Origin of the sequence: Desulfoluna butyratoxydans (genome assembly GCF_900699765.1) — a bacterium.
GTDB classification, from domain to species: Bacteria; Desulfobacterota; Desulfobacteria; order Desulfobacterales; family Desulfolunaceae; genus Desulfoluna; species Desulfoluna butyratoxydans.
Genome location: NZ_CAADHO010000001.1, coordinates 111,693 through 169,363, shown reverse-complemented (window position 1 = coordinate 169,363; position 57,671 = coordinate 111,693). Strand labels below are relative to the sequence as shown.

Genomic DNA, 57,671 nt, shown 5'->3' with positions numbered 1-57,671 from the left:
AGAAGGGAACCTGGCCGATTTCGTCGTAGTGCTCCTCGTTGTGGGCCACGGTCTTGAGGCCGGAGTTCTTGGTCTTGGGCTCTTTGGTGAGGATGTCGTAGGCGCTCTCTAAGCGGCGGGTGAACTCCTCTTCGATACTTGCCCTCACCGAGTCGTCCACCACGGCGTGGTTGCCCCCGAGGAACTGGAGCACCTTCTCCTTCATCTGGTTGATCTTGAGCATCACCTCCAGGCGGCTGGAGAGCTGGGTCATGTTGGACTTCAGGCCTGTTGAGGCCTGTTCTTCCTGGGTGTGGAGCTTGTTGATGAGGTCCAGGTAGTCCAGGGGCTTTCCGGCCATGAAATCGAGGATGGCCTGTCTCATGGCGTCCCCGTCGGCCTCCATCTCTTCGGCCAGGCGGGCGACGACCTCATCGAACCCCTGGCTCTCCGGCGTGACCTCCGCGCCGGTGAGGTCGTTTTGCATCTCGTGGAAAAAGAGGTTGTAGAGCCGGTCAAAGCGGTCCTGGTCCCGGTGGCTTTTGGCAAAGTTGGTCCGCAGCACCGTGTAGAACTGAAACTCGTCAAAGGGATCCACAATGGCCAGCTGCCGGACCACGTCCAGCACCTCGGCGGTGGAGACCCTTAAATCCGCTGCCCGGCAACAGTTTACAAATCGTAATGTCAGATTGACCATGGATGCCTCCAGCGGCAGGGGATACATCCCCTGCACCCCAGGTTCGCACATGCTCCTCCCCCTCGTTCCTCGGGTTCGTCACATGCGCTGACGGGCTGCGCCCGTTATTATTGTCTCGGTGATTCGGTCATTGATATACCCATCGCAGAAGCGAGGAAAAATGCCGGTCTGCCACCTCTCTACCTAATTCCCTATCACCTGTTTCTAATTGGGCAACAGATCGGAGATGTTTCGTTTTACCAGCTCGTAGTCCGCTTTGTATTTGAGCAGCGGGTTCAAGGTGGTGGCCACGATCTCCGGGGAGAGGTCTTCGATCTGGAGGGTGAGAAGGGCGGTGGCCCAGTCGATGGTCTCGGAGATGCACGGTTTTTTCTTTAAGTCCATGTCCCGGATCTTGGCGACGATGGTGACGATTTTTTCCAGGAGCGTCTCGTCGATGTCCGGGAGCTTGATGCGCACGATGTCCATCTCGGTTTCGATGTTGGGGTAGTCGATGAAGAGGTGGATGCAGCGCCGCTTGAGGGCGTCGCTCATGTCCCGGTAGTTGTTGGAGGTCAGGAAAACGATGGGCTTGGTGGTGGCGGTGATGGTGCCGATCTCCGGGATGGAGATCTGGAAATCGCTGAGGAGCTCCAAGAGAAAGGCTTCGAACTCGGGGTCGGACTTGTCGATCTCGTCGATCAAGAGCACCACGGGATCTTCGGACTTGATGGCGGTGAGTAAGGGCCTTGTCTGGATGAATTTTTCCGAGAAGAAGGCGTCTTCGTGGGCGGCGATCTCATCCACGGCCCCTGCCAGGCTGGTGGTATCCGAGACGATGTCGTTGATCTTGTCCTTGAGCATCTGGGTGTAGAGGAGCTGTTTGGCATATTCCCATTCGTACAGGGATTTGGACTCGTCCAGGCCCTCGTAGCACTGCATGCGGATCAGGGGCCGCTCAAGGGCCTTGGCGATGCTTTTGGCCAGCTCGGTTTTGCCGACCCCTGCAGGGCCCTCCACCAGGATGGGTTTTTCCATGGCCACGGCCAGGTAGACCACCGTTGCAATCTCCCGTGAGGAGATATACCGCTGGGACTCCAGCCTCTCTTGAACCTCCAGAACACTTTCAAATTCCATTGCTGCCCCCTTGAACCGTGAAAATCGGGCCCGTGAACATGTGGGACCCGTGAAAATCGCTTTTTTGCTCTGCGCGGGGTCAAACCGTGTTGCCGCACCAGTCGGGTACCTGGCTCTTTACCGACCGTACTATTTTTGGGGCGCACGAAAGGCGCCACCCCGCATCACGTTGTGTGGATCAAATCATCATGCATACCAATGGAAGGGTGAAAGAGCAAGGAAAATAGGCATGGATACTGCGGAGAATCAGAAAGCAAAAAGAGGAAACAGGCAGGGTAGGAATAACGGTTAGTCCTGCTCTTCCTCTTCCTTCTCCCGGAGGAATCGGTCGACGGCTTCCCGTGTGATATCAAAGGTAAATCCCTTTCCGGCCAGAAAGGTGTAGGCCTTTTGTTTGAACACCGGGGGCTCGGCTTTTTTCCACTTCCAGGCTTTTTTGCGGAGCAGGGTGAGGGCGGCGGCGGTTTCATCCAGGCCCTCTTCAAGGAGGCGGTCGACGAGGGCTTCATCGACCCCCTTGAGCCGGAGCTCCTGCTTGAGCAGGTAGCGCCCCTTGGGCTGGTTTCTCAGGCGGGAGTCGATCCACTCCCGCGCAAAGGCCTCGTCATTGATAAAGCCTGCTTTTTCGGCACGGTCAAGGGAGAGCTCCGCGGCTTTTTTGGAGAATTTTTTCTCCCGGAGGCGGCGCATGAGTTCGGCCCGGCTTCGGGAGCGCACCCCCAACAGGCGCAGTGTGCTTGCCCAGCAGCGCTGCTTTTCGTCTTCAAAGGCCCTTTTTTCGACCTCGGCGGGGTCCATGACGGAGCCGCGTTCCAGAAGGGCGGCGTCAAAGGCGTTCATGCTGAAGGCTTTTTTCCCGTTCAGAAAGATGTCGGCCTTTCCGGGGCGCTTTTCGCTGTAGTCGATGTCGGTGATTTTCTGGGGGCGCTTTGGTGACGCCTCCGGGGCGTTCTCATCGTCCCATGGAAAAGGATCGCTCATCGGGTGATCTCCGTGATGGTGGCATGGGTGCCTTCGGCGCTCCAGCGAATGTTCAGGTCCCAGAGGCAGAAGCCGAAGGAGGCATCTTTTTTTCGGGTGTCGTAATAGGCCGGTCGGGGGTCCTGCTCCACCACCCCGGTGATGATCCCCTTGAGGTTGGGGTAGGCGGTTTCCGAGAGTCTTGCCAGGGCCTGTTCTGCTTCCGGGGAAAAGCTTACTGAAAGCTTCGGTTCGGGCTTGTGATCGGCAAATCCCCCGGTGGCATCGCTGACGGCGTCCACATAAGGGATGTAGGGCTTGATGTCCAGCACCGGGGTGCCGTCCAGGATATCGAGGCCCTTGACGTGGATGAGGATTTTGCCCTTCTCTTCACTCACGGACAGGAGGCGCACCACAGAGAGGCCCACGGGGTTGGGCCGGAAATTGGACCGGGAGGCGAAGACCCCGATTTTTTTGTTGCCCCCCAGGCGCGGCGGTCGCACCGTGGGCTTCCACTCTCCCCGGGTGGACCGGTCAAAGAGGAAGATCACCCAGATGTGGGAGAATCCCTCCAGCTCACGCACCGCCTCGGCGCGGTTGTACGGGGGAATGAGCTCGATGTGCCCCACGGCTTCGGCGACGATGCCCGGTTGCCGGGGAACGCCGAATTTCTCGGTGAAGCAGGAGTGCACGGTGCCGATGGGCGTCAGTAAGGGGGGCTGTTCCATGGTTGCTGCGTCTGTCTCTGGGGTTGCTGGTGGTTGTGTCGCAAGAAAAAACGGTTTTGATCGGTCCTATATCACAGGACGGGGACATTAAACACGGATGTTTTGCGGGGCACGGACAGACGATGGCCGGCAAATCCGTCAGCGTTTTGTCATGATGCGGAGGTAGCTCTCGGCGGCACCGGCGAGGATTTTTTCCGTTGAGGGGGGTAATTTCCCCTGGCTTGTGGCAAGGATGGCTCCGGTGATCCGGCCCCGGATGAAGTGGCAGGCCAGGCTGTTGCCGTCGGAGACCTGGATGATCACGGTTTCGGCCTGGGTAAAGTCCACGGGGCCTGAAAGGGTGGCTGCGGCCCGCTGGAGCACCCAGGCCATGGGGCCGATGGATGCGGCGTTGCCCTTGGGGGTGGAGGCCGCCACCAGCTCTCCGTCGTCATCGACGATGAGGGCGTGGCTGAATCCTCCTTTGAGCCGCGTGTAGTCCAGCAGGTTGTCGAGGGCTTCTCTCTGGTTGTTCGAGCGTTTGATCCGGCGTTCCTGGTTTACTTCTATCATACAAGTCTCCCTGGTCCCTTGGGTCCGGCTCTGTGGGTGGATGTGAGCGAGGTGGTTTGAATCGGGATACCGCACATGACGTGTAAATGCCTCATCTTTAAAGCATACTCCGGCGGTTTGATTCAAGAGGGAATATTGGAAAAAATGAGGGGATACCGGCAGGTTGCCTGAGAAGGCGGCAGGGCAGGGGGTGGCCATGTCCCCGGCAAAACGGGCCGGGGCACGGCAAACGGGCTTATTCAGCTTGTGGTGGTCCGCAGGATGCGCTCGTAGCCGTTGGCGGCCCGGGCGAAGATTTTGTCGGCGGAAGGGGGAATGCGGGTTTTGGAAAGAACCACGATGGCGCATGGGGTTCCGTTGTCCGCCTTGAAAAAGTAGCAGGCCACGCTGTCCCCCCTGGAGGTCTGGGCCGTGATGGCCTGGATGTCGGGGTAGGCGGCCGCCTTGGAGAGGTACCCGGCCGTTTTTTCCAGGATCAGGGCGATGTCCTTCATGCCCGTGGCCTGGTTTGCCTGATCCGATCGGGCCACGATCTCACCACTGCGCAGGATGATGGCGTGGGCGAACCCGCCGTAAATCTTGGTGTAGTTGAGAAGATTGGTCAGGGATTCCTGGCGTGTTTGAGCCCGGTTGAAACGGCGATCCTGCTTGATGGCGTCCATGGGTACCTCCTGGCAATGGGTATGGCGTTTATCCGCAGACGTATGGGGCTGATCCCCATGGCATTCGACGCATTGGTCGGTGGCGGGGCGGGCCCTGTTGAATTTTTTTAGGGGTGATTAAAAACACTATACCTGAAAATGCGGATGGATGCGAGGAGGAACAAAGGGATGACGCAGGCAGGGGAGCAATGCCCCCGGCCTGGGGGCCGGGGGCGGGGTCTGTGAGACGGATCAGGCCAGAAGGGCCTTCAAACGGTCCACCAGGCCACTGAAATGGGCGATGGTGTTGTTCACCGGGTCCGGGCGGGTCATGTCCACCCCGGCCACGCGGAGCTCGTCCACGGGGAACATGCTGCCACCCAGGGTGAGGAATTCCATGTAGCGGGAGACCGCTCCCTCTTCTCCCTTGATGATGCGCCCTGCAATGTCCAGGGCCGCGGAGATGCCCGTGGCGTATTTGTAGACGTAGAAGGAGGAGTAGAAGTGGGGGATGCGCAGGCACTCCAGCTTCAGGGCCTCGTCAATCACCAGGGTGTCTCCGAAGTAATCGGCGAGCAGGCTGCCGTACAGGTCGGTCAATGTTTCGAGGGTGATGGCCTGGTTGTCGGCGGCCATGGCATGGATGCGCATCTCGAACTCGGCAAACATGGTCTGGCGGTAGAGGGTCCCCCGGATGTTGTCGATCTCCCGGTTGATGATGTAGGTCTCCATCTTTTTGTCCCCCTTGTATTTTTCCAGGAGGTATCGGCCGAGGAGGGCCTCGTTCAAGGTGGAGGCCACTTCGGCCACAAAGATGGTGTAGTCCCCGTAGATGTAGGGCTGGGTGGTGCGGGAGTAGTGGGAGTGCATGGAGTGGCCCGCTTCGTGGGCCAGGGTAAAGAGGCTGTTGATGCTGTTGGCGTCGTGGTTGAGCAGGATGTAGGGGTTGGAGTCGTAGCAGCCCGATGAATAGGCCCCGCTCCGCTTGCCCCGGTTTTCATACCGGTCCACCCAGCCGCCGGTGAGCCCTTGTTTCAGGGTGTCGACATAGGCCGTGCCCAGGGGGGCCAGGGCGGCCAGGGTGACCTCCACGGCTTCGTCGTAGTCCATGTGAAAGGAGACGTCCGAGGCCAGGGGCACATAGGTGTCGTAGATGTGAAGGGCGTCGACGCCCAGGGCTTTTTTCCTCAGGTTCAGGTAGTCGAAGAGGGGGGCAAAGCCGTTGCGGACGCTGTCGATGAGCCCGGTGTAGACCTCTTTGTCCACGTTGTCGGTGAACAGGGCCCGGGAGAGGGTGGCGTCGAATCGCTTGGCCTTGGAGATGAACAGGTCCTTTTTGATGGCTGCGGACAGGGAGGCACCAATGGTGTGTTTGTGGGCCTCGTAGGCTGAGTAGTAGGTGGCAAAGGCGTTTTTACGCACCTTGCGTTCCGGGTTCATGAGAAAGGCGATGAAATTCCCGTGGGAGAGCTCGTGGGGGGTGCCGGTCTCGTCTTCGATGGTGCCGAAGCGCAGGTCCGCGTTGTCCAGCTGGCTGAAGATGCGGGAAGGGGCTGCCATGGCTTCGGCGGACATAGCCAGCAGCTCTTCCACCTCTTCGCTTCGGGTGTGGGGTTTGAAACGCAGGATCTTCTCCAGGAAGAACCGGTACCCGGCCAGCTCCTTATGGGCAAGGAACCCGTCCATGGTGGCGCTGTCGATGGCCTGGACCTCGGGGGTGAAGAAGCTGGAGGCCTGGGCAATGCGGGAGTACAGGTTGACGGCTTTCTGGAAGAGGCCGTCGTAGTCGGGGTTGGTCTTGTCCTCGTCGTTGCGCAGGTGGGCGTAGGTGTAGAGAAGTTCTAAGGACCGGTTGACGGAAAGGTCGTAATCGATGGCCTCTTTGAGCACCGAGGCCGACTCTCCCAGGCGGCCCTGGTAGGCTTTGTAGCCCGAAATCCGGGCCTCGGTTTCCCTGAAGAGGGTCTCCCAGGCCGCGTCGTCGGCGAACATGGGGGACAGGTCCCATTTGTGGGCATCGGGTATATCGTGTCGTTCGGGTATGGTGGACATATGTGGCGTCTCCTTTAGGGGTTGTAGCTGAACATGGGGGTGATTTTAATGAGGAGATCGAGGCCCGGGAACCGGGCTTGAATTTTTTCCTGGGTCTCCCTGAGGACCTCGCGCTGGTCCGCAGGGCGGTCGCTGTTGTTGAGGGTGATGTTGAACAAAATGGTGCCGCGGTCCAGGGTGGCTCCCACGATGCGCAGGTCGTGGAAGGTGAGGACCCGTTCGTCTTCGGCCACCACCTTCTGGATTTCGGTGAGTACGGTGTGGTAGTGGGGGTGGTCCCGGTTGATGGGGTCCATGTGGACCACCACCATGCCGCCTGTAATGCGGCCCACGGCTTGCTCCACATCTTCGGCGATCTCATGGATGGCAAGGGCCGAGAGGTGGTGGGACACCTCAATGTGCAGGGAGACGATGCGGTTCTCTCCGTAGTTGTGGACGACGATGTCGTGGACCCCCAGCACATCGGTGACGCTGCGGCAGGCCCCTTCGATTTCATCCAGAAAGGCCTGGGAGGGGGCTTCGCCGATGAGGGGGTTCACCGCTTCCCGGGCAATGCCCCAGGCCGAGGCGAAAATCACCAGGGAGACCCCGATGCCCATGATGCCGTCCACCTGGGCATAGCCCAGATGGGACGCGCCCAGGGCCACCACCACCAGCAGGGTGGAGAAGGCATCGCTTCGATGGTGCAGGGCGTCGGCCTTGAGGGTGTCCGAGTCGATGAGATCCCCCAGGGCAAAGGAAAAACGGGCCATGAGTTCTTTGAACAGGGCGGTGCCGGCGACGATGGCGATGGCTCCGTAGCTCGCCTTGGCCACGGTGGGGTTCAGGGTGGCGGTGATGCTGTGCTTGAGGAGTTCAAACCCGGCCACAAACAGGAGAATGGCGATGATGAGGGTGGCCACCGGTTCGATGCGGCCGTGGCCGAAGGGGTGCTCGCTGTCCGAGGGTTTCCGGGACATGGTAAAGCCCACGATGACAACGGCCGAGGTGGCGGAGTCCGAGAGGGTATGGATGGCGTCGGCGATGAGGGCTGCGCTTCCCACGGAGAGGCCGATGACCAGCTTGACGGCAAACAAAAGGGCGTTTCCCACGATGCTCACCCACCCTTCCAGGACCCCGTAGCGTGCCCGGACATCCGGGTTGGTGGTGAGGGTGTGGTCAGACACAAACAAGGACGCGAACCAAAGGGCAAAGGTTTTCACAGGCGGCTCCAGAAGATGCATGGACAAGGGGAGGTTGATGATGTGGTCCCGGCAGCCCCCTGGGGAAGGCGGCTGCCGGGGATATCATGTGGGGTCGCCGGACCCTGCGGCGCGGTGAAGGCGGGGGGAAGCGGCGAGCCCTTTCATGTATGCTTTCTGAATCCGTTATACGGCCTTACACTTCCCTTGTCCAGAGGGAGGCGATGGCAGGGCCCGTGCCCACGCACAGGGAGGCCCCGCCCACGGTGAGGTCCAGGCGCTCCATCTCGTAGTAGAGGCTTACCAGAATCCGAAGGGCGGTACAGCCCACGGGGTGGCCCAGGGCAATGCCCGAGCCGTTGTGGTTGGTCTTGCCCATGGAGAGGGCCATGCCGTGGTCTTCCCGGAGCATGCGGCCCACGCCGAGGAACTGGGCGGCAAAGGCCTCGTTGATCTCCCAGTACTCCACATCGTCAAAGTTCATGTCCGTGCCGGACAACACCTTGGGGATGGCAACGGCGGGCCCCAGCCCCATGAGTTTGGGGTCCACGCCCGCACAGGCGGTGTTGATGAGTTTCATCAGGGGCCGGATGCCGAGCTCTTTGGCCTTGGCTTCACTCATGAAGATGGCTGCTGCTGCGCCGTCGTTGATGCCCGAGGCGTTGGCCGCGGTGACCACGCCCCCTTTTTTGAAGGCGGGCTTGAGCCTGGCCAGGCTCTCGGGGGTGCTGCCGGCGATGGGGTGCTCGTCTGTGTCGAAGACCGTGGTCCCTTTTCGCGTGACGATCTCATAGGGGACGATCTCCCGCTTGAAATGACCGGCGGCAATGGCGTCCAGGGCACGGGTGTGGCTCATGAGGGCCAACTCGTCGCACTCCTCCCGGGTGATTCCGTATTTTTCCGCCACGTTTTCCGCGGTGGTGCCCATGTGGCCCCCCGCCAGTTCGTCCACCAGACCGTCGAAGAGCATGGAGTCCTCGATGGAACCGGGGCCCATGCGGTACCCGGAACGGGCTTTGGGGAGCATGTACGGGGCGCCTGTCATGCTCTCGGCCCCCACGGCCATGACGATGTCGTTTTTGCCCAGCATGATGCTGTGGGCGGCAATCTCCACGGCGCGCATGCCCGAGCCGCAGTTCTGGTTAATGGAAACGGCGCTACTGGCATCGGAGAACCCGATGCGCTTGGAGACCTGGCGGGCGGGCAGGGACCCCTGCAGGCCGGGAAGGCACTGGGCAAGGACCAGTTCGTCGATGGTTTCCACGTCGATGCCTGCGCGGGCGACGGCTTCCTTGCCCACATGCACGGCGAGCTCCCGTGCCGAGACGTTTTTCAGGGCTCCCTGGAATTTGCCGATGGCGGTTCGGCAGGCGCTTACCATCACAACATTCTGCGTTTTCACATCTTCCTCCTGTGACATGTTGATACGTTTATGTGGTGTGAATAGCTGGTTTGCTGTCGACGCGATAATTTATACGGTGCACGAAACTCTTGATTAATGAACGGTGTTAATATAACAAACGATAGTAAATAGCTAAAAACGAGGAAGATGTATAGAAAAAATGCAGTGGGCGGGCACAGGACATCCTGTGGACCTCACCGTGGGCGAGGCGTTATTCGGTGTGACGGGTCCCGTAAAGGGGGCTTTTACCCATGGGCGTGGGGACGGGGGGCTTGAGCGGAGAAATCCGCGGCAGCGTCCCCTTTCATCAGCCGCCCGTTGCGGAACCACAGAGCAATGTCAGTGGTGACCATGAGGGCGTTGATGGCGTAGAGGATGATAACGGCATCAAAGCTGTAGAGAAGCTTGTGGGTGATGCCTGCTGCATAGCCCACGAGGACAATGCAGAGAAATTGAAGGCTTTTTCCGGAGTTGTTCCGCGAGGTCCAGGATTTCCAGATGGAGGCGGGCCAGGCAAAACCGAAGCAGACCAGCATGGCGATTTCAAATACACTCATAACAGCTACCTACATACCATAAAAAGTCAGGCGCATGGTGCCCGTAAGTGCCGGTGGCGGAAACTCTGCCGATAGGGTCCCGGGCGGTCCTTACAAAAGAGGGCTATACCACCATATCCGGCAAATGAAAAGCCGGGGACGGTGCTTTTTCGGGGTGAGTTCACCCTGCGGGAATAATTGACATAACGGGATCTTTCCCTGATAATGGGAAGTACTTCAGATGGCCCCTTGCGTATTTTCCCGGCCCCTTTCCTCTCTTCAGCGTTTTTCAGGGAACCCATGATGTGATCCACCTGCGGACTGCGCCCCTTCAGGCGCCCCGCTCATGTAGGCTTATGGACCCCCAACAACCTAAGGAGACAGATCATGACCCGACGAGTGAACGTGCTTTTCCTGGTACTGCCGATTCTGGCCATCTTTTCGACGTCCCCCGCCTTTGCCGAGATAATGCTGGTCAAGGGGAAGATCATGGGGGCAAGCTGCGTGATTAATGAAACCGTTTGTCCCACAGACATCAAGGATCCCCGCATCTCCATGGAGCGGGACTTCGTGCTGGTGGCCGAAGACGGCAGCACTTACTTTCTCTCCAACATGAGGCGCGGAGCCAAGCAGGTTCTGGTGAGCCAGGATGTGGAGGTGCTGGGCAAGGTCAGGGGCAATACGATGTTTGTCCATAACGTGGACAAGATGCTCATGGGCGGGATGATGAGCGTCTGGAACTGGGACCTTCGAGTGAGGAACCTCAGACACCCCAGGTAGGGATGCTGCCCGTGAAAAACTGGCATAGACAAACCCGCGTCGGCAATGGGCCGATGCGGGTTTTTGTTGTGTAAGGTGTTTTCAGGCGTGGCTCTGGAATACCTCCGGTCAACACGCTGTGTCCCACACACATTTCGGGTACCCCTTGTTTGTGAGCGGGTCTTGCTTGACAGGCCGCAGGGCCTTTCCTACATAAGGCTGACGGGCCGGGGTACCGAAGGGCCCATGGTATGCCCTTGGCGGCTTTGCCGGGGGCCAGACGTTTGTTAAGGGCCATGCCAAGAATACATTACACAGGATGGGATCATCCCATGGGTCCTCAGCATGATTTTTTGATCGTTGCTTCGGCACAGAACGAATTTGAGGCGGAGCATCGTTATGTATCATTATTTTAGGGCATAGCCCTTAACCGATACTCCCCTTGCGCCCTTTACGGCCATGGGCAAGGGGACCATGTGAGGCAGGGACCATGAATGAACTGGATGCGCTCCGAAGGGAGAACGCACGCCTGAAACAGCAGCTTGAAGAGAGCAGCCGACTCATCAAGGGGTTGCCCGATTTGATGTTTACCCTGTCCCGGGACGGGGTGTTCACGGACTACGCCGCCATGGGCCTGCCCCTGTACCGGTCACCCGAGGGCTTCATGGGGAGGAGTGTGTTTGATGTGCTCCCCGAGGCCCTGGCACGGCAGATCACCGCTGTCTGCGAAACGGCCATCCGGACCGGGGAGCGTCAGACCCTGGAGTACTCCCTGGAACTGGAAGGGGACGAACGTTACTACGAGGCCCGCATGATGCGCTGCTGCCGGGGGGAGGGGGTGGTGGCCTTTGTCCGGGACGTCACCCGCGTGGCCCTTGTGGAAGAGACGCTTCGCAACCGGGAGCAGGAGCTGCAGCGCAAAACCGTGGGCCTTGAGGAGATGAACACCGCCCTGGAGGTGCTCCTGAAAAAGCGCAGCGGGGACAAACAGGCCCTGGAAGAGGAGATCCTGTTTACCATCCGCGAGATGATCCATCCGTGGATCGAGAAGCTCAAAGCCACCCGGCTGGGGCCACGCCAGATGGCCTACCTGGAGGTGGTGGAGAACAACCTCAGCACCATTGCACGGCCCCTGGTGCGGACGGCACCCTCTTACCAGCTTCAGTTGACCCCGTCGGAGATCGAGATCACCAACCTGATCCGTGAAGGCAAGACAAACAAAGAGATTGCCGATATCCTCTCCCTGTCCGTGAAGACCATCGAAACCCACCGGAAAAATATCCGCCGGAAGTTGGGGCTTACCCACTCGAAAACCAACCTGAGGGCCCTTCTTTCGACCTCTCAGCCGTCGCCATCCGTGGAATAACCGTCGGTCACTTTTGGGTATGCCCCGGGTTTGGTGGCGCCAGGGCCGTGGGATGGGAAAACCCTTACAATTTCAGGGGACCCCGGGTTTCAAGGGGTTTCGCTGTTGTGGGTATGTATCATACCCATTAAATACCTCATCAACGAGGGTTGATTTTGTCAGGCAGTCTGTATAAATCACATTTGAAAAAGGGGGCACATTGCTGTTGATTTACTCCCCGGCTGAGATGTCTCAGGGGACGCAATGCTTACCGGATTGCCTGATCGCTGTTGTGCTGAACTGATTTGTTTTTGGTTGTGCGGCATGGGGCTGAGCAGAGAATGGATGTGACCAAATAGATAACCGGTCGATCCGGTGGCCGTCTTGGGGGGAGGATCTGTAACGGATTCGGAGCCGACCTCGCAGGGTGTTGGACGCTGAGCTGAGCGGAATGGATAGACAAGATGTCCTGCAACTCCCTCCCCCGAAACAAAAAATACAAAACGGGAAAGTTTAGAAGACGGGGGGAGAGTCCTGCCTTGTCCATCCTGCCTAACTGAGTCGTATAGAGGTCATGGCCATGAGTCATGAACGGATCATATCAGCTCTTCCTCTTTCTTCCCGTTTTTCTGATTAAAAAACCGCCGGTTTCGGCGGTTTTTTTGTTTTTGGCAGCTAGTCTCCGTTGCTTCCGCCGACTCAGGTAAACCGGCACACCACGGGGTAGTGATCCGAAGGATAGATTCCCTCGAAGGGATGCTTGATGACCTCTGCATCCATCACCTTCAGCCCTCCCTTGTACAGAATCCAGTCAATATGTTTTCCCAGGTCGTTTCCGGTGAATCCGTGGAAGGTGGAGGAGTGCTCGCCTGCAAAGCTGTCTTTGAATCCTCCAGACTGAAAGGCTTCATGGGCGGGGCTTTCGGGCGGGGCATTGAAGTCGCCGGTGATGACCATGGGAACATCCCCGGGAAAATCTTCCAGGAACCCCAGGATCAGGTCCGCGCTCTGTTTCTGGACCCCCTCGTCAAAATCAAAGTGGGTGGTGACGCAGACCACGCGCTCGTCGTCCCGTTCAAACTCTCCGATGACGCACTGGCGGGGCCACTGGCTTCCCTCAAGCTGGCTCTCCTCATGGGGCGTGTGGCTCAGGAAGCAATGGGTGTGCCTCAGGCAGGTCCACTCTTTCTGGTAAAAAATCAGGTTGTTCTGCCAGGTTGTGGGCGACGGGTTCCGCACCCCCACAAACCGGTAGTCCTTCAGGAGCTGGGCGAGGTACCGGGTCTGGAAGTTGTTCGCCTCCTGCATGCCGATGAAATCGGGGCGCGTGGCGGTAAACAAAGGGCCGTAAGCCCTGCGCCGGTGTTCCCAGGAGTTGTCACCGTCGTCGGCGAGGCCGAAGCGGAGGTTGATGCTCATCACAGAGAAGGGTCGGTTCATGGGATCGTATGCATAAGTCATGGCACCTGCCTGATCAGGGGTTAGGGCGAAGGGAAACAGCCGGGCCGGATTCACAATCCATTATCTTAAAGCAGGAATGCAGGCCCTGTCAAAATGGATTTTTACCGGCCCGGCAGGGACAACCCCGTTGCATCATGTCTAAAATCGATAGCTGACGCCCATGCCGCCCATCACGGCATCGCCCTCGTAAAAGTCGATGTTGGAGTCTGTACGGGCGTATCTCATGAGCAGGGAGAAGGAAAGGTCCTCCACGGGCAGGGGCATTTCAAGGCCCAGAGAGGCGCTGTAGGAGGTGTCTTCCCGTTTTTTTTCAAAGACCGGGTGGGTTTCGTCGTAGTTCGCCTGGTGGAAAGAGACGGTGGAAAAGGCCTTGCAGGCTGGGAACCGCAAGATCGCAGAGAGTTTTCCCCCGAACTGGTCGAACTGGTGGGCGTTTCCGTCGGCCTCGTTGCGGAGGGCGTCCACAGTGGCGCCCAGGATCAGGGCTCTGCTCACGGGAAGGGTCAGCCCCGCCTCGATGAGGTGGGCTTCACTGGAGCGCCTGAGGCTTGACAGCTCCTCGTCGCTTAAGGGGTCTCCCCCTTCGGTGATGAAAGACTGGCCCGACTCCTCTTCATCGATGTCGTTGACGGCAAAGGCATAGCTCACAAAAAAGGGGGAGCCCAGGATGGAATCCGCCTTGACCTGGACCCCCTGGGAGGTCCGGTCGGTCTCTTCCCTGTCCACCCCCGTCAGGAAGGGGTCTTTCCACACCTCGTCGTCAATGAGGGGAAGCTCGGGAATCCAGGCGAGGCTTAAGGCGGTGCCGTTGTCCAGGCGGTGCCGGGCGCCCACTTCAAGGAAGTAGGTCCCTTTGACAATATTGGAGGTGGGTGTGCCCGCGAAAAGTTCTGTCCTGAGGTTGTCAAAGGTGTAGTTAAGGTGCCACAGGGCGATGGGAATCACCTTTGTCTCCGAGGAGGCCGACTGGTCCAGGCTGTCGATGCGCTCGTTGTCGTCGCCGACATCGTTGAGGGCTTTGGTGGCGTGGATTACCCCGGGCATGAGCGTGATGTCACCCACAAAGCCGGGGGTGGGCGTCTTCATGGGATTTCCCCCCCAGGCAGCGGGGACCGTCAGGGCCAGGAGCAGGCAGGTCAGGGGGAGGCGTCGCAGCAACGTAAAAAAGTGTGTTTTCCGAGTGAGCATGTCTGATGATTCCTCTGGTCTGGTGGTGTTGTGGAAAAACGGGCCTGTGCCGGGACCTTACAACCTCGGCACCTCTTCGGTGGTGGTGTCTGTGGACGCTTCGGTGCGGCCCACAAGTGCTTTGATGTCCTCCAGGATCATGTAGAGGCTGGGGACGAGAAGCAGGGTGATGAAGGTGGCAAAGACGATTCCGAACCCCAGGGAGATGGCCATGGGGATGAGGAACCGTGCCTGCCTGGACGTTTCGAAGATCATGGGGGCCAGGCCGCCGAAGGTGGTGACGGTGGTGAGGAGGATGGGCCGGAACCTCTGGATGCCCGCCGCCTTCACCGCGTCGACCACGGCCATCCCTTCTTGGCGTTTTCGGTTGGAAAAGTCAATAAAGACCAGGGAATCGTTGACCACCACCCCTGCCAGGGCCACGATGCCGAAGAGGCTCATGACCGAAAGGGAGTAGCCCATGAGCAGGTGCCCCATCACCGCCCCGATGATGCCGAAGGGAATGCAGATCATGATGATCAGGGGCTGGGAGTAGCTCCTGAAGGGCACGGCCAGAAGGGCGTAGATGAGAATCAGCGACATGAGCAGCCCCTGGATCAGGCTCTCGACGCTCTCCTTGAGGTCGGCCTGTTTGCCCTGGAAGACGTAGGTAAGGCCGGGGGTGGCGGACACGAGGTCGGCCAGGCCCCCGTCTTCCAGGGCACTGGCCACCTGCCCGGCTTCAGCCTCGGGGATGATGTTGGCGGTGACATCGGTGATGCGTTTCTGGTTCCGTCTGTAAATGGTGGTGTAGGCCCGTCCCCTGCTCATGTCCACGGCTTCGTTCAGGGGCACTTCCATGCCTTCGGGGGAGCGGAGGGTCAGGCTGAAGAGGTCCCCTTCGGTTTTGCGCTCTTCTCCTTTGAGGCGCACCATCACCTTGACCTCGTCCCGGCCGCGCTGGAGCCTCAGGGCTTCGACTCCGTAATAGGCGTTTCGCACCTGCCGGGAGATCTCTTCGGCCGAAAATCCCATGCGCTCGCCTTCCGGGCGCATGACAAGGTCGAACTGCATCTTGCCGGTGGAGGAGCCGTCGTCGATGTCCCGGGCGTTGGGGAACAGGGCCAGCTCCTCGGCCAGCTTACGGCTGGCCCGCTCCAGGGTGTCGGTGTCCCGGTGCCGCAGCTCGATGGTCAGGCCCTTGCCGGATCCCGGTCCTCCCCGGTTTGCCTCGAAGAGACCCGACTCCACACCCGGAAGGGTTCCCACGCGCTCGCGCCAGGCCCGGGTCACCTCGGTGGTGCTCATGGGACGGACCTCCGGCGGGGTCAGGAGGATGCGGATGCGGATCTCCTCTTCGTCGATGCGGGTGAGGATCCCCCGGGAGAGAGTCTCTCCGCCGTTGTCTTCCACCACCTCCTTGGCAGCGGAAACGGCAAGGCCTGCGAGGCGGTCCACCTCGGTGGCCGGGGTGCCGTAGGGCAGGGTGAGGTTGGCGTAGGCGTAGTCGGACTCGATGCGGGGAAAGAGCTCCATGCCCATGCGGCCGGACAGGGCCCAGGAGCCGGTGACGGCCAGGATGAAAACCCCCGTGGCCAGGGTGACGTAGCGATGCCGGAGGCACAGGGAGAGCAGGGGCCCGTAGCGGCGGTCCACAAAGCGGGTGAAGGCGTTGCTGAACCGGCTCTGGGCATCGGACAGGGGTTTGAGGAAACCGCCGAAGCCTTCCCGGCGGCTGTGGCCCAGGTGGGCTGGCAGGATAAAGAGGCTCTCCACCAGGGAGATGGCAAAAACGATCATCACCACGATGGGAATGCTCTTGAAGATCTTGCCCAGGAAGCCCGGCACAAAGTAGATGGGCATGAAGGCCACCATGTTGGTGAGCACACTGAAGACAACGGGCTTGGCAATTTCCCGGGCCCCTTCCACGGCCGCCGGGAGCAGGCCCATGCCCTGCTGCCGTTTGTGGTAGATGTTTTCCCCCACCACGATGGCGTCGTCCACCACGATGCCCAAGGTAACGATGAAGGCGAACATGGTGACGATATTGATGGTAAAATCCGAAAAGGGCAGCACGAGAAAGGCCCCCAGAAACGAGATGGGGATGCCCAGGGAGACCCAGAAGGCCAGCCGGATCTCAAGGAAGACGGCCAGGATGATAAAGACCAGGGCCAGGCCGATGAAGGCGTTTTTGATGAGCAGCTCCCCGCGCTGTTTGAAGATCTCGGAGAGGTCCCGCACCATGGCCGCGGAGATCCCTTCGGGCAAGGTCTGCCTGAACTGCTCCAGGGTTGCTTTGGCTGCTTCGGCCACATCGATGGGGGTCTGTTCCCCCACCCGGTAGACCTCCACCATGACGGCCGGAGAGCCGTTGAAGGTGGCGTATCGGGTGGTCTCGGCAAACCCGTCCCGCACGGTGGCCACATCCCCTATGGTGATGCGGGAACCGTCGGCAAGGGTGATGAGGGGCAGGGAGGCGTAAGCCTCGTTGGTGTAGCGCTTCTCCTTCATGCGGACCAGGAGCTCGCCTCCGTCGGTTTTCAGGCTGCCGCCGGGCAGGTCCACGGAGGCGTCTCGGATACGGCGGGCCACTTCGGCCAGGGTGAGGCCGTAGCGACGCAGGTCGGCTTCGGAGATCTCCACCTGGATCTCCCGGTCGCGAATGTCTTCAAGGCTCACCTGGGTGATGGCCGGGGACTCCAGAAGCCGGGCGCGGAACTCTTCGGCCCGCTCTTTGAGAACCGAGTCCTTCTGGTCCCCGTAGACGGCAAAGGAGATCACCTCCCGGTGACGGGCCGCAATGGCGATCTTGGGATTCTCCGCGTCCACGGGAAGGGAGGTGATGGCATCCACTTCCCGCTCGATGTCCCGGTAAAGCTGCTGGATGTCCGCCCCTTCCAGGGCTTCCACAGAGATGGTGGCCCCCCCTTCGGACGAGACGGCGGTGACCTCGGCCGCTCCGTCGATGCCCTGAACCGCCTCTTCCACGGCCAGGGAGACCCCGCGCTCCACCTCCTCGGGGCTGGCGCCGGGATAGGGGACACTGATGTTGACAAAGTCCAGGTCGAACTCGGGGAAGACCTCCTGCTTGATGGAGGCCCCCACAATGAGGCCGCCCACAAGCAGGACCACCATGAGAAGGTTTGAGGCAACGGCGTTGCCCGCCATCCAGGCGATGGGGCCTCGGCCCGGGTCTCGGTTGGGATCGTGTGTCATGAAAAAAACCTGCGTATCGTTGTGTGGTTGGACAATGAAATCCGACAAAACGCCATGCCGCCGGCGGCCGGGGACTGGGCCCCTGGACCCCAGGTATGCACATGCTCCGGGGTTTTGCCCGTGGGTAACACAGCGTTCATCGGTTAGGGCTCAGGCGCTAAGTAAATGGTCAAAGAATGCCCCTGCGCTTTATCCCGAGGAACGAGGGGAACGCGCAGCGGCAACCAGCTTTCAGGGTGGCTCACCTTGCCGCCGGAGGCTTTTTTTCTCCGGTGCGGATCTTCATGCCGTCGGCAGGGGATGAGAGGTCCGAGAGGATCACGCGTTCCCCCGGGGACAGGCCCCGGTCCGTGAAGACCGTGGCTCCTTCCCGCCAGGCAATGCGGACCGTGCGGATGCGCAGGGTCTCTCCATCGGCCACCCACACCTCGTTTCCGTCCCGGAGGGCCCGGTCCGGAAGGGCGATGATGCCGCGAAGAGGGGTGCCCTCCAGCTCCGCGGTGACGTAGCTGTTGAGCAGCAGGGGCGGGGCACCCGTGGCAGCGGCCTGTTCCATGGGGTCGGCCACTTCGATGAGCACGCGGGCCATGCGGCTGGTGTCGTTCAAATCGCCCAGGACCTGCAGCAGCTGCCCCTGAAATGTCCCTCCGCTGCGGGGCAGGATGCGTGCCCGGCTTGCCTGGCCGTTGTTGTCCTTTTGGATACGGAGCCAGGCCAGGTTTGAGACGGGCAGGGTCGCTTCCACCCACCAGACCGCATCCGAGGCAAGGGTGGCCACGGTCTGCCCCTCTGTGACCAGGGTGCCCATGGAGGCGCTGCGGGCGAGCACGATGCCGTCAAAGGGAGCCCTGATTTCGCTCCGGGCCAGGTCCAGGAGGGCCTTGTCCAGGTCAGCCTCGGCCAAAGCGAGGTTTGCTTCGGCAATTTTAAGCTGGGGCAGCCGCAGGGCCAGGGACTGGTCTTTTACCCTGTGGCCCATGGTGGTCTCCATGAGGGCCAGCTCTTTTCTGGCCACCTCCTGGCTTCCCTGCTCCAGGGAGAGGTCTGCCCGGGCCTGCTGGACCTTTGCCCCGGCCAGGGCCAGGGAGATGTCCAGGTCGGCCTTGTCGAGTTTGACCAGGACATCCCCTTTTTTGAATCGTCCCCCGGGCACAAGGGCGGGGGCGAGCCACTCCACCTGGCCTCCGACCCGGGCCTTGAGGTCAATCTGGGAGGAGGCGCGCACCGTACCCATGGCCGTAACGGTCACCGGGTGGTCGCTGAGTTGGGTCTCCTCCCAGCGCACCAGGGGGGGCAGGGAGGTGCGGGGGCGTTTTTCGGCTTTGGGCCGGGTCTCCATGAGGTGGCTTGCCAGGAGAAAGGCCGCTGCCAGGATGAAAAGGGGCAGGCCCACACGCACAAGGAGAGGGGACAACGGGGCCTTTGGGTTCGGTTGAGGGGTGCGGATCATGATTCGGTGGGGACTCCCTTGGTCTGTTCGTTGGTACCTTCGGCGGTGGCGGTGTCACGGGCCGGTTCAGGGGCAAGGTCCTGGGGCCAGCTGCCGCCCAGGGCCCGGTGCAGGGCGACGCGTTCTTTGACGAGGCGGGCTTTTTCCTGGACCAGTTTTCTCTGAAGCTCCTGGAGGTCCTTGAGCTCGTCAAGGAGGTTGACGTAGTCGGAAACCCCCTGGGTGTACTGGTTCTCTGCTTCGAGCAGGGTGATCCGGGCGGTTTCCACTTCCCGGGTGAGGGCGGCAACGGTCTCTTTTTGCCGCACCTCGCCCACAAGGCTGTTTTCCACCTCGGACAGGGCCGTCAGCACGGTGCGGCGGTATGTGGCAAGGCGCTCTTCCGCCTGGGCCTGCGCCTTTTCCACCCCGGCTTTGCGTTTGCCCGCATCGAAGATGGGGCCGGTGAGGTTGGCGGCAAGGTTGGCCAGCCAGTTGTCAAAAAGGGTATCCACCCCGTCTGAGGTGTACTTGGCCCTGCCCGTGATGGAGAGGGCGGGAAGGCGGTCTGCCCGGGCCGCGGAGATTTCCCACTCCTCGGCCCGGAGCCGCAGGCCCGCGGCCCGGACATCGGGCCGCATGGCCAGGAGATCCGCCGGGAGCCCCGTGGGCGGAAGGGGGCCCACGTCGGGCAGGGCGGTGGTACGGACGGCAGGCGCTGCTCCGGGCGGTTTGCCCAGGAGCAGGGCCAGGCTGTATTCAAGGCGGCTCTCCTGCAGCCGGAGGGACGGCAGCTCCGAGAGCTGGCGCTCAATGACTTTCTTCTGCCTCAGCACGTCCACGGCAGAGACCAGGGAATTTTCAAACCGCCACGTCAGGGCGGTGAGCAGGGTCTTGTTGAGATCCATCTGCTCTTCCACCAGGGCGATTTCGTTTCGGATGGCCACCAGCGCCACCCAGGTCTCCGCCACCTCTCCGGTGAGGGTGACGGCTGCGGTCTCCACGTCGGCCCGGCTGGCCAGAAGGCGCTGGCGTTCGGATTCTTCCAGGGACTTAAGGCGGCCCCAGAGGTCCACTTCGTAGGAGGCTGCAAGGCCCAGGGAGACGGAATCGGTGCTCTCCTCGGAGGTGTCGTCTCCTCCCCGCCATGTTGTTTCAGCCCCGCCTTCCCCGGAAAGGGTCGGGTAAAGGGCCGCTCCTTTGACCCTGTGCTGGGCCGCGCTCTGTTTCAGGCGGGCCCAGGCCTCCTGAAGGGTGAGGCTGTCCGCAAGGGCGTCGTCCATGAGCCCGTTGAGTTCCTCATTGTCAAAGGAGAGCCACCAGCGGTTCCCTTCCGCAGGGGCGTCCTGGGGGTAGAGGGTATAGCGCTCCGGAAGGGGCAGGGGAGCCGGGCCTGTTTGCTTGGGCGCAAAGGGGGTGCAGGCCGCAACGGTCAAGAGAAGGGCGGCCAGCCAGGCCTTGAAATGCAGATGTCGAAACAAAACGGGCATGCGGATCCTTAAAAGGGAAAAAAATTAAGCGGCCGAGGCCTGCAGTCGTTTGCGAAGGCTGCGCCGGGCCCTCACCAGAAGGGATTCCACGGCGGAGAGAGAGAGACCCATGACCTCGGAAATCTCCGCGTAGCTGAGCTCCTGGGTGTGGCGCAGCACCATGGCCGTGCGCTGGTTTTCCGGCAGGTTGTCCAGGGCACGGGAGAGAGAGTGCTGCCCCTCTTTGCGGCTCAGGGTGTCAAAGGCCGAAGGGCCGGGGTCCATGTCCACGGTGCCGTTGAGGGGTTCGGGGCGCTTTTTCCGGGCCGCGTCGATGAGCAGGTTGCGGCAGACTTTGTAGAGATAGGCCTTTACGCTGCCCGAGGTGTCGAAGCGGTGCCGGTTTCTGAACAGGCGCAAAAAGGTCTCCTGAACGGCGTCTTCGGCCTCCTCCCGGACCTTGCAGAACCGCAGGGCAAAGCTGTAGAGACCGGGCTGATGGCGCTCCACCAGCTCGCGGAATGCCCGCTCCTTTTCAAGGGCAAGGGCCCTCATCAGGTCGGCATCGTCCAGTGCTTTCCACGGTGTTCCAAGGTTCATGGTTCGGGGTGTCCCAAGGCTTTAGCGGGCCGTCTTTTTCCAGGCGGCCATTCTCTCCCGGTGCGGGCGAATCAGCTCAGCAGCATTGGCGTACATCACAGCCATTTTGTCCGGCGGCAGCAGGCGGCGCATACTGAGGGAATACTCAAAATCAAGGGCGGAGATGGCGGCTTCGATGCGCTCTTCTTCCGTGTGGAACGTCTCTAAATCCGCCCGGGAAAGGGCGGGGTTTTTTTCAAGCCGGGCCAGGGTCTCGAGTTTGTGATCAAGTTTTTTCACGATGAGCCTGGTGCGTTTTTCCATGAAGGTCTCGAGCATGTCCGTGGCCTGCCGAAGGGTCGCTTCGGGAAGGTCGAGGCCTTTCAGCTGCTCCATGTGACGGGTGTACGCCCGGAATGGGTGCTTTACCTCCCCGGATTCCGAAGCGGGGCGCCACACCAGGGCTGCCACGAGAAAACCGGCGTTGAGGCAGAGGGAGAACGCCAGGAGAATGAGAATAACTCGTCGGTTCATAAGACATCCCCGTTGTCGCTGATCAGGTACCCGAGGAAGGGGTCTTCCTGGGCCAGGGTGTGGGCCGCCTCCTGCGTGGGACGGTCAAGGCCCCGGGTGGTAAGGGACGCATACCCAAGGAGTCCGCCTGCCATGAGCCCCACGGCCACGGCCGCCCAACCGATGCGGCCGAAGAGAGCGCCGATGAGGTTGAAGGTGACGGGGCGGCTTGCCTCCTCACGGCGTCGGGCAAGAAGGATCCGGGTTACCATCTTCCTGTCCGGCGGGGGGGAGGGCAGTCCCTTGAGGTCGTCAAAGAGAAGGGCCAGCTCATCAACTTCCCGGCGGCAGCTCGGGCACCGGGAGAGATGGGCCTCGACAGCTTTTTCACCCTGCCTGTCAAGGGCGTTGTCCACATAGGCGTGGAGGGTTTCGTCTAAAGGGTGTTCCATAGCGGTCACCTCGGGCTTTGGCCTGGTTCAGCGGATTGAGGTTAATGTATTGCAGGCCGCTGGCGTCGCAAGGGGGCTTGGCCCTGGGCGATGTCCGGCGGCATGCGGTTCTTGGTCGTTTTTCAAGTTACCATGGTTATACATACAACGAACGCCGCTCCAAAATCCTGCGCTTTTTCACATGCCCTCATTTTGAACCAGGAAAAAAGTGACTTGTGCACGCCCGGGAGGGGCCTGTATGGTGGAGGTGCTTTTCTTCGCGGAGGAAAACGTCCGTGCTCACCCACAGCGATGAGAGGAGACGAAATGAGCGATTCCTTGACGGTGTTCGAGAAGACCTACGGCTGGTACCTGAAGCAGCTTGAGACGTGTGACTACCTGAGCCGGGCAGAGCGTCTGGGGGCCTCGGCGTACGACGATTCCCTGGTGTTTTCCTTTCTCAACGACTCCGTGTCGGTCTCGCGCGTCGGGGTCGTCGGTCCCGGGGGCAAGGCACCGGGGTTTTCCGAAAGCATCGTCCTGATGAACTACATCCTCCGCTGTCCGGAGGCGCTTCCCCTTCGGGGTGACTGGATCACCTATCGGGAGGTCGAGGGCTCCGGCCCCCTGACGGTCTATTTTTCCGACAATGCCCTGAAGCCCATTCAACACCGATTCGCCGGGCACCTGCCCGGGTTGAGGGATGCGTGCGCCATGCTCGGCGGCAGGGAAGACGCCGGGGCAGGGGACTACGACCTGTCAGCCTCCTTTTCCCTTCTTCCCCGCATCCCCATGGGCCTTCGTTTCAATGATGCCGACGAAGAGTTTCCAGCCTCATGCACCCTCTTGTTTGCCTCGGATGTGTCCCACTGGCTCGATGCCGAGTCCCTGGCCATTCTGGCGGTGCTTTTTACCCAGAAACTTATCAACAGGGACTGATGTTCGTCGATCCGCGAGCGGTCAGGCCTTGATCCCTTCGATGACGGCGGTGCCCTTGGGGCTTCCGTAGTCGATGCGACGGATGGCGGTGAGCCCGCTCTTTTCCATCATCTCCCCCAGTTCCGAATAACTGTAGGCCCTGCCGTGGTCGGTGACGGCCAGCATGTTGAGGCTGAACAGGGCCGGGAAGAGAGGGCTGTCCTTGGTGTCTTCCAGAATGAATTCATGGATGAGGAGCTTGCCGCCGGGGTGGAGGGTGGAAGAGGCCTTGGCAATGACGGAGCGAGCCTGGCCTTCGCTTTCTCCGTGGAGGATATGGGAGAGCCAGGCCGCATCGAAGCGGTCGGCGTCGTCAAAGGTGTGACGGATGAAATCAAAGGGGACAAACCCCACGCGGTCTCCCATGAGGTGCTTGTCGATGATGCTGACGGCAAAGGGCTCGGTGCCTTCCAGGTCGTATACCCAGGCCCTGAGCTGGGGGTTCTTTTTGCAGAACTGGATGGCGTAGGTGCCGGGGCCTCCCCCTAAATCCAGGAGGGTGGCGCAGTCGGAGAGGTCCACGGCGTCGGCAACGGCCGGAGCCGATAGGGAGGCGTTGTTGTACATCCCCAGAAGAAAACTCTCCTGCTCTTCATCGCTGCGGCTTGTTTTTTTATGCCGAACCGGGCCGCCGGTGAGGGCCGCCTCGTCCAGCCGTTCCCAGGAGGCCACGAGGTGGTGGTGGTGCATGAGGATGTGGCCCATGTAGTCCGGAGATTCCCGGGTAAGGTATTTCAGGGCAAAGGGCGGGTTGGTGAAGGTCTCTCCGTCTTTGACAAGGAGCCCCATGGCGGACAGGGCATTGAGAAGGATGCCGAGTCCCCGGGGGTCACCGTGGATCCGATCCGCGATTTGCCGGGCCGTCAAGGTCTCCCCTCCGATGAGGGTGAAGATACCGAGTTTGACCCCGGTGTGAATGGTGCAGCTCTTCCAGTACGCGCCTGAGGCTTCCATGAGTGAGGCCGGATTCCATTGTTCTTCGGACATGATGTCTCCTCCCGGTTGACATTGCGGTGTGAAACGGGCATATGACGGTGTCATTTTATCTTTAATGCACCGGATTGTCGAGGTTCGCCTGTACCTTGGGAGCCGGTGACCGTTGCCTCGGAAGGTGAGTTGCGATAGGATGATCACCATTTCGGTAACCTGATCATGCATAACATTGTCAAGAACCATTGCGAATTGTCCGGGGACATTGGTTATTTCGTGATGTGATCGATAACTGAGCAGAATGCCTTTTGATAAGTTAAGGAGTCCATAACGTGAAACAAAGATTCTTCATCGTGGTGCTGCTTCTGGTGTGCGGCTTGGCTCAGCCCGTCTGGGCCACCTCGCCCCGCCACCTTACCCTGGGGCTCATCGCCGATGACACGAGCGGCGACATGGCCCGGTTTCTGAAGCTCGTTCATCAGGAGATGGACCTGCTGGCCGGTGCCCGCTACACCTACACCCTGGGGGAGGGCAAGGGCGGGACCATCGACTGGAGTGCCGACAAGGCGCGCACCCTCTACCGCGAACTTGTGGCTGACCCCGAGGTGGACCTTATTGTCTCCATCGGGGTGGTGAGTTCATCGGTGATCGCAGACTCCGGTCCTTACACCAAGCCCGTGATTGCCGTGGGCATCATGGATTCGGTGCTCCAGGGGGTCCGACACGGCGAGGAGGACCGGTCGGGTATCGCCAATCTGACCTATGTCCACTTCAACCACTCCATTACCGAGGACCTGCTCCTGTTTCGTCGTCTGACCTCCTTTTCGGAGGTGGGTATTGTCTTTGACCCGTCGGTGGCCGATGTGATCCGGAAAAAAGATGGGGAGCTGGACAAGGCCCTGAAACCCGAGTCCGGTTACCGCATTGTGTCGTCCAACAAAGGTGTCAACGAGGTGCTGGCCGAGCTCAGCGGGGTGGATGCCGTGTACGTGGGGTACATGGGGGCCCAGGAAGAGGTGGGGCGCCCTGCCCTGGTCCAGGCCCTGAACGATATGAAGATCCCCACCTTCGGTGCCACCCTCCGGGAAGTGCGCCAGGGGGTTTTGGCCACGGCGTCACCGGGTGGGACCTATAACCGGGTGGCCAGGCGTGTGGCCCTGAACATCGACGGATGGGTGGGCGGTGACCGGCTGGCCAACCTTCCCGTGAACATGGATTTTGAGGTGGCCCTGACCATCAACATGGAGACGGCGCGGGCCATCGGCTTTTCTCCCTCCTTTGAGATGCTCTCCGGGGCCGAGCTCGTGGGAGACCTTCAGGAGGGCGGCGCCTTTTACACCTTGTCGGAGGCGGTGAACAGCGCCCTTGCCGCCAACTACGACCTGCGCATCAACACCTTTGACGTCCGTCAGGCCCAAGAAGCCGTCCGCCTGGCCGGGACCTCGTTTCTCCCCGACGTGAAGCTGGTGGGGGGCCAGACCTACATCGATGAGGATGTGGCCGCAACCTCCAACAACACCCAGGCCGAGCGCACCACCTCGGGCAGCGCCGTGGTGGAGCAGCTGATCTATTCCGACGAGGCCATCGGCAACATCTCCAGCCAGAAGGACCTGCTGGCCGCCGAACAGGACAGCAGGCATGCCCTGGTCCTGGATACGGTGTTCGACACCACCGTGGCCTTCACCGATCTTCTCAAGGCGCGCACCGAAGAGAAGGTCCAGACGGACAACCTGGCCCTTATCCGCAATAACCTTGTCATCGCCAAGCAGCGGGAAGAGGCCGGGTACGCAGGCTCCGGTGACGTGTTCAGCTGGGAGAGCCGCCTGGCAACGGCCAGGGCCTCGCTGTTCACGGCGCGATCCAATGTCAACGTGGCTTCACGGAACCTGAACCTTATCATGGGGGTCCCCATCGACCAGAAGACACGGGCCCTGGATGCCGGTCTGGATAATTTCATGGCCGGAAGCTATCTGGTGAGAGGTGTCGAGGGGCGGCTCACCAACACCGAGGGGTTTGAAATGTACCTGGAGTTTCTGGTGGCGGAAGCCATCAAGAACGCTCCGGAGCTGTCGGCCCTTTCCAGCAATATTTCTGCGGTGCAGACCCGTGCGGGGGTGCTGTCCAGAAAGAACTGGGTCCCCACGGTGAGCGCGGCAGGCACCTGGGTCCGGGACATGGATCGCGGTGGTGCCGGATCCGATGACACCCTCTTTTACCATGAAGAGCGCTGGGACGCTTCGGTGCAGCTCACCTGGACCCTTTTTTCCGGGGGGCAGAATCGTGTGGAGCTTGCCAGGGAGCGCCTGACCCTGGCCCAGCTGGAAGAGAAGAGGCGAAAGGCCGAAAAAGAGATCGAACTTGCCGTGCGGGTGGCCCTTCTGGACACCATCACACGCTATGTGAACCGGGAACAGGCCGTGAGGTCGGCGGAGTACGCCAAAAAAAGCCTGGACCTCATCGCCGATTCCTACGCCAAGGGGAAGGCCTCCCTCACCGACCTGGTGGAGGCCCAGAACTCCTCGTTGACGGCGGACCTTGAAGCCACCAACGCCATTTACGAGCAGGTGAGGGCGCTTTTGAAGCTTGAGCGCACCGTGGGCAAAATGACCCTGGTCTCCGATCCTGTGGAAACGGAAGCCTTTGCCGGGCGAATTCGGGCCTTGTTCGATCAGTGATCAGGCGCCGCGTATCAACACAGAATATATCATCAAGACCTGCAGCCAGTGAGGCTGTGAGCATGGGAGATAACCTTATGGGATGGAAAAAGAAGGCCGTATGTGGTGTGGCTGCGGGGCTTTTGGTCGCGATGACCGGCTGCGGCGGCGATAAGCAGCAGGAACCCGAGGTGATCCGGGCGGTGAAGTACCGTGAGGTGGCGCCGATTCCCACCCACCTGGAGCGGCGGTTTTCCGGCATCACCAAGGCCGGGGAGGTGGTGCGCCTGAGCTTTCGCACCGGGGGCAAGGTAGAGACCCTGGAGGCAGGGGTGGGGGATCGCGTCAAACGGGGACAGGTGGTGGCCACCCTGGACAACCGGGATGCCAGGCTCAACCTGGAAAAGGCCCTGGTGGACCTGGAAAAATCCCGCATCCAGAGTGACAACGCCAAATCCAACCTTCAGCGCACAAAGGCCCTGTACGAGAACAACAACGTGTCCGTCAGCGAGTACGAAAAGGCCCGGGATACCTATGCCAACGCATCGGCAGCCTACGATGTGGACGTGCGGGCGGTCCGGCTCCAGAAACGGGAGCTGACTTACTACACCCTGGCCTCTCCCATGGACGGGATCATCACCGCCCGGGAGGTGGAAGCCAATGAGAACGTCTCCTCCGGCCAGGTGGTGGCCGTGGTGCAGGCCGGTGACTCCATTGAGGTGGAGGCGGGGATCCCCGAGCTCTGGATTGCCCAGATCAGCCAGGGCCAGACCGCAGACATTGTCTATCCCGCCATGCCGGACAAAAGGTTCGGCGGCCGGGTCACCGAGGTGGCCTTTGAGTCGGATTCCGAGACCCATACCTACCCCGTGACCCTGGTCATGGAAGGGGCCCGGGCGGACATCCGGCCCGGCATGCCGGCCTCCGTGGTTTTCCGGTTTAAGCGGGAAGGGGCGGTTCCCGCCCTGCTGGTGCCGGTCCACGCCGTGGCCAAAGACTATGCGGGCCACTACGTCTACACCGTTGAGAAGACCGGTGAAGGGGAAGGCACGGTGACCAAGATTCAGGTCACCGTGGGACGGATGATGTCCGACGGGTTCGAAATCTTAAGCGGCCTCAAGGGCGGCGAGAAGGTGGTGACAACGGGCGTCTTGTTTCTCACCGACGGCAAAAAAGTGAAGCTGCTTTCCGACTAACCCCTTGGCCCGTCCCCCATTGGGTGCGGGCAGCAGGATATGGACCATGATTACAAGATTTGCCATTAAAAACAGCGTGCTGGTGTATACCGTTCTGGGGCTGCTTTTCCTGTCCGGGGTCACGATTTTCAAGAGCCTTCCCCGGGATGATATGCCTCCGTTCCTCATCCGGACAATCAACGTGGTCACCACCTACCCCGGGGCCTCCCCCGAGCGGGTGGTGAACCTTATCAGCGACCGCATCGAAAAAGCCGTGCAGGAAGTCCCTGAGGTGGATTACATCACCAGCGAGTCCCGCACCGGCATCTCCATCATCAACATCAACCTCCTGGAGTCCACCACGGACCTGCAGCCGATTTTTGATCGCATCCGGCGCAAGGTGGAGGCCGTGGAGCCGGACCTGCCCGACGGGTCCCATGTACGGGTGGACGATGAGTTGGGGGATGTGTTCGGGATTATCCTGGGGATCATTGCCGACGGCTACACCCCGGCAGAACTCAGTGACCTGGCCGATGATGTGCGCGATGAGCTGATCAAGCTCCCGGCCTCGGCCAAGGTGGAGATCCAGGGGGCCCAGGAGGAGCGGATCTACGTCTCCTTTTCCAATGAACGGCTTGCCGCCGTGGGGCTCTCCAAGAACAAGCTCCAGGAGATCATCTCGGCCACCAACATCGTGGTTCCCGGGGGGGACATCCTGGCCGACGGGCGGCGCATCATCTTGGAGCCCACCGGTAACTTCCAGTCGCTGGAGGACCTCTCCGAGATCGTGGTGGCGTCCAGCGGCGGGCGTGTCCTGAAGCTTGGGGATATCGCGGATATCACCCGGGGGTACACCGACCCCAGGGAGAGCATCGTCAAGATCAACGGTCGGGAAGGCCTGGCCATCGGCGTGAACCTCATGAAGGGGGGCAACATCCTCTCTTTGGGCAGCCAGGTGGACGCCAAGGTGGCCGAGCTGCTTGCGGACCTCCCTTACGGGGTGGAGATTTTCCGGGTGGCCTCCCAGGACACGGTGGTGGCAAAGTCCGTGAACGATTTCACCAGCAACCTGGTGCAGGCCGTGGTCATCGTGCTTTTGACCATGCTGGCCTTCCTGGGCCTGCGCACCGGCCTGGTGGTGGCGTCCCTTATCCCGGCCACCATGGTGACGACCCTTCTGCTCATGAGCTTTGCGGGCGTGGGCCTGAACAAGGTCTCCCTTGCCTCCCTGATCATTGCCCTGGGCATGCTGGTGGACAACGCCATTGTCATGAGCGAGTCCATCATGGTGAAGATGGAAGGGGGGGATTCCCCGGTGGATGCGGCCGTGGATTCGGCCAAGGAGCTTACCGTGCCCCTGCTGACCTCTTCCCTGACCACGTCTGCGGCCTTTATGGCCTTCTGGCTGGCCGAGTCGGTGATGGGGGAGATCATGGGGCAGATCTTTGTGGTGCTTACCATTGCCCTGATCTGTTCCTGGCTGCTTACCCTCTCCATGGTGGCCCTGCTGTGCATCAAGGCCATCCGGGTGACCACCGGGGAAGAAAAAGAGACCCTGTTCACCCGGTTTGCCGGGCGCTACCGAACAGCCCTTGAGCTTGCGCTCAGGCGACCCTGGCTGACCATCGGGGGGATCGTGACGATTTTTGTGGTCTGCATGGGCATGTTCCGGTTCATTCCCTTTATCTTTATGCCCCCCAGCGACCGGCCCCTGGTGACGGTGAATGTGGAGCTTCCCATGGGAACGGATATCCAGAGGACCCAGGAGATCGTCAGCGGGGTGAACAATTTCATCCAGAAGAACATGGCCCCGGACGACAAGGGGGGGGAAGGGGTGGTGAGCTGGTCCACCTATACGGGGGAGGGCGCCCCGAAATACGACCTGGGATACGTGGCCCCGGAGGCCAGCCCCAACAACGCCCATATCCTCATCAACACCACTTCGGATGAGGCCAGCACCCCGGTGATCGAAGCCCTGGAGGCCTATTTCCTCGCCACCTGGCCGGATGCCAAGTACAAGGTCTCGCGGCTGGTGAGCGGCGGGGGCTCGGCCGACCCCGTGGAGGTTCGTATCATCGGAAGGGAGGCCGAAACCCTCTACCGCATCGCCGAAACGGTGAAGGCGGAGCTGGCCAGGATCCCCGGGGCAACCAACATCTCCGACGACTGGGGCCTGCTCTCCAAAAAACTGGTGGTGAAGGTGGACCCCATCAAGTCCCAGATGGCGGGCCTGACCAACCAGGACATTGCCGTGGCCCTGGAAACGGAGCTTTCAGGCTCCAGCACCGGATCCTACCGGGAAGGGGAGGACGCCATTCCCATCATCATGCGGGAGAACCGTTCGGGGACCCTTTCCGTGGAGGAGATCGAGGGCCTCTCCATCACCTCCCGCAGCACGGGCAAGAGCATCCCCCTCACCCAGGTGGCGGAGATCTCCACCGAGTGGCAGTCCGGCAAGATCCTGAGAAGGGACTTGAACGTCACCCAGACCATCACCTGCGACGTCAGGGGAGACACCACGGCAAGCTCCGTGTTCAAGGCCATCACCCCCTGGCTGGATGAGGCCTCCGCCGGGTGGCCTGCAGGCACCCGCTACGAGCTGGGCGGCGACGCCGAAGGCAGCTCCGATGCCATGGGCGCTGTGGTGGAAAAACTCCCCTGGTCCGGAGTGATCATCGTGTTGCTGCTGATCTGGCAGTTCAACTCCCTTAAAAAGCCCCTGATCATTTTGCTGACCATCCCCTTGGGGCTCATCGGGGTCATCATCGGCATGCTCATCACCGGCTCCTATTTCGGGTTCATGGCGTTTCTGGGGGTGATCTCCCTTGCGGGGATCGTCATCAACAATGCCATTGTGCTTTTGGACCGCATCCGTATTGAAGAGGAGGAGCTGAAGAAGGAACCGGCCCAGGCCATCGTGGATGCCGCCTGCCAGCGCTTCCGGCCCATCCTCCTCACCACGGCCACCACCTCCCTGGGCCTGTTGCCCCTGTGGCTGGGCGGCGGCATCATGTGGGAGCCCATGGCCATCTCCATTCTCTTTGGTCTGCTTTTCTCCACGGTACTCACCCTGATTTTCGTACCGGTGATGTACTCCCGGTTTTACGGCGTGAAGATGTAAACGCAAGGGATACAGGCTGGAATAAAAAAGGCCCGCCGGGATGGCGGGCCTTTTTTATTTGGGTGAGAGAAAGGAAGCGTTTGCTAAGCTATGGCTATAATCTATCGGAGGACAGGGATCCTCCGATGGATTATCATGTGGAGTATCGGCACCCCCGACTCTTGGGACAGTTTGGGGGAGAGCCTTCAGCCAGGACCGGGGGAATGGTCCCATCTGATGTGCTTCACAGTATAGAGATATTTGTATAGGGTCAAGGAAAAATATAATACGAATCAAAAAAAGTTAGGTCTGCCTAAAAACAGGCTGGCCGTCATGGCTCGGGATACCTTGCATATGAAAACTCTCGACATGTGCCGTATCCGGGCTAACTGACCGGTCATTCCGAGCCATCGTGGCGCCGCCTGCCAGGACTTGCGGTCCACCCAACTCACCTCGGCCACCACCTGACTTGGCCTGGTGATCCCACGGCTGGGCAGGCATCATGTGGGACCATGGCCCTGGTCATTTTCATGGTTCTGGTTCTGATTTTCGAGCCGGTGGTGTGTCCCCGGTTTTATGGGGTGAAGATCTCGTCTTGGTCCGGATATTTCACGAGTCGAGTGCGCCCATATTCAAGGCATCAGAGCCGCAGACGTCGTGGTTTTATAAAAGCTCTGATAACGCAGAAGATGGGTGCACTCGGCTCGCCCGAAGGGTGAAAAAATCAAACAGCAAACGTCGATTTACATTTTGCATTTTCAAAATAGCTGGCGTTTTTATTGTAGCCATCCGAAATAACATCATTTTCCTTTGGGTTGGCTGTTTTTTTATGAAATATCCGGGTCAGGGGAATCAGACTGGAATAAAAAAAAGGCCCGCCGGGATGGCGAGCCTTTTTTTATAGGGTGAGAAAGGAAGCATTTTGCCAAGCAATGGCTATAATCGACCGGAGGATAGGGAGCCTCCGTGGATTATCATATGTCGAGACCGGTATCCCCGTTATTTCCAATGTTGCCGAAAGCTGGGGTGGCCTCCAGATGAAGCCGGGGGAGTGGCTCATCTGTAGGGTCTACTATATAGAGATGAATTTATGTGGTCAAGAGAAAAAATATAATGATCATGAAAAAAGTTAGGACAGACTAAAAAGAAGGGCTGATGTGCGGGCAAGGAAAAAAACTTGCATTCGTAGACGATCGGTCATAATACACTAAGGTATGTCACGACCACGAAAAAGCGAACACACCAGAGAGGCTCTCCTTGAGCTTGGCATGGCAATGATAGCGGAGCACGGATACCATGGGACAGGTCTCAAGGGAATCCTGGATACAGCCCGTGTGCCCAAAGGCTCCTTTTATAACTATTTCAAGAGCAAGGAAGAGTTCGTGGCCGAGGTCATCGCCCGCTACTGCCTGGGGATGAAGGCCTCGGTGGACGCCTGCCTGGAGGCCGCCGGTGACGATCCCGTGGAAGGACTCCGCTGTGTGTATGGGCTCTCTTTCAAGGCCTCGGAAGCCCATGGCTTCAGGGGCTGTCTTGTGGGAAACCTCGCCGCCGAGATTGGCGACGCGGACGGCCCCTGCCGGGATGCCATGCAGCGCGGGACCGGGATGTTCCGGGAGCAGGTGGTGGCCTTGATCGAGGAGGCCCAGCAACGGCACCTGTTTCGGGAGGACCTGAGCGCCCGGGCCCTTGCGGATATCTTCTGGAGCACCTGGCAGGGGGCTCTCCTCGGGATGAAGATCGGCGGAGACGCAGAGCATCTGTCCCGGGTCATGGATGCCCTGTTGGACCGGTTGTTTCGGCCCGCCAAGGCATAAGGCACCTCACAGGAATGAAGCGCATAAAAGCGATGCCTTCCATGGTTAAGGTGCGCAATAAGCCTGCCTCCTGCGGCAAGGTGTGCCACCTTGAAAGCTGGTTGCGGATGCGTTTTGCCCCTCGTTCCTCGGGTCAAATCACATCCGCCTTTAAAACGACATTCATTCACACGTTATCGTATGAGCTGTTTGTCAAATCTGTGTTTTGTACATTTACAGGACTGCCTGTGGCAGAGCGGTTAAATCCATAATGGACACGTAGCGGCAAGGTATCCTGTTGCGTCGAAGCGTGTGAGCCAGCCCGCATAGAAGGCAGGCGTAGGCTTTTTATGTTTATTTAATAGACGACCGGTCTAATTTTAAGGCCGGAAACACAAAGGAGACGATAAGCATGAAGGTATTTCAACAAGGAACGGTAGGCGGTATCGAGGTGAAAAACAGGGTGTTCAGGTCGGCCACCTATGAGTCCATGGCCGATGAAGGGGGGCGTGTCAGCCCGGCCATGACCGAGATGTACACCGGCCTGGCCAAAGGGGAGGTGGGGCTGATCATCACGGGCTATGTCTGTTTTGCCTCTACGGACAACCCCTCTGCCCGGACGGTGTCCATGGGCCCGGACGCAGACCTTTCTGCGCTGAGGGCCCTGACGGACGCCGTGCATGGGCACGGCGGTCGCGTGGTGGCGCAACTGGCCCATGTGGGGTCCCAGCTGCACGGCGCTCCGTCAGGAGAGGTCTTTGCCCCGTCTGCTGTTGTGGATCCTGTCAGCGGGATTCTGCCTATGTCGGGCGAAGCCCGAGTCGAAGGCCCCATAGAAGGCAGGCGAAGACTTTTTATGTTTAATTAATAGACGACCGGTCTAATGTTAAGGCCGGAAACACAAAGGAGACGATAAGCATGAAGGTATTTCAACAAGGAACGGTAGGCGGTATCGAGGTGAAAAACAGGGTGTTCAGGTCGGCCACCTATGAGTCCATGGCCGATGAAGGGGGCAGGGTCAGCCCGGCCATGACCGAGATGTACACCGGCCTGGCCAAAGGGGAGGTGGGGCTGATAATCACGGGTTACCTCTGTTTTGCCTCCTCAGACAACCCCTCTGCCCGGACGGTGTCCATGGGCTCGGACGCAGACCTTTCTGCGCTGAGGGCCCTGACGGACGCCGTGCATGGGAACGGCGGGCGCGTGGTGGCGCAACTGGCCCATGTGGGGTCCCAGCTGCACGGCGCTCCGTCAGGAGAGGTCTTTGCCCCGTCGGCTGTTGTGGATCCTGTCAGCGGGATTCTGCCCACACCTTTTTCCGCAGGGCAGATCGAGACCCTGGTGGCGGAGTTCGGAGAGGCCGCTTTGAGGGCAAAGCGCGCAGGGTTTGACGGGGTTCAGCTCCACGCCGCCCACGGGTACCTGTTGAGCCGGTTTTTAAGCCCTGTGTACAACCGGCGGACAGATGCTTACGGCGGGAGCCCCGAGAAAAACGCCCGCATCCTTTCGGACATCCTGCGGGAGATCAAGGGGGTCTGCGGCCCAGCCTACCCGGTCTGGGTCAAGCTCAATTGCGATGATTTTGAAACCAGGGGGGAGGGGTTGACCTTCGGGGGAATGCTTGTGGCGGCCAAGGCCCTGGACGCAGGGGGCATCGACGCCATCGAATTGAGCGGGGGAACCTTTGCCGGGGCCTGGACGCCCTGCAGGCCCATGAAGCATGAATCCTATCACCTTGAGGCAGGGAAGGCGCTGGCCGCCGAGGTGTCGGCACCGGTGATCAGTGTGGGGGGCTTTCGCCGCATCGAGGCCATTGAGGCGGCCTTGGCAGGGGAGGGCATTGAGGCCGTTTCCCTGTGTCGCCCCCTGATCCGTGAGCCGGGCCTGGTAAAACGCTGGCGGCAGGGGGACCGGTCCAAAGCCGCCTGTGTGGCCTGCAACGGCTGCTTCAATCCGAAGGGTGTGCGTTGCTTTTTCGACCTGAAAGGGGAGGAGAGGGAAGCCCAGAAACAGGTGATGGCGGCCATGAAGGGCAAGGCGTGATACCAAAGGGCGGGGAGGCGGCGTAAACCGCAGCCTTCCCGCCATGCATTGGTGCGTCCGTGGGTACCGGTCTCAGGTCAGTCCACCTTGAAGCGCCCCACCAGGCTGCCGAGCTGATCGGCCATGGCCCGCATGTCCCCGGCGCTGGCCTGCAGGGATTCCCCGATGTGGGTCACCCCTTCGGCCCCGTTGTTGACATCCACAACGGCTGTGCCGATGTCTCCTGCCATGGTGGTGATTCCCGCGGCGTTTTCATTGACCTCGGCAATGCCCTGCGAGGCCTGGTTGACGTTTTCCGCAATCTCGCTGGTGGCGGCGGACTGCTCTTCCACGGCCCCTGCGATGGTCGAGACGATGTCGTTGACCTCACCGATGACCGTGGTGATCTCCTGCATGCCGGTGGTGGAGGCGGTGGCCGTGGACTGGACGCTTTCCACAATGGATTTTATCCCCAGGGTGGCCTCGGCGGTCTGGGACGCCAGCTCTTTGATCTCATGGGCCACCACGGCAAATCCCTTGCCTGCTTCCCCGGCCCGTGCCGCCTCAATGGTGGCGTTCAAAGCCAGCAGGTTTGTCTGCTCTGAGATGTCGGTGATGGTCTCTGTTACCTTGCCGATCTCTTCGGCGGCGCTCTGGAGGGCTTCCATCTCCCGGGAAGTGCCGTGGGTGCGCTCAAGGGCCGTGGCGGAGATGCCACGGGCTGTTTCCGTGTTTTTGGCGATCTCGCCGATGGTGGCGGACATCTCCTCCGTGGCCGTGGCCACCATGGCGATATTGGCGGAGGCTTGCTCAATGGCGGCAGCCACGCTCGCCAGCCGTTCGGTCATGTCCTGGGTGGCCCGGTCCACCTGGGTGGTTCTGGAAGAGGTGGTCCCCGCGCTCTGGGCGAGTTCTTCGGACATGGACAAAAGGCCTGTGGAGGCATCGCTCACCGAGGCGACCCCTGCGGCCACATCCCGGATAAGGACCTGGAGCTTTTCCATGAAGCGGTTAAAGCCCGAGGAGAGCTCCCCGATTTCATCTGTGGATCGCACCTGGAGGAGTTTGGTCAGGTCCCCTTCGCCTTCTGCGATGTCGTTCATCATCAGGGCGTTTTCCTTGATGCGTGCCACAAGGGAGTTGGCGATGGCCCAGGCCACGGCGGCGAAAATAAGAAAGGAGACGAGCCCGATGGTGATGTTGGTCAAAAGGATGCTTTGGGCGTTTGCCATCACCTTGTCCATGGGCAGGGTGACGAGGAACGACCAGGGGCTGCCCGTGGTCCCGACTTCAATGGGAACGAGGATCTGCCGGGTGTCCGTGCCCAGGGCCTCGGAGTGGTCGGTGAAGGTATAGGGCTTTCCGGCCTTCACCGCTTCCATGGCGCTGCGCCACTGGCCCCCTTCCCCCATGGCCTTGCCGATGCGCTCTTTGTCCGGGTGGGCGGCAAAGGTGCCGTTGTTGGCCACGATGGCGGCGCTTCCCGTGCCGTAGGGCGTGATGGCGGAGACCAGGTCCGAGAGAGCTTTGAGTTCGATGTCCAGGCCCACGACCCCGATGGTTTTGCCACCGTGCTTGATGGGGGTCACCATGCTGGTGAGCACCACGTCCATGCCCGTCTCTCCGATGTGGTAGACCGTGGGCGGGGTGACGTACACTTTGCCGGTTCGCTGGGGGATAACGTAGTAGTTGTTGGTCTCCGGGATCATGTAGTCACGGAGCTGGTCCACGGTGAGGGCCCCGCCGGTGCGGAAAATGTAGGGGATGTACCGGCCGGTGTTGTCATGGTGGTCGGAGCCCGCATACTCGGCATCCCGGCCATCCAGGGCATCGGGTTCAAAGCAGGCCCAGAGGCTTTCCAGGTTGGCGTCGTGTTCCACCAGCCCCTTGAGCAGGTTGGTTAGAACCTCCCTGTCCGGGATGTTTCCCGCTTTTTTCATGCCCATGAAGGCGTAGGCCAGGGCCTTGGACCCTTCCATGGGTTCTTCCAGGATGACTTTTACCTCATTGGCGTAGCGGTAGGCCATCTCGGTGCCCTTGGCTTGGGCGTCCTCCTTTGCCATGCGGTGTGTTTTTGTCGTCATGACGGCAATGGACACACTGAAGGTGATAAAGGCTGTGAGGGAGATAAGAAAGACGATTTTTCCTCTTAACTTCATTCGTTTCAACATCGATGGCGTTTCTCCGGAATATTCAAGGTCAAAAATGATACATTATATATCGACCTGATTCCCTGCATTTTGAATGGAAATATTGACTCGTTTTGAGGCGTTGGTATGGAGCTATGAAATAACGGCGTGTTAGGCTCAGTATTTTTTTATGGGGTCGTATTTGGCGTGAAACCTTGCCCTTAGGGGAATGTTGGGGGCTGCTCAAAGGGGGCTCGTGGCTGTGTTTGTCATGTCGACTTTTTTATGGGTAGCTATTTGGTAAGAAATATGGGGGTAGTCATAAACGGGCCGTGAACACAGAGGTGAAGATATCAGGGGCGGGGCGGCGGGCAGCCCCCATAAAAAGTGACAGGTCACCGCGGCATCTGGTATACAGATAAGATAAGGTCGAAGCTCTGGGCTTCGGCCTTTTATGGTCTGACCCTTTCAGGATGTAGCATGGATAAAACACGAATCGAACTATTGAGCCCGGCCCGTGATCTGGCCTGCGGCAAAGAAGCCATCAACCACGGCGCGGATGCGGTCTATATCGGGGCCCCGAAATTCGGTGCCCGGGCCGCCGCCGGAAACACCCTGGCCGACATTGAGGCGCTGTGCGCCCATGCCCGCCTTTACGGGGCTTCCGTGCATGCCACCATGAACACCCTGCTTTTTGACGGGGAGCTGGAAGCCGCCCGGGAGCAGGCCGTGGCCCTCTGGAACGCCGGGGTGGACGCCCTGATCATCCAGGACATGGCCTTTCTGGAGATGGACCTGCCGCCCATTGCCCTGCACGCCTCCACCCAGACCGACAACCGGACCCCGGAGCGGGCAAGATTCCTGGAAGAGTCCGGGTTCCAACGGGTGATCCTCGCCCGGGAGCTCTCCCTGGCCGAGATCCGGGCCATCGCCGATGCCACCACGGTTGCCCTGGAAGCCTTTGTGCACGGGGCCCTTTGCGTGAGCTACAGCGGTCAGTGCTGGATGAGTGCCGCCCTGGGCGGGCGAAGCGCCAACCGCGGAACCTGCGGCCAGCCCTGCCGCCTGGCCTGGGACCTGAAGGAGGCCTCCGGCAAGGTGATCAGCCAAGGCCGTCACCTGCTCTCATTAAAGGACATGGACCGCTCTGGCCACATCGGGTCCATGCTGGACGCGGGCATCTCCTCTTTTAAAATCGAGGGACGGCTCAAGTCCGCGGACTATGTGAAAAATGTCACCGCCTATTATCGACAGGCCCTGGACCGGGAGCTTGAGCGCCGCGCCGGGGCAACCCGGGCCTCCTTCGGCAAGGTGACCCACCATTTTACCCCCAACCCGGAGAAGAGTTTTTTCCGCGGAGGGACCGACTATTATCTCTCCGGCAAACGGGGAAAGGTGGCCTCCCCGGACACTCCCAAGGCCATGGGGGAACGCATGGGAACCGTGGTGCACGTGGCAAAGGACCATGTGACCCTGAAAACGGAAAAAGGGCGGACCCCCGTGGTGAACGGCGACGGCCTCTGCTTTCTGGACCCATCGGGAAACCTCAAGGGCATCAAGGCCAACCGCGTGGACGGAGGGCTTATCCGGCCCAGCCAGCCCGTGGCCAAGACCGGCCTGTTCAAGGGCGCGGTGCTCTACCGCAACCATGACCATGCGTTTCTGAAACTCCTGGAAAAAGAGAGCGCCGAGCGGTGCCTTGCCCTGGACCTGTCCATCAAGGAGGTCAAAGACGGCCTCTGGATTGCCGCGCAAGATGAAACCGGACGCAGCGTTACCCACTGGTTCGGGCTGGAGCAGGTTCCGGCCCGGGACAAAGAAAAAGCCCGCAAGACCCTGGAGACCCAGCTTGCCAAGCTGGGGGGAACCCCCTTTTACCTTCGTGGGCTCACCCTCAACCTTCCCCCGCTGTTCATCCCGGTCTCCGAGATCAACCGTCTGCGCCGCGAGGTGGTGGCCCTTCTCCTGGACGAGGCCAATACCCTTCCGGTGCGGGACCCAGAGCCCGTGGATCGGCCCGTGGTGCCCTTTCCTGAGGCCTGCCTCACCTACAAGGCCAACGTGGCCAATGCCCTGGCCCGCACCTTTTACACCCGTCGGGGCGTCACCTCCGTGGAGCCCGCCTTTGAAGCCGTGGAGCCGGACGGTGCGGTCACCGTCATGGAGACCCGTCACTGCATCCGGGAAACCCTGGGCCTCTGTAAGGGCAGGGGGAACCAGGCAGAGCCCCTGGTCCTTGAAAATGAAAAGGGGCGTTTTACCGTCCATTTTCTCTGCGGGGTCTGCGGCATGCGGATCGAACGCCAGGAGAATGTCTGATATGGCCTGTTTTTTGTCGTAATCGCCTTTTTGCCGGGGATGTGCGGCTGGGATACTGTGTTTAAACGCTGATATGGGGTGGCGCAACAACGCTGATGACACAGACAATAAGGAGGCCGTTATGGGGACGTGGCACAAGACAGGGTGCGTGCTTTGCGCGCAGAACTGCGGGCTGGAGGTGTTGGTTGAGGGCAATCGTATGGTCAAGGTCCGGCCGGACAAGGACAACCCGCGCAGCCAGGGGTATGCCTGCCGCAAGGGCATGAACGTTTTGTACCACCAGTACCCGGCCGATCGCCTCACCCAGCCCTTGAAAAAGGTGGGGGGCGAGTTTGTACCCGTCTCCTGGGACCAGGCCTTGACCGAGATCGCTGAAAAGCTCACGGCCACCGTGGACGCCCACGGGCCGAGGTCCTTTGCCTACCTGGGGGCCAGCGGCCAGGGCGGCCACATGGAGGCGGGCTTCGGGGTGAGCCTGATGAAGTGCCTGGGCTCCCAGAACCTTTACACCTCGGCGGGCCAGGAGTTCTGCGGCACCTGGTGGGTGCAGGGGCGGATGTTCGGCAAGCAGTATATCCTCACCGGCCCGGACGACCATGAAACCGAGATGCTTGTGGCCTGGGGCTGGAACGGCATGGAGAGCCATCAGATGCCTCGGGCGCCCCTGGTTCTGAAAGGAATCAGCAAGGACCCTGACCGCCTGTTGGTCTCGGTTGACCCCCGAAAATCCGAGACCGCCCGCATCGCTGATATCCACCTGGCCCTGAGGCCGGGCACCGACTCCCTGCTGGTGAAGGCCATGGTCGCCATCATTGTGGAACAGGGGTGGGAAAACGAGGCCTACCTTTCGGCCCATACCGACGGGTGGGAGACCGTCAAACCCTGGTTCCAGGCCTTTGACGTCCGGGCCGCCCTTGCCGTCTGCGAGCTCTCCTACGACACCGTCTTTGACCTTTGCCGCCTCATGACCACCAGGCGCTGGGCCTTCCACCCGGACCTGGGGATTTTCATGGGACGGCACAGCACCCTTAACTCCTACCTTCTCAATATCCTGGGCTGCGTCTGCGGGATCTTTGGCCAGAGGGGCGGCAACATCATCCCCGGCATGGTGATGCCCCTGGGCTACCACGCGGACGAGCGAAACCCCAAGGTGTGGAAGACCGCTGTCTCCGGGCTTCCCCCTGCGGCCGCCGGCTCATTTCCCGCCTGTGCCCTGCCCGAAGAGATCCTCACCGATCACCCGGACCGGATCCGCGCCGCCATCGTGAGTGTCTGCAACCCCTTGCGCTCCTGGCCGGACACAAAGGCCCTGGAGATGGCCTTCGAGCACCTGGACCTTCTCGTGGTCCACGACATGGTGATGAGCGAGACCGCCCGAAAAGCCCACTACGTGCTCCCCTGCCGGAGTTTTTACGAAGCATACGACGGCACCTTTTTCCCCTGGAGCTTTCCCAACGTCTACTTTCAGATGCGCCGCCCCGTGGTCAAGCCCGAGGGCGACCAGCTGGAGTCCTCCCAGATTTTTACCCGCCTGGCCGACAAGATGGGCCTCATCCCCGAGATACCGGAAGAGGTGAGGCAGGCTGCCCACAAGGACCGCATGACCTTCGGGGCCGCCCTCATGGCGTGGGTGGGGGCCCATCCCGAGTATTTTCCCAAGATGCTCTTTATCCTGGGCAAGACCCTGGGTGAGGCATGGGACAGCGCCGCCCTGGCCGGTTTCTGGGGCATGATGATGACGGCCCCCAAGGCGTTTCGCAAAAACGCCGCGCGCCTGGGGTTTGAAACCGGCATGGACATGGGGGACCGGATCTTTCAAACGGTCCTTGATACCCCCGAAGGGCTCTGGGTGGGGACCATGGATGAAGAGAACAACCTGGCCGAGGTCAAGACCCCTTCAGGAAAGATCGAGCTGGTGATCCCCGAGCTGGAAGCCGAGGCCATGGCCCTTGACGCCGACACCGAAGCCCGGGACCTTGCCCTTACCGACGCCTTTCCCCTGGTCCTCAACGCGGGCCGCCACCGCATGACCACCATGAACACCCAGCTTCGCAACCCCGAATGGCTCAAGGGAAAGCGCGGGTGCACCATTGCCGTAAGCCCTGCTCTGGCGGAGACGCTTGGCCTTATCGACGGTGATTCCGTGCGGGTCACCACCGAGGCGGGATCTGCCGTGGGCGAGCTGGAGGTCAAAGACGACGTGCGGGAGGGCATGGTGCTTATTCCCCACGGGTTCGGCCTGAACTACAACGGCCAGATCACGGGGTTCAACGTCAACGACCTGACAAAGAGCTCCCACAGGGACCCCATCGGTACCCCGCTTCATCGCTTTGTTCCCTGCCGGCTTGAAGCCTGCTGATTTGACGAGAAAAATATAAGGGGGACCGCATGGCGGTCTCCTTCTCTTTGTTTATTTGACTTTTATTTCATATGTGAAGTAAGTAATACGCATGTGAAATAAATGCCGGGCGGCTTCCGCCTCAGACAATGAGAAAGGAGACCATGATGAGTGGAACATTGACGATGTACAATCAGATGGGAAACAAAGCCTTCACCGACGGGGTGGTGCAGTTTGCCCCTTACTTCGGGAGCATCGACCCCATGTTCGTGGCCCTGAGGCCGGGGTACGCCGAGGTGTCCGTGAAAAAGCAGGCCAAGGTGCAAAACCACCTGGGATCGGTTCACGCCATTGCCATGTGCAACGCCGCGGAGCTGGTGGCCGGGACCATGACCGATGTCTCCATTCCGGAAACCCATCGATGGATTCCGGTGGGGATGTCCGTCCGTTACCTCAAAAAGGCCAAGACAGACCTGCGAGCCCTGGCAGACGGCTCCGGTCTTGACTGGAGCGGGGAAAACGACATCACGGTACCTGTTTCCATCGTGGATACAGAAGGCATCGAGGTGTTCACCGCAGAAATAACCATGAAGATCAGTCCCAAGGCGTGACTACCCGGGCTAAGCCCCTTTGGAACGCTCTCTCCTGACAGCCCCGCCGGAGGCAGGGATGCATTGCCTCTTCCTGTTTTCGGCGGGGCTTTGGGGGAGGGGCTGTAACGCAACCAATGGAGATCCGCATGACATTGCCTTCCAATGCAACCTGGACCCACCACGGGGGCAACGGCCCCACGGCCCACTTTTACGGTGCCAACGGGTTTCCCACGGGGGTCTATTCCCCGCTGCTGGCCCGTTTGACCGGCCATGTGACCCTGCATACCCTGGACCTGCGTCCGACCTGGCCCAAGGTTGGCCCGCCCCCGGTACGGCAGGACTGGCAGATGTACGCAGACGATCTTATCTCCTTTCTGGAACAGACGGCGGATGCCCCGGTGATCGGCATGGGGCACTCCATGGGCGCCACCTGCACGATCCTGGCGGCGGCCAGGCGACCCGACCTGTTCAAGGGGCTTGTCCTCATTGAGCCTGCCATGCTCTCCAGGACCCTGGCTCTCCTTGCGAAGCTCCTGCCCAAGGCCGTCATGAACCTTACCCAGCCAGCCAAAGGAACCTTAAAAAAGACCGACACCTGAAAAAGCCGGGACGCCTACCTGGCCCACTGTCGGGGAAAGCGGATGTACAGCGGCCTGGGGGATGAGGCCTTTGCGGCCATGGCCACCCACGGTGTCACGGAAACCGCAAGCGGTCTCTGGTCCCTCGCCTTTCCAAAGGTGTGGGAGGCCCACAATTACACCCAGCCGCCCAATGTCATGGGCGAACTCGCCGGAATTAACCTGCCGTGCGTTGCCCTGCGGGCCAGGCCTTCGGTCTTTTTTACCGAGGCGCTCTGGGCTCAGTGGCAGCGCGTCAGCCCGGGGACCGTTTTTCTCGAAGACCTGTCGGCAGGTCACCTGCTGCCCCTTGAAAACCCCCAAGGGTGCTGTGGGCTGATTGCCTCGGGCATGGCTGAAGCCGGGATGACCGGGGAGAAGGAGACCCCGGCGGTCAGTTCCGGAGTCTCGTGAATCGGTCTCTGTACTCTTTGGGGGAGAGCCCCGTGTTTTTCTTGAAGAGCTTGCGAAAGGAGTTGGTGTCTTCGTATCCCACCTGTCGCGTGATGACGTCGATGGGCTCGGAGGTGGTTTCAAGGGTCTGTTTGGCCGCTTCGATGCGAATCCGCTGGAGGTAGGTCAGGGGCGTCTCCCCTGTGGCGGTTTTAAACCGTCGGACAAAGTGGCGCGGGCTGATGGCCAGCTCCGAGGCCAGGGTTTCCATGGAGAGGGGATGGGGGTAGTGGGTTTCCATGAGGGTCTGGGCCTTGAGCACCGTGGGGTCTGAATGGGCCTTGTGGTAGTCGAAGATGAAAAAAGGGGACTGACTCGACCGGTTCGGGTCCAGGAGCAGCCCCTTGGCACACGTGGCGGCAAGCTCTTCGGAGCCGAATGTCTTGATCAGGTACATGCAAAGGTCCATGTAGGCGGAGGTGGCCCCGGTGCATATCAGGCGGTCGTCTTTGGTGAAAAGGCGCTCCGGCAGGAGCCTGACGTTGGGGTAGCGCTTTTTGAAGTACCGCGCAAAGACCCAGTTGGTGGTGGCCTCCTTTCCGTCAAGGAGGCCGGTTTCCGCCAGGAGAAACGAGCCTGTGCAGGTTGCGGCGATGATGGCGCCCCGCTTATGCCAGTCCCGGATCCAGGTGATCAGTTCGGCAGGCGGCTTGTGGGTCACATGGGCGGGCGCAATGAACCCGGGGATGAGGATAAGATCGGTAGCCGTCACATCATCCATGGCGTGGTGCGGCTCGATGCGGACCCTGTTTTCTCCCTGCACGGTGAGTCCGTCCCTGGAGACGATGTCCCAGTGGAAAAGCGGCTGCCCGTGGGAGCCGTTTTCCCCGGAGAGGGCCTGCCACCGGTTGGCGATGGACAGGGCGTCGATGACGCCGGTGATGCAGGAGGTCGCACAGCCTGTGGCGGCAAGCAGGGTGATGTGTGCCATGGGAGTCCTTTGGGTGAAGGGGACATATTTTGTCTGATCGATACCACTCTGGTCGCTTTGGGGGCGGGCTGTTACAAACACTGTCCCCCGTGCCCGGGTGTTTTCGATCAGGTATTCATCTCGATAAACGCCTCAAGGCGCCCTTTTTCCATCAGGACCTGGCTTCCCAGCTGTGAGCCGGTCTCGGGGAGCGGCGGGGGCGTGGCCCGTTTGTTCATGGAGATTGCCTCTGCGGGACAGGATGAGACGCACAGGCCGCAACCGATGCATTTTTTCTCGTCGATGGATGCGGTGTCCCCGGAGGTATCGATGGCACCCAGCATGCACCTCTCATCGGCACAGATTCCGCAGCCCGTGCACTCGGTTTCGTCCACCCGGGCAAACCATTGTGAGGTGGAGAAGGGGTGGGGGGCATCGAGCTTGGTGCGGCAGGTGAGGATGGTGCAGCAGCATCCACAGCAGTTGCAGATGAGGTTCAGGCGGTCCTGGCTGTTGTTGGTGGTGTGCACAAGGCCGGCTTCTTCTGCCCGGAGCAGGGTGGCATGGGCCTCTTCCCGCGTGATCTCCCGGGCGTGCTTCCGGTCGATGAGAAAGCGGGCCATGCCGTCAAAGAGCAGGCAGACATCGGTGGGCTTGTCGCAGGCCTCCTCGCCTCTGGAGACCCGGCAGGCGCATTCGGCCAGGGCAAAAGTATGGTTCTTCTCCATCATGCGGGTAATGACCTCATAGGGCAGGACCTCGTCGTGGCCGGTGACCGTCTCTTCCACGGGCAGGACACGCATCAGGGGCGTCGGGCTTGAGGCGAACTCCATGCCCTGGCTCTCCATGTGGTAGGTCTCCCACAGGCTCCCAAGACGCTCATGCATGGGGGTGCCCCCGCCGCCCATGAAAGGGAACTCAAACAGGCCGGGAATCGCAGGGAGCAGGCAATAGCCCATGTCCCCTTTTTTTTCGCGACTGAAAATCACCCCCTTGTCTGCCATGGTTTCACAGGTATCCCGAACCGTTTCCATGGGGAGGCCTGTTTTATCGGTAATCTGGTCCACGGGCTGGGGGAGGAAGGTGAGCGACAGGGCCAGTGTTGCTTCATCGGGGGTGAACAAAATGCGCAGGATCTCATCAAACGCCTCTGAAGGCGGTGCACCCACAGGGTTTGTGGCCAGTCGTTGCCGAAGTTGTTCGTAGATGTCCATGGTGTCTCCTTTGACATGTCTTGCCCTGGTGTGTGTTACCACTGGGGTGGCAAATGCTTGCGGCTCCATTCCAGAATGAATGATATGCAAAGGCACCATGCTTGTGGAAGGGGCAGAATTGACAAAAAAGAGGCCAAATCAGACTTTTTTGCCCCTGTCACTGCCCGGGGGATCACAGCCGCATGAACCAGCCCACATGAAGCCCGAAATCCGGGCTGTTGTCCATGGTGATGATGTTTTCGATGAGGGAGACATTCAGGCCGGTGCGGGGGGATACCTTGTACTTGAGCCCTAGGTGGACCTCGTGGGACGATTCCTTCAACCCTCCGATTTTCTCCACCACCGAGGAGGAATAGAGGTACTGGCCCACGGCGCTGAGTTTTGGCGTGGCCTGCCAGGCAAGGGCAAACAGGCCGGTGACCTGGTAGCTTTTCAGGTCGATGATCTCTTTTGCCGACGCCTCCTGGCTGCCGTAGAGGGTGTACCCGAGGATGCCGTAAGCGTGGATCCCGGGGAGCACCTGCTTGGCGAAACCAATCCCTGCCCCTGTGTCCACCTCGTCTCCGTGTGAGATGATATCTGCCGTTTCAAAGGCGTATCGGGCCACTCCGTAGATATTGACGTCCGGCAGCAAGGGGTGGCTGTGGAGCAGGGTGTAGTTGACCAAAAGGCTGACCCCTGTGTTGTTCAGGTCCCCCGGGGACCTCTCTTCCACCACGTTTCCGGTGGCAGGGTCGAAGATCGTGATGGCGGAACGGCCCTTGCTGTAATTGTCCCTGCCGTTCTGTCCGATCCCCGCCGCATCGTGAAATCCCTGGATGAACCCGTCCATCTCCCCGCCGAAGTATCTCCTGTTGTCCATGACCACCGAGACCCCGAAGCGGTCGCTGATGCCGTAGCTGAAGCCGAGGGTGGTGTCCAGCATTTCGTAGTCCAGAAGGTATGTTGGGTCTTCTGCCCACACATTGGTCCAGGTGGCCTGGGAGAAGACCTGCCATCCGCGGGGGATGTCACCGGGCACCATGAGGGGCAGGGTCAGGCGGAAGCTCTGGGCAATGGACTGGGAGCGTATGTTGAGGATTCCCGGACCGAAGTCGGGGGAGACGCTGTCTTCGGCTGCTGAAGCCAGCTGTGCGGTGAAAAGTAAGGGCATCAGGAGCAGGGTCGAGAGACAGGAGGCAAAAATCTTCATTCATGGGGCCTTTTCAAAGATCGTATTCAGCGCGTTGTCGTTCTGGCTTCGGGTCGTGGGTAAGGCCTCTGCGAGGTGCGGGCGTTACCTGTTTCCCACGGCTCGACCCGCAGGGCTCGGTACAGGCTTCGGCACGGGGACGGTCCGGGCCTGTCGGTGGCCTTTACACGGCGGACACCGGGCTGTGCGACGTGGTCACACAGGTGATCGGCGGCCTGGGGCGGGCGGATAATGTTGGGAAAAGGGTATATTTAACATATGGACTATTTAGGCGCAAGGATACCCCGGCCGCCATCCCGTTTTTTCATGGAGGGTGCCAAAGGTGTGCAAGGGGCCCGTCAGGCCCGGCCGAGGTGGGTGCCTGCAACGGCCGGGCCTTCCTTGGACCCGAGGTGTTTTTTTCTGGGGCGTCAGGCGATGGGAGCCCCTAAAACGCGCAGAACACAGAAAAGGTCAGGTCGTAGAGAACCACCTCGTCCGTGTCCCCGAAGCCCCGGTTGAACCCGGCGCCGAAGGTGACCCCCAGGTTGGGGATGAAGGCGTGGTCGATGCCGACCCCGAACCGTCCGATTCCGCCGCTTTGGGTGTCGTCCTCCCCGGAGGGCGCGTCCTCGGCTTCAATTTCCATGACCCCGGCCCCAAAGGCGATAAAGCCCCTGGTTTTTCCGCTGAAGGAGGAGAGGTAGCGTCCGCCCAGGGTCACCAGGGAAATAGAGGCATCTCCCCTTGTCAGGTTGTTTTCCATTTCAAAGTGGTCACTGGTTGCGCCGTAGAGCTCAATCTCCCAGGCAGATGCCACCTGGTACCCCAGGGTCACGTGGCCGCCTAAGCCCGCCTCCTGGGTTGATGGGTCAAAGAGCATGGTGGGCCCTGCGGATATCCTGAATGAAGGCCCGCTCTCTGCCAGGGCCGTGGACCCCAGCATCACCAGAATGGCTGCGGATAAAAGGGTAATTCGTCTCATGAGCCGTATCCTTTGGATAGGGTTTGACGGGGGCCCGTTGCACAGGGCCGTTGCGCAAGATGTACCGGTCCCGGTCGTGCCTGCGTCATCGCAGGGGCGTGCGGGCAGCGGGGGCAGGAGAGGGAGGCGTCAAAGGGACGAGGCCAGCCTGAAAAGCAGGAGCGAAAGGGAAAGCGGAGTCCCGGAAAGGAGAGTGTCCGGCATGGGCTGCATGGCAGCGACATGGACGGGACGTGTTACCTTGAATCAATGACCCATGATACTACGCCGTTGCATCGACTCGCAACAGCAAACCCCGGTTTATGGAAAACCCTTGGCTGAAAAAAAGGCGGGCTCTAAAGGAGCTGGAGCGCCCGGGTATTCGCACGTTGGCGAGGGCGACACCGCGACGGGAGGAGAGGCCGGTTTTTGACTTACGGGGCGACGCTCTCCCGACAAAGGAACGTGTGCGGGCTGTGTTTCCTAACAGGGATCGGTGCGCGTGTACAATGTCCTGTACGCTGTTCTTTGTAGCAGTACAGCGTATTGTTATTGCAGTCGATTGGGACGTGTTGTATGACTGCACCGCTTGATTTTCCGGAGTTCATTGTTAGCTTGAATGCAGTTGACAAATTGCCTTTTTTTACGAGTGTCCAGAATGCGTGAGCTCACAGTTCCGGCGGGCCGGAACCAGGCCGGGCAGCGCATGCAGGGCAGGAGAGGTGAAAACGTGGAGGCCCACTCTTTTTCGGATTCGATATACGCCTGGATCGATCACCCGCCGTGATGGCACGGTGCCCGGCGCTTTCGGCGGTGACACCACCGCACGAAACCACCGCAGGTCGGCACCCAGGCTCCCGCACGGGCGGGATTTTTATAACAGGTTCCCGGAGCATGTCGCCCGGGATGACACAACCGAACAACAAACCCCTCTGACGGGGTTGGATACGTTTTAAGGATTGTTAAGATGAAACGAATGATTGTTGCAATGACAGCCGTCCTCATGCTGCTCGGCCAGAGCGCCTTTGCCGCTGAGGGACACTCTTTTCGCATTTCCGCAGGCCCCAGCCTGTTTTACGACTCCATGAGCCAGGAAGCAGGTGCCGGAGGGTACCTCAACGTGGGGTACCGTGTGGCGCCGTCCGTGGACCTGGACGTCTACGGCGCCGTGACCTCGGATTTTGAGGTGGACAACGACCTGACCCGTGGAGACGCCTCGGTCTCCATGCTTACCCTGGGGGCGCGATACCTCTCCTCCATGGGCGACAACAGCACCGGGTACATTGCCGCAGGCATCGGGGTTCTCAAGCTGGAGGCCGACGAGGTGGCCCCAGGCACCGATGACTCCCGCACAGGCGGGGTGGCCCGGTTCGGGGTGGGGGTGGATGTGCCCCTTACGGATCATCTCGGGCTGACCTGCGGGGCAGGGTTCAGCCGTGGGCTGGGCTCCACGGACGAGATCACCCTTTTTGACCTGAGCACCGCTCTTTTCTGCACCTTTTAATGGGTTTCGGTCCTGCTCGCACCGTCAACCGGTCGGGGCCGGATCAGAAGTGAAACACCTCGGAGCGCATGGACATCAGGTCCATGTGCACCATGGTGGCCTGGGCCGGGGAGATGTGTCCCAGAAGGGTCCCTATGATTTGCGTGCATTGAAGGCCCGCTGCCACCGCAGGGGTGACGGCCGGTGTGCCCAGAACGGCCTCGGCGGTGGATTCGGCCTCGGCCCCGAAGAGCTCGCCGAAGGACGGCCCCTCGGGCCAGAAGACCATGACCCGTGCCTCAAAGCCGGAGATGGTGGCGTGGACCATGGGGATGCCCAGGTCCCTTGCCAGTTCCGAGAGCCTGGCCCGGTCCCCCAGGGTGTCCAGGCCGTCGGCCATGAGGTCCGCGCAGGTGAGATGGGGGTGGGCTTCGTCGCCTGTGACGTCCAGCCTGTGGGCTGTCACCGATACCGAGGGGTTGACGGCGGCCAGGGCTGCCCGGGCTGCTTCTGCTTTCCCTGAACCGAGGGTCTCCCGGGTGGCAAACACCTGTCGGTTCAGGTTGCTGGCCTCGAACACGTCGGGGTCGAAGAGCAGGAGCCTTCCCACCCCCATGCGGGCCAGGAACTGGGCGATGTACCCCCCAAGCCCGCCGCATCCGGCCACAGCCACCACCTTGCCCATGAGACGCCTCTGCTCGTCACAGGAAAAACTCCCCGCATTGCGCACATAGCGTTCCGGCCAGATGCCCGCCTCCAGGGCCGCCTCGTAAACCGTTCCCACGGCCAGCCCCATCTCTTCGGCCATTATTCCGGCCTCCGCCTCGGAGAGCATCTCATGCCCGTGCTCATTGGTTTGCGCTGCCTGCCGAATCCGTTTGATTACCATGTCCATGCCCTTTGTTTCAGGTGTCCAGGAGCGCTGCCTTCAGCCAGGCCGAGGCCCGGGGGAAGAAGCGGGCCTGGTGATCTGCGTCGCTCATGCGGTGATCGCCGCCGGGGTTGATGATGAGCTCCTTGGGGCTTCCAGCCCCGGCCATGATTTTGTGGGCGTTGTCCACGGGAACGATTTCGTCGCTGTCCCCGTGAACCACGAGAATATGGTGGATGCCGGCAAGGCCCTCGGTGATGTCAAAGCCCATGTTCTTCTTGTAGTAGGAGAGGGGCACGTCGTGGAGCTCCTGCTGGGCGGAGATGGCCGCTTCGGTGATCCCCGTGCCGTTGACCGGTGCGGCCAGGCTCACCATGCCCTTGAGGGGAAAGCCCCGGTCTGTGAGGGGGCTCCAGGCGGCCAGGCAGGTGGCTCCGCCCATGCTGCTGCCGAAAAGGGCCAGGCCGTTGTCGGCAAGGCCCATGTCCCGGAGGACCTCGGCCGCGGCCAGGAGGTCCTCCACCCGGGTGGCCAGGGTGGTGTCGAGGAACCGACCCTCGCTTTCACCGCATCCCCGGTGGTCCAGTCTCAGGTAGGCGGCGCCGAAGTCGTTGCAGCGGCGGGCCAGGACAAGCTGTTTTCCCGACTCCTTGGTGGAGAGGAGGCCGTGGGAGCCGATGACAACCGGAGGGTTTTCGGTGTCGGGCATGTGGAGCACGGCTTTGAGGTGAATGCCGGAGACGGGGATGGTGAGTGTTGTTTCTGTCATGGCGCTTGCCTTTCAAGGGTCCTTTCGTGGGTGGTTCGGTACGGGAGACACGGTGTCGTGTGGTGACTGTAGCCCGGGGCCGGGCTGATTTCAAGGGTGAGGATCCCGGCTGTACATTTTGCTACAAACGCGGAACCACCGGTGAAAAGGGGGGCTTGGCCAGGGGCGACGCCCTTGTCCCGGCCTTGGCCGCACAGCTTGCAACAGACCGTTACACTTCCTCAACAGACATAAAAGGCCTGATCCGTCATGGTGTCCCTGCAGCGAACACACCCGAAGGACTCGGGTTGAATGTCCGTTTCAAAGGAGCGTACCCCTGCCCGGGCGGCAATGCGCCAGCATGGCCGACCTGCTGAAGGCGGCAGGGGGCTCCTTGGAAACGGCCGTGCATCGCTTGTGTTCCCAAACACCTACCATACGACGCATAGGCCAAAAAAAATGAACGATTATCCTTCTGTACCACATCAGTCACCACCACATGGTTCCAGGTTGTTTCTGCGGATGAGACATGGGGTTCGCTCTTTGTTCATCGACCGTTTTTCCCTGCTCGGCCTCTTCATCGGGATTTTTCTCGGGGTCAACGCCGTGACCCGGACGATTCTCATGACCCTTTCCGCTTCCCAGGTGGACTTCGGGCTGATCCAGCTTGGGACCATCTACGGGGTGGGCCTTGTTTTTGACGGCATCACCGCCTTTTATTTTATCATTCCCGTTGTTCTTTATTTCGTGTTCGTCCCGGACCGGGTGTTCCGGCACCGGTTTCACCGGCCCGTGGTCCACCTCTTTTTCTTTGTGGGCGTCTATATCCTCTGTTACGGGGTGGTGGCCGAGTGGCTCTTCTGGGATGAGTTCGGCAAGCGTTTTAACTTTATCGCCGTGGATTATCTGGTGTACACCACCGAGGTCATCGGTAACATCATGGAGTCCTACCCGGTATATCCCATGCTGGCAGGCCTGTTGGTGCCCTCGGGCCTCATCTATTTTGTCTGTGCCCGCAGCCGGGTCTTCAAGGGGGCTCTTGCAGCACCGTGTCCCTTCAGGCAGCGCGCGGCAACAGGCTTCATGTGCCTCATGGTGCCGGTGGTCTGCTTTGCGGGGGTGGACAGCTCGAGGCTTCGTGTTTCGGAGAACGTTTTTAACAACGAGCTGGCAAAAAACGGGGTGTACGAGCTCTTTGCTGCCTTTCGAAACAACGACCTGGATTACGCCAGTTTTTACGAGCAACGGGATACCACCGAGATGCTGGTCCGCCTGCGGAAGCTGGTGGCCACCGATAATGCGGAGTATCTGAGTCAATCACCGGAGGATATCACCCGCAGGGTGGTCAACCCCGGGGACGAGAAGCGGCTCAACATCATGCTTGTGACCATCGAGAGCATGAGCGCCGAGTACATGGGCATTTTCGGCAACCGGGCGGGGCTGACCCCGAACCTGGACAGGCTGGCTCGGGGCGGGCTTTTCTTCGACAACCTCTACGCCACGGGTACCCGGTCGGTAAGGGGCCTTGAGGCCCTGACCCTCTCCACGGTCCCCACGGCAGGCCGCAGCATCGTCAAGCGCCCCGGCAACGAGGGCATGTTTTCTCTGGGCTACCTTTTTAAAGAGAGGGGCTACGACACCAAGTGGGTTTACGGCGGGTACGGCTATTTCGACAACATGAACTACTACTACGCCCACAACGGGTTTTCCGTTGTGGACCGCACCGATATGTCCAAGGAAGAGAAAACCTTTGCCAACGTCTGGGGCGTCTGTGACGGGGACCTGTTCAACCGCTCCCTCAAGGAGGCCGATGCATCTTACGCCGCGGGCAAGCCCTTTATGAATTTTGTCTTTACCACCTCCAACCACCGGCCCTACACCTACCCGGAGGGCAAGATCGACATCCCGGTGAAGACTGGGCGCGAAGGCGGGGTGAAGTACACGGATTACGCCGTGGGCGAGTTTATGAAGGCGGCCCGGACCAAAGCCTGGTTTGACGACACCCTCTTTGTCTTTGTGGCGGATCACTGCGGCAGCAGCGCCGGGAAGACCAGCCTGCCCCTGCGCAAGTATGAAATCCCCCTGATCCTGTACAGCCCCAAGACCATTGAGCCTGATCGCGTCAGCAAGCTCTGCTCCCAGATCGACGTGGCCCCGACCCTTCTGGCCCTGCTGAACTGGGATTACGACAGCAAGTTCCTCGGCAAGGACATCCTTGCCATGAAACCCGATGAGGAGCGCGCCTTTGTGGGAACCTATCAGAAGCTGGGGTACTACAAAGGGGATCGCCTGACGGTGCTGTTGCCCAAGGGGGGCACCGAGGCCTATGTGTACGACCGGGTGACGAAACAGCAGGTCCGGGCGGCCATTGACGACTCTGATCTCACCGACGCCATTGGTTTCTATCAGTCCGCCTCCTGGCTATACAAAAACGGGCTGACCCGGCGCACCACAGGGGAGCAGGGATGGGATTCCTGAGACGAGTTTCCCTGGGCGTGGTGGTGCTCGGGGCGACCCTGGCCTTGTTCGAAATGACCGATCTGGACCTGTGGGTCCAGGACCACCTGTTTCATTTCGAGACCGGTTTATGGCTGGTGGACCGCAACGCCGTTGTCCCGCGCCTCTTGTTTTATACGGGGATCAAGGGGGTGATCATTGCCTTCGGGGTGACCCTGCTGGTACGATACGGCCTCTCCTTCCGAACGAAAAGCGGTGTGGCACAAGGGCTTCCCGGGGACAGGCAGCGGTGGTTGACGGTGATCCTGTCACTTGTTGTGGTGCCCCTGACCATCGCCACCATGAAGGATGTGACCAACATCTATTGCCCGTCTCAGATCGTGCGCTACGGAGGGGACAAGCCCTACGTGAAACCCTTTGAACCCTATCCGGAGGTCTGTTCCCGCTGTGATTCCGGTCGCTGCTTTCCGGCGGGCCACGCCTCCGGGGGCTTCGCCCTCATGGCCCTGGCCCGCCTGTATGGAGACAGGCGGCGGAAGATGGCCGGGCTGGGGGCAGGGGTGGCCCTGGGCTGGGTGATGGGGGGCTATCAGATGATGAAGGGCGCCCATTTCCTGAGCCACACCGTGGTGACCATGGTCATCGCATGGATCCTGATCGAATGCGTTGCGGGGGTGGCCCAAAGGGTGCACCCTGATCCGGGCCACAGGGCCCGTGGCAGGAGGGGTGTCCCCCTTGCAGGGGGGTGCTGTGGGGAAGAGGACGGCGCATCCTTGACGTGATCCCCGGGAAGTGATGATGTAATGCAACATGGGGCAAGATCCCGAAAGATGGTTTATTTATGATCCCAAGGAGGACAATGTGAGGACAATGGGGGCCAAAGAGGTGCTGCTTGTGGAGGACGACCTTCCCCTGGCGGGACTGATCAGTGAGTACCTCGGGCAGAACGGGTACACGGTCACCCAGGTGCATGCCGGTGACGAGGCGGTTTCCGTCATCGCGGCATCGCAGCCGGACCTGGTCATTCTCGACCTGATGCTTCCCGGCCTGGACGGGCTGTCCGTCTGCCGCGAGGTGAGGCCCCTTTACCCGGGGCCTATTCTGATGCTCACGGCACGGGAAGACGACATGGACCAGGTGGCGGGCCTGGAGATGGGGGCCGACGATTATGTGAAGAAACCCGTGGAGCCCCGGGTGCTCCTGGCACGGATCCGCGCTTTGTTCAGGCGATACGAAGGGGCCCCCCCTTTAGCCGGGGCAAAGAACGCCCCAAAGGACCTTCGCTTCGGTGAGCTGGAGATTAACCTGAGCACACGGACGGTGAGCTTTTGCGGCCGGGACGTAAAACTCTCCACCACGGAGTTTGACACCTTCCACGTTCTGGCTTCCCATGCCGGAGAGACCCTCAGCCGGGATGACCTGAGCCGGGAACTCAAAGGGCGGGAGTATGACGGCATCGATCGGTCCATCGACATCTGCATCTCCCGGTTGAGACGGAAGCTGGAAGAAAACCCCGAAAAGCCGGAGCGCATCAAGACGGTGTGGGGAAGCGGGTATCTTTTCGTGACGGACGCCTGGGGGGAAGAAGCCCTGAGCTGAGGGCGCCACCTGCGGGGACGGAGGCCCGCTGTCGTGAAACGAATTTTCTTTACTATCTATGCGCTCATCGTCTGTTCACTGCTCGCCATCGCTCTGGGGCTGACCCCCATTGCAGACCATTTGATGAAAGGGGCCGAAGTCGAGGAGGAGCGCTCTGAGTTCCGGGGGATTTTTTCCCTGATCGTCGCAGACCTCATCTCCATGCCCGAGAGCTCCTGGCAGGGCTTTCTCAACGATCTCAACCAATCCTTTGATTACCCCATCACCGTGGAGCGCAACAAGACCGTTCGCCTGCCCGAAACCTATCGTGGGGCATACGACGAAGGGCAGATCGTTCCGGGCAACGAAGATGTGGAGATTCTGGTGCAGAAGATTCCGGGCAGCCACTACAGTCTGTGTATGGGGCCGTTGCCTGAGCCCGAGAACATCAGGATCATCGAGTCTCTCATGGTGGTCGTGGCCTTTGTGATTCTTGCCATCCCTGTGTTTGTCTGGTCGCTTTTTCTCTGGCGGGACCTCTCCCGACTGGAAGAGGCGGCCCGGTCCTTCGGGCGCGGGGATTTCTCTTCACGGGCCAGGGCCTCCCGGTTTTCAAGCCTGGCCCACCTGAAGCTCACCTTCAACGCCATGGCCGACCGCATCGAAAAACTCATCGCCTCCCATAAGGAGCTGACCAACGCTGTCTCCCATGAGCTGCGGACCCCGTTGTCCCGGATCCGCTTCGGCATGGAGATGGTAAAGACCGGCAGGACGCATGAGGAGCAGAGTCGCTACTTTTCAGGCATCGAACGGGATGTGGGGGAGATCGAGACCCTGGTGGAGGAGATGCTGACCTACGCCCGGTTTGACCGGGATCCGGGCCGGGTGGAGACGGAAGCCCATGACATGGTCGCCTGGCTACGCTACCTCGTTGCCTGTGAGGAGGCCAACGACAAGGTGCGGCTTGACCTGGCGGCACCGGAGGCTCCCCTGGAGTCGTGGTTCGATCCCCAGTACATGGCCTGGGCCGTGCGAAACCTTATCCGAAACGCCATGGGCCATGCCGCGTCCCGGGTGAGTGTCTCCGTGGTGAATACGGATCGCATGGTGCGTATCCTGGTGGACGACGACGGCCCCGGCATAGCGGAAGCCAACCGCGTGCGTATTTTCGAGCCCTTTGCCCGCCTGGACAACAGCCGTAACAGGAAATCCGGGGGCTACGGCCTGGGGCTCTCCATCGTCAAGCGTATTGCCGTGGCCCATAAGGGGACGGTGACGGTGGACGACTCGCCCCTGGGCGGGGCCCGCTTCACCCTCTCCTGGCCTGGGACCCCACCGGAGACGGCCAGCCCGGTGCAGCCCCTGTAACCCCATGCCTGGCTTACAGCTTGACGAAGGTTCCGCTTCGGTATTCGAGAAAGGCCAGGTCCAGCTCTTCCTGTGTGTTCATGACGATGGGGCCTTTCCAGGCCACGGGCTCTCCGATGGGGCATCCCGTGAAGAGAAGGAACCGGAACGGTTTGTCCGGTGCCTCCACCTCAATGTCGGTGCCGGGGGAGAGGTGGGCCAGGTGCCGGTTCGGAACCTCGGTACCTGCAATGCGTCCCGTGCCCTCAATGCCGTAGACCAGGGCTGTGTGGCCCTGGGGGGACACATGCCGGAACGAGGCACCCCGGGGAACGGTGCAGTCGATGTAAAGCGGGGCCGTCACCACATCGGTCACCGGCCCCGAGATGCCTGCGGCGGTCCCGGCGATGACCTTGACGCGGCACCCCTCGGAGGTTCGGGTCTCGGGGATCCGGGCGGCCGTGAACTCACGGTACCTGGGCGGCATCATCTTGTAGGAGGCGGGCAGGTTGGTCCAGAGCTGGAATCCGTGCATGGCACCGCTGGCGTCCCCCTGGGGCATCTCCTGGTGGATGATGCCGGACCCGGCGGTCATCCACTGCACGTCCCCGTCGGAAATGACGCCGTTGTTTCCCAGGCTGTCCCCGTGTTCCACGTCCCCTTTGAGCACATAGGTGATGGTCTCGATGCCCCGGTGTGGATGCCAGGGAAATCCCTTTGTGTAATCCTCAGGGTTGTCCGACCGGAAGTCGTCCAGGAGCAGGAACGGATCGAACATGGGGGCTTCAAGGAATCCGAAGGCCCTGTGAAGGCGGACCCCCGCGCCTTCGGTGATGGGCTGGCCCCAGAGCAGGGTCTCTACACGTCGTTTCATGGTGTTCCTCCCGTGAACTATCCGGATTAGTGGTCGGGGGAGACGATGGAAATTACCTCCCTGGGATCGGGCCGCCTGGTGTAGTCCGGGTGGGCTTCGGCGCTGAGGATCTTTCCGCTGGGGTCCAGGATGAAGCGGGCCGGAACGGGCAGCTCCCAGGAGTCATCGCCGTTGAATCGCGGTACGTCGATGCCGAAGCCCAGGTAAATGTCTCTGAGCGGAAGGGGCAGCCTGTGCACCAGGCCGAAGGCCGAAGCGACCTTGTTTTGCGGATCGGCCAGGATGGGGAAGGTAAGTCCGAGTTTTTTGGCCAGGGGTTTGGAAAATTTTGCCTGCTGGGGGGAGACAGCCACCAGAGAGACTCCCATGGAGGTTAGGGCCGGGACGATTTCCTGCAGAGCTTCCAGCTCCAGGTTGCAGTACGGTCACCAGGCTCCCCGGTAAAAGGTGATCACAAGGGGCCCCCGGGCCAGAAGGTCTTGGCTGGCCACACGTTGCCCCGAGGCATCGGCCAGGGCAAAGGCAGGGGCCTGCATGCCTGCCTTGGGGATGCGGTCCAACAGATGGGAGGCCGCCAGGTCCCGGGTGGCCTGGTGCATGATCTCCAACGCCTCTTTGGGGGCGTTTGCCTCAAACTCCTGTTTTAACGCGTGCAGTTTGTCCTGCAGTTTCATGGCAACCTCGCTTTTGATGGGGATGGTGTGCCCACCTGGGCCTTGAGGGCGAATGCGGAGGGC

The 57,671-nt window shown here is 60.6% G+C and carries 48 protein-coding genes (1 of these 48 only partly in view); 19 read left to right on the top strand and 29 right to left on the bottom strand.

What is annotated here, in order from left to right:
* The 10 genes from MSL71_RS00835 to MSL71_RS00790 all read right to left on the bottom strand — a co-directional run.
* Positions 1-676: the start of a vWA domain-containing protein gene (locus MSL71_RS00835; protein ID WP_180136786.1), read on the bottom strand. Its footprint begins 713 nt before the window's first position; 676 of the gene's 1,389 nt are visible here — the first part of the coding sequence; the start codon lies at positions 674-676; the stop codon falls past the left edge of the window.
* Positions 677-880: 204 nt separating this feature from the next.
* On the bottom strand, positions 881-1,792 hold the full coding sequence (locus tag MSL71_RS00830) for an AAA family ATPase (protein WP_180136785.1): 912 nt from the start codon (positions 1,790-1,792) through the stop codon (positions 881-883).
* Positions 1,793-2,080: 288 nt separating this feature from the next.
* Positions 2,081-2,773, bottom strand: coding sequence for a regulatory protein RecX (locus tag MSL71_RS00825; RefSeq protein WP_180136784.1), 693 nt, complete (start codon positions 2,771-2,773; stop codon positions 2,081-2,083).
* Positions 2,770-3,480, bottom strand: coding sequence for a tRNA (N6-threonylcarbamoyladenosine(37)-N6)-methyltransferase TrmO (gene tsaA / locus MSL71_RS00820; RefSeq protein WP_180136783.1), 711 nt, complete (start codon positions 3,478-3,480; stop codon positions 2,770-2,772). Before tsaA ends, MSL71_RS00825 begins: the two co-directional genes overlap by 4 nt.
* A 138-nt stretch (positions 3,481-3,618) precedes the next feature.
* A complete protein-coding gene (locus tag MSL71_RS00815; RefSeq protein WP_180136782.1) occupies positions 3,619-4,032 on the bottom strand; it encodes a roadblock/LC7 domain-containing protein in 414 nt (137 codons plus the stop codon).
* Between the two features lie 239 nt (positions 4,033-4,271).
* Positions 4,272-4,694 carry a hypothetical protein gene (locus MSL71_RS00810; protein WP_180136781.1) on the bottom strand — a complete coding sequence of 141 codons (423 nt, stop codon included), beginning with the start codon at positions 4,692-4,694 and terminating at the stop codon, positions 4,272-4,274.
* Between the two features lie 231 nt (positions 4,695-4,925).
* The gene (gene pepF / locus MSL71_RS00805; protein ID WP_180136780.1) at positions 4,926-6,725 is read right to left on the bottom strand and encodes an oligoendopeptidase F; all 1,800 of its coding nucleotides are present in this window, start codon (positions 6,723-6,725) and stop codon (positions 4,926-4,928) included.
* Positions 6,726-6,739: 14 nt separating this feature from the next.
* On the bottom strand, positions 6,740-7,927 hold the full coding sequence (locus MSL71_RS00800) for a cation diffusion facilitator family transporter (RefSeq protein WP_180136779.1): 1,188 nt from the start codon (positions 7,925-7,927) through the stop codon (positions 6,740-6,742).
* A gap of 175 nt (positions 7,928-8,102) precedes the next feature.
* Positions 8,103-9,308, bottom strand: coding sequence for a thiolase family protein (locus MSL71_RS00795; protein ID WP_246317679.1), 1,206 nt, complete (start codon positions 9,306-9,308; stop codon positions 8,103-8,105).
* Positions 9,309-9,553: 245 nt separating this feature from the next.
* On the bottom strand, positions 9,554-9,865 hold the full coding sequence (locus MSL71_RS00790) for a hypothetical protein (protein WP_180136777.1): 312 nt from the start codon (positions 9,863-9,865) through the stop codon (positions 9,554-9,556).
* Between the two features lie 366 nt (positions 9,866-10,231).
* On the opposite strand from MSL71_RS00790, the gene MSL71_RS00785 reads away from it, so the two are divergent.
* Both MSL71_RS00785 and MSL71_RS00780 read left to right on the top strand, forming a co-directional pair.
* Positions 10,232-10,624 (top strand): hypothetical protein, encoded by a 393-nt coding sequence (locus MSL71_RS00785; protein WP_180136776.1) that lies wholly within the window; start codon positions 10,232-10,234, stop codon positions 10,622-10,624.
* 469 nt (positions 10,625-11,093) lie between these two features.
* Positions 11,094-11,969: a helix-turn-helix transcriptional regulator gene (locus MSL71_RS00780; protein WP_180136775.1), complete on the top strand. Its 876-nt coding sequence runs from the start codon at positions 11,094-11,096 to the stop codon at positions 11,967-11,969.
* 678 nt (positions 11,970-12,647) lie between these two features.
* On the opposite strand, the gene MSL71_RS00775 is transcribed toward MSL71_RS00780, so the two are convergent.
* From MSL71_RS00775 to MSL71_RS00740, 8 genes are all read right to left on the bottom strand, one after another.
* Positions 12,648-13,409, bottom strand: a complete 762-nt coding sequence (locus tag MSL71_RS00775; RefSeq protein ID WP_246317678.1) for an endonuclease/exonuclease/phosphatase family protein — start codon at positions 13,407-13,409, stop codon at positions 12,648-12,650.
* Between the two features lie 138 nt (positions 13,410-13,547).
* Positions 13,548-14,597, bottom strand: coding sequence for a DUF2860 family protein (locus tag MSL71_RS00770; protein WP_180136774.1), 1,050 nt, complete (start codon positions 14,595-14,597; stop codon positions 13,548-13,550).
* 57 nt (positions 14,598-14,654) lie between these two features.
* A complete protein-coding gene (locus tag MSL71_RS00765) occupies positions 14,655-17,792 on the bottom strand; it encodes an efflux RND transporter permease subunit (RefSeq protein WP_180136773.1) in 3,138 nt (1,045 codons plus the stop codon).
* 241 nt (positions 17,793-18,033) lie between these two features.
* Entirely contained in the window at positions 18,034-19,242 is a 1,209-nt protein-coding gene (locus MSL71_RS00760) for an efflux RND transporter periplasmic adaptor subunit (RefSeq protein ID WP_180136772.1), read from the bottom strand.
* Entirely contained in the window at positions 19,239-20,702 is a 1,464-nt protein-coding gene (locus MSL71_RS00755) for an efflux transporter outer membrane subunit (protein ID WP_180136771.1), read from the bottom strand. The genes MSL71_RS00760 and MSL71_RS00755 overlap by 4 nt, the downstream gene beginning before the upstream one ends.
* Positions 20,703-20,735: 33 nt before the next feature.
* Complete coding sequence (locus MSL71_RS00750; RefSeq protein WP_180136770.1) at positions 20,736-21,290, bottom strand: RNA polymerase sigma factor; 555 nt, start codon at positions 21,288-21,290, stop codon at positions 20,736-20,738.
* Between the two features lie 21 nt (positions 21,291-21,311).
* Positions 21,312-21,803, bottom strand: a complete 492-nt coding sequence (locus tag MSL71_RS00745; protein ID WP_180136769.1) for a hypothetical protein — start codon at positions 21,801-21,803, stop codon at positions 21,312-21,314.
* Complete coding sequence (locus tag MSL71_RS00740) at positions 21,800-22,234, bottom strand: anti-sigma factor family protein (RefSeq protein WP_180136768.1); 435 nt, start codon at positions 22,232-22,234, stop codon at positions 21,800-21,802. Before MSL71_RS00740 ends, MSL71_RS00745 begins: the two co-directional genes overlap by 4 nt.
* Positions 22,235-22,540: 306 nt before the next feature.
* On the opposite strand from MSL71_RS00740, the gene MSL71_RS00735 reads away from it, so the two are divergent.
* Positions 22,541-23,152 (top strand): DUF3786 domain-containing protein, encoded by a 612-nt coding sequence (locus MSL71_RS00735; RefSeq protein ID WP_180136767.1) that lies wholly within the window; start codon positions 22,541-22,543, stop codon positions 23,150-23,152.
* A 21-nt stretch (positions 23,153-23,173) separates the two neighbouring features.
* On the opposite strand, the gene MSL71_RS00730 is transcribed toward MSL71_RS00735, so the two are convergent.
* The gene (locus tag MSL71_RS00730) at positions 23,174-24,178 is read right to left on the bottom strand and encodes a methyltransferase (RefSeq protein WP_180136766.1); all 1,005 of its coding nucleotides are present in this window, start codon (positions 24,176-24,178) and stop codon (positions 23,174-23,176) included.
* 275 nt (positions 24,179-24,453) lie between these two features.
* Between MSL71_RS00730 and MSL71_RS00725 the strand changes: the two genes are divergently transcribed.
* From MSL71_RS00725 to MSL71_RS00700, 6 genes are all read left to right on the top strand, one after another.
* The gene (locus MSL71_RS00725) at positions 24,454-26,796 is read left to right on the top strand and encodes a TolC family protein (RefSeq protein WP_180136765.1); all 2,343 of its coding nucleotides are present in this window, start codon (positions 24,454-24,456) and stop codon (positions 26,794-26,796) included.
* Between the two features lie 77 nt (positions 26,797-26,873).
* A complete protein-coding gene (locus tag MSL71_RS00720; RefSeq protein ID WP_180136764.1) occupies positions 26,874-27,971 on the top strand; it encodes an efflux RND transporter periplasmic adaptor subunit in 1,098 nt (365 codons plus the stop codon).
* Positions 27,972-28,017: 46 nt separating this feature from the next.
* A complete protein-coding gene (locus MSL71_RS00715) occupies positions 28,018-31,071 on the top strand; it encodes an efflux RND transporter permease subunit (protein ID WP_180136763.1) in 3,054 nt (1,017 codons plus the stop codon).
* 1,193 nt (positions 31,072-32,264) lie between these two features.
* Positions 32,265-32,867, top strand: a complete 603-nt coding sequence (locus tag MSL71_RS00710; RefSeq protein ID WP_281374407.1) for a TetR/AcrR family transcriptional regulator — start codon at positions 32,265-32,267, stop codon at positions 32,865-32,867.
* A 391-nt stretch (positions 32,868-33,258) separates the two neighbouring features.
* Positions 33,259-33,714 (top strand): oxidoreductase, encoded by a 456-nt coding sequence (locus MSL71_RS00705; RefSeq protein WP_180136761.1) that lies wholly within the window; start codon positions 33,259-33,261, stop codon positions 33,712-33,714.
* A 50-nt stretch (positions 33,715-33,764) separates the two neighbouring features.
* Positions 33,765-34,889: an NADH:flavin oxidoreductase gene (locus MSL71_RS00700; protein ID WP_180136760.1), complete on the top strand. Its 1,125-nt coding sequence runs from the start codon at positions 33,765-33,767 to the stop codon at positions 34,887-34,889.
* A gap of 77 nt (positions 34,890-34,966) precedes the next feature.
* Here MSL71_RS00700 and MSL71_RS00695 read toward each other — a convergent pair whose 3' ends face one another.
* Positions 34,967-37,027, bottom strand: coding sequence for a methyl-accepting chemotaxis protein (locus MSL71_RS00695; RefSeq protein ID WP_180136759.1), 2,061 nt, complete (start codon positions 37,025-37,027; stop codon positions 34,967-34,969).
* 450 nt (positions 37,028-37,477) lie between these two features.
* Between MSL71_RS00695 and MSL71_RS00690 the strand changes: the two genes are divergently transcribed.
* The 5 genes from MSL71_RS00690 (at position 37,478) to MSL71_RS00670 (ending at position 43,278) form a co-directional block, all read left to right on the top strand.
* The gene (locus MSL71_RS00690) at positions 37,478-39,316 is read left to right on the top strand and encodes a peptidase U32 family protein (RefSeq protein WP_180136758.1); all 1,839 of its coding nucleotides are present in this window, start codon (positions 37,478-37,480) and stop codon (positions 39,314-39,316) included.
* A gap of 121 nt (positions 39,317-39,437) precedes the next feature.
* Positions 39,438-41,675 (top strand): molybdopterin-containing oxidoreductase family protein, encoded by a 2,238-nt coding sequence (locus tag MSL71_RS00685; RefSeq protein WP_180136757.1) that lies wholly within the window; start codon positions 39,438-39,440, stop codon positions 41,673-41,675.
* A 143-nt stretch (positions 41,676-41,818) separates the two neighbouring features.
* Positions 41,819-42,265 carry a hotdog fold domain-containing protein gene (locus MSL71_RS00680; protein ID WP_246317677.1) on the top strand — a complete coding sequence of 149 codons (447 nt, stop codon included), beginning with the start codon at positions 41,819-41,821 and terminating at the stop codon, positions 42,263-42,265.
* Between the two features lie 128 nt (positions 42,266-42,393).
* Entirely contained in the window at positions 42,394-42,846 is a 453-nt protein-coding gene (locus tag MSL71_RS00675; RefSeq protein ID WP_218950916.1) for an alpha/beta fold hydrolase, read from the top strand.
* A gap of 42 nt (positions 42,847-42,888) precedes the next feature.
* The gene (locus MSL71_RS00670) at positions 42,889-43,278 is read left to right on the top strand and encodes a hypothetical protein (RefSeq protein ID WP_218950915.1); all 390 of its coding nucleotides are present in this window, start codon (positions 42,889-42,891) and stop codon (positions 43,276-43,278) included.
* On the opposite strand, the gene MSL71_RS00665 is transcribed toward MSL71_RS00670, so the two are convergent.
* The 4 genes from MSL71_RS00665 to MSL71_RS00650 form a co-directional block, all read right to left on the bottom strand.
* Complete coding sequence (locus MSL71_RS00665; RefSeq protein ID WP_180136756.1) at positions 43,259-44,248, bottom strand: GlxA family transcriptional regulator; 990 nt, start codon at positions 44,246-44,248, stop codon at positions 43,259-43,261. The two genes, MSL71_RS00670 and MSL71_RS00665, sit on opposite strands and share 20 nt — an antisense overlap.
* Positions 44,249-44,355: 107 nt before the next feature.
* The gene (locus tag MSL71_RS00660; protein WP_180136755.1) at positions 44,356-45,441 is read right to left on the bottom strand and encodes a 4Fe-4S binding protein; all 1,086 of its coding nucleotides are present in this window, start codon (positions 45,439-45,441) and stop codon (positions 44,356-44,358) included.
* A 172-nt stretch (positions 45,442-45,613) separates the two neighbouring features.
* Positions 45,614-46,633: a DUF3187 family protein gene (locus MSL71_RS00655; protein WP_180136754.1), complete on the bottom strand. Its 1,020-nt coding sequence runs from the start codon at positions 46,631-46,633 to the stop codon at positions 45,614-45,616.
* A 427-nt stretch (positions 46,634-47,060) separates the two neighbouring features.
* On the bottom strand, positions 47,061-47,597 hold the full coding sequence (locus MSL71_RS00650) for an outer membrane beta-barrel protein (RefSeq protein WP_180136753.1): 537 nt from the start codon (positions 47,595-47,597) through the stop codon (positions 47,061-47,063).
* A gap of 946 nt (positions 47,598-48,543) precedes the next feature.
* Here MSL71_RS00650 and MSL71_RS00645 point away from each other — a divergent pair.
* Positions 48,544-49,080, top strand: a complete 537-nt coding sequence (locus tag MSL71_RS00645; protein ID WP_180136752.1) for an outer membrane beta-barrel protein — start codon at positions 48,544-48,546, stop codon at positions 49,078-49,080.
* Between the two features lie 43 nt (positions 49,081-49,123).
* Here MSL71_RS00645 and MSL71_RS00640 read toward each other — a convergent pair whose 3' ends face one another.
* The gene (locus MSL71_RS00640; protein WP_180136751.1) at positions 49,124-49,948 is read right to left on the bottom strand and encodes a HesA/MoeB/ThiF family protein; all 825 of its coding nucleotides are present in this window, start codon (positions 49,946-49,948) and stop codon (positions 49,124-49,126) included.
* 16 nt (positions 49,949-49,964) lie between these two features.
* Entirely contained in the window at positions 49,965-50,699 is a 735-nt protein-coding gene (locus MSL71_RS00635) for an alpha/beta hydrolase (protein WP_180136750.1), read from the bottom strand.
* A 501-nt stretch (positions 50,700-51,200) separates the two neighbouring features.
* Between MSL71_RS00635 and MSL71_RS00630 the strand changes: the two genes are divergently transcribed.
* From MSL71_RS00630 to MSL71_RS00615, 4 genes are all read left to right on the top strand, one after another.
* Positions 51,201-53,156 carry an LTA synthase family protein gene (locus MSL71_RS00630; RefSeq protein ID WP_180136749.1) on the top strand — a complete coding sequence of 652 codons (1,956 nt, stop codon included), beginning with the start codon at positions 51,201-51,203 and terminating at the stop codon, positions 53,154-53,156.
* Positions 53,144-53,917, top strand: a complete 774-nt coding sequence (locus MSL71_RS00625; RefSeq protein ID WP_180136748.1) for a phosphatase PAP2 family protein — start codon at positions 53,144-53,146, stop codon at positions 53,915-53,917. The genes MSL71_RS00630 and MSL71_RS00625 overlap by 13 nt, the downstream gene beginning before the upstream one ends.
* An 88-nt stretch (positions 53,918-54,005) precedes the next feature.
* Positions 54,006-54,734: a response regulator gene (locus tag MSL71_RS00620; protein ID WP_180137547.1), complete on the top strand. Its 729-nt coding sequence runs from the start codon at positions 54,006-54,008 to the stop codon at positions 54,732-54,734.
* 33 nt (positions 54,735-54,767) lie between these two features.
* Positions 54,768-56,081 (top strand): ATP-binding protein, encoded by a 1,314-nt coding sequence (locus MSL71_RS00615; RefSeq protein ID WP_180136747.1) that lies wholly within the window; start codon positions 54,768-54,770, stop codon positions 56,079-56,081.
* Between the two features lie 13 nt (positions 56,082-56,094).
* Here the strand turns inward: MSL71_RS00615 and MSL71_RS00610 are convergent, their stop codons facing one another.
* The 3 genes from MSL71_RS00610 to MSL71_RS00600 are packed head-to-tail and all read right to left on the bottom strand — an operon-like array spanning position 56,095 to position 57,608.
* The gene (locus tag MSL71_RS00610; protein ID WP_180136746.1) at positions 56,095-56,934 is read right to left on the bottom strand and encodes a pirin family protein; all 840 of its coding nucleotides are present in this window, start codon (positions 56,932-56,934) and stop codon (positions 56,095-56,097) included.
* A gap of 26 nt (positions 56,935-56,960) precedes the next feature.
* The gene (locus MSL71_RS00605; protein WP_218950957.1) at positions 56,961-57,347 is read right to left on the bottom strand and encodes a peroxiredoxin-like family protein; all 387 of its coding nucleotides are present in this window, start codon (positions 57,345-57,347) and stop codon (positions 56,961-56,963) included.
* A gap of 12 nt (positions 57,348-57,359) precedes the next feature.
* Complete coding sequence (locus tag MSL71_RS00600; RefSeq protein ID WP_218950914.1) at positions 57,360-57,608, bottom strand: thioredoxin domain-containing protein; 249 nt, start codon at positions 57,606-57,608, stop codon at positions 57,360-57,362.
* Positions 57,609-57,671 lie beyond the last annotated feature (63 nt).

Excerpts from the sequence above, each read along its gene's own strand:
- MSL71_RS00830 (WP_180136785.1), bottom strand. The coding sequence starts at position 1,792 with ATGGAATTTGAAAGTGTTCTGGAGGTTCAAGAGAGGCTGGAGTCCCAG.
- MSL71_RS00825 (WP_180136784.1), bottom strand. The coding sequence starts at position 2,773 with ATGAGCGATCCTTTTCCATGGGACGATGAGAACGCCCCGGAGGCGTCA.
- tsaA (WP_180136783.1), bottom strand. The coding sequence starts at position 3,480 with ATGGAACAGCCCCCCTTACTGACGCCCATCGGCACCGTGCACTCCTGC.
- MSL71_RS00815 (WP_180136782.1), bottom strand. The coding sequence starts at position 4,032 with ATGATAGAAGTAAACCAGGAACGCCGGATCAAACGCTCGAACAACCAG.
- MSL71_RS00810 (WP_180136781.1), bottom strand. The coding sequence starts at position 4,694 with ATGGACGCCATCAAGCAGGATCGCCGTTTCAACCGGGCTCAAACACGC.
- pepF (WP_180136780.1), bottom strand. The coding sequence starts at position 6,725 with ATGTCCACCATACCCGAACGACACGATATACCCGATGCCCACAAATGG.
- MSL71_RS00790 (WP_180136777.1), bottom strand. The coding sequence starts at position 9,865 with ATGAGTGTATTTGAAATCGCCATGCTGGTCTGCTTCGGTTTTGCCTGG.
- MSL71_RS00785 (WP_180136776.1), top strand. The coding sequence starts at position 10,232 with ATGACCCGACGAGTGAACGTGCTTTTCCTGGTACTGCCGATTCTGGCC.
- MSL71_RS00780 (WP_180136775.1), top strand. The coding sequence starts at position 11,094 with ATGAATGAACTGGATGCGCTCCGAAGGGAGAACGCACGCCTGAAACAG.
- MSL71_RS00775 (WP_246317678.1), bottom strand. The coding sequence starts at position 13,409 with ATGACTTATGCATACGATCCCATGAACCGACCCTTCTCTGTGATGAGC.
- MSL71_RS00770 (WP_180136774.1), bottom strand. The coding sequence starts at position 14,597 with ATGCTCACTCGGAAAACACACTTTTTTACGTTGCTGCGACGCCTCCCC.
- MSL71_RS00765 (WP_180136773.1), bottom strand. The coding sequence starts at position 17,792 with ATGACACACGATCCCAACCGAGACCCGGGCCGAGGCCCCATCGCCTGG.
- MSL71_RS00760 (WP_180136772.1), bottom strand. The coding sequence starts at position 19,242 with ATGATCCGCACCCCTCAACCGAACCCAAAGGCCCCGTTGTCCCCTCTC.
- MSL71_RS00750 (WP_180136770.1), bottom strand. The coding sequence starts at position 21,290 with ATGAACCTTGGAACACCGTGGAAAGCACTGGACGATGCCGACCTGATG.
- MSL71_RS00745 (WP_180136769.1), bottom strand. The coding sequence starts at position 21,803 with ATGAACCGACGAGTTATTCTCATTCTCCTGGCGTTCTCCCTCTGCCTC.
- MSL71_RS00740 (WP_180136768.1), bottom strand. The coding sequence starts at position 22,234 with ATGGAACACCCTTTAGACGAAACCCTCCACGCCTATGTGGACAACGCC.
- MSL71_RS00735 (WP_180136767.1), top strand. The coding sequence starts at position 22,541 with ATGAGCGATTCCTTGACGGTGTTCGAGAAGACCTACGGCTGGTACCTG.
- MSL71_RS00730 (WP_180136766.1), bottom strand. The coding sequence starts at position 24,178 with ATGTCCGAAGAACAATGGAATCCGGCCTCACTCATGGAAGCCTCAGGC.
- MSL71_RS00720 (WP_180136764.1), top strand. The coding sequence starts at position 26,874 with ATGGGATGGAAAAAGAAGGCCGTATGTGGTGTGGCTGCGGGGCTTTTG.
- MSL71_RS00715 (WP_180136763.1), top strand. The coding sequence starts at position 28,018 with ATGATTACAAGATTTGCCATTAAAAACAGCGTGCTGGTGTATACCGTT.
- MSL71_RS00710 (WP_281374407.1), top strand. The coding sequence starts at position 32,265 with ATGTCACGACCACGAAAAAGCGAACACACCAGAGAGGCTCTCCTTGAG.
- MSL71_RS00705 (WP_180136761.1), top strand. The coding sequence starts at position 33,259 with ATGAAGGTATTTCAACAAGGAACGGTAGGCGGTATCGAGGTGAAAAAC.
- MSL71_RS00700 (WP_180136760.1), top strand. The coding sequence starts at position 33,765 with ATGAAGGTATTTCAACAAGGAACGGTAGGCGGTATCGAGGTGAAAAAC.
- MSL71_RS00695 (WP_180136759.1), bottom strand. The coding sequence starts at position 37,027 with ATGAAGTTAAGAGGAAAAATCGTCTTTCTTATCTCCCTCACAGCCTTT.
- MSL71_RS00690 (WP_180136758.1), top strand. The coding sequence starts at position 37,478 with ATGGATAAAACACGAATCGAACTATTGAGCCCGGCCCGTGATCTGGCC.
- MSL71_RS00685 (WP_180136757.1), top strand. The coding sequence starts at position 39,438 with ATGGGGACGTGGCACAAGACAGGGTGCGTGCTTTGCGCGCAGAACTGC.
- MSL71_RS00680 (WP_246317677.1), top strand. The coding sequence starts at position 41,819 with ATGATGAGTGGAACATTGACGATGTACAATCAGATGGGAAACAAAGCC.
- MSL71_RS00675 (WP_218950916.1), top strand. The coding sequence starts at position 42,394 with ATGACATTGCCTTCCAATGCAACCTGGACCCACCACGGGGGCAACGGC.
- MSL71_RS00670 (WP_218950915.1), top strand. The coding sequence starts at position 42,889 with ATGTACAGCGGCCTGGGGGATGAGGCCTTTGCGGCCATGGCCACCCAC.
- MSL71_RS00665 (WP_180136756.1), bottom strand. The coding sequence starts at position 44,248 with ATGGCACACATCACCCTGCTTGCCGCCACAGGCTGTGCGACCTCCTGC.
- MSL71_RS00660 (WP_180136755.1), bottom strand. The coding sequence starts at position 45,441 with ATGGACATCTACGAACAACTTCGGCAACGACTGGCCACAAACCCTGTG.
- MSL71_RS00655 (WP_180136754.1), bottom strand. The coding sequence starts at position 46,633 with ATGAAGATTTTTGCCTCCTGTCTCTCGACCCTGCTCCTGATGCCCTTA.
- MSL71_RS00650 (WP_180136753.1), bottom strand. The coding sequence starts at position 47,597 with ATGAGACGAATTACCCTTTTATCCGCAGCCATTCTGGTGATGCTGGGG.
- MSL71_RS00645 (WP_180136752.1), top strand. The coding sequence starts at position 48,544 with ATGAAACGAATGATTGTTGCAATGACAGCCGTCCTCATGCTGCTCGGC.
- MSL71_RS00640 (WP_180136751.1), bottom strand. The coding sequence starts at position 49,948 with ATGGTAATCAAACGGATTCGGCAGGCAGCGCAAACCAATGAGCACGGG.
- MSL71_RS00635 (WP_180136750.1), bottom strand. The coding sequence starts at position 50,699 with ATGACAGAAACAACACTCACCATCCCCGTCTCCGGCATTCACCTCAAA.
- MSL71_RS00630 (WP_180136749.1), top strand. The coding sequence starts at position 51,201 with ATGAGACATGGGGTTCGCTCTTTGTTCATCGACCGTTTTTCCCTGCTC.
- MSL71_RS00625 (WP_180136748.1), top strand. The coding sequence starts at position 53,144 with ATGGGATTCCTGAGACGAGTTTCCCTGGGCGTGGTGGTGCTCGGGGCG.
- MSL71_RS00620 (WP_180137547.1), top strand. The coding sequence starts at position 54,006 with ATGGGGGCCAAAGAGGTGCTGCTTGTGGAGGACGACCTTCCCCTGGCG.
- MSL71_RS00610 (WP_180136746.1), bottom strand. The coding sequence starts at position 56,934 with ATGAAACGACGTGTAGAGACCCTGCTCTGGGGCCAGCCCATCACCGAA.
- MSL71_RS00600 (WP_218950914.1), bottom strand. The coding sequence starts at position 57,608 with ATGAAACTGCAGGACAAACTGCACGCGTTAAAACAGGAGTTTGAGGCA.